58 protein-coding genes (2 of these 58 only partly in view) are annotated in these 54,674 nt (G+C 65.2%); 30 read left to right on the top strand and 28 right to left on the bottom strand.

All coding sequences use genetic code 11. From position 1 onward, the window contains the following. The 4 genes from LB545_RS14160 to LB545_RS14175 form a co-directional block, all read right to left on the bottom strand. Window positions 1–451 carry the 5' portion of a class I SAM-dependent methyltransferase gene (locus tag LB545_RS14160; RefSeq protein WP_224705296.1) on the bottom strand. The gene continues 368 nt to the left of window position 1, outside the view, so the window shows 451 of its 819 coding nt (coding positions 1–451); the start codon lies at window positions 449–451; the stop codon falls past the left edge of the window. Between the two features lie 22 nt (window positions 452–473). Next, a complete protein-coding gene (locus LB545_RS14165; protein WP_224705297.1) occupies window positions 474–1,685 on the bottom strand; it encodes a GNAT family N-acetyltransferase in 1,212 nt (403 codons plus the stop codon). A gap of 480 nt (window positions 1,686–2,165) precedes the next feature. Beyond that, the gene (locus tag LB545_RS14170; protein WP_181167668.1) at window positions 2,166–3,467 is read right to left on the bottom strand and encodes a hypothetical protein; all 1,302 of its coding nucleotides are present in this window, start codon (window positions 3,465–3,467) and stop codon (window positions 2,166–2,168) included. After that, window positions 3,464–4,633, bottom strand: a complete 1,170-nt coding sequence (locus tag LB545_RS14175) for a glycosyltransferase (RefSeq protein ID WP_140516153.1) — start codon at window positions 4,631–4,633, stop codon at window positions 3,464–3,466. Before LB545_RS14175 ends, LB545_RS14170 begins: the two co-directional genes overlap by 4 nt. A gap of 293 nt (window positions 4,634–4,926) precedes the next feature. On the opposite strand from LB545_RS14175, the gene LB545_RS14180 reads away from it, so the two are divergent. After that, entirely contained in the window at window positions 4,927–6,087 is a 1,161-nt protein-coding gene (locus tag LB545_RS14180; RefSeq protein ID WP_140516155.1) for a DUF1972 domain-containing protein, read from the top strand. Next, window positions 6,084–7,343 carry a glycoside hydrolase family 5 protein gene (locus tag LB545_RS14185; protein ID WP_140516157.1) on the top strand — a complete coding sequence of 420 codons (1,260 nt, stop codon included), beginning with the start codon at window positions 6,084–6,086 and terminating at the stop codon, window positions 7,341–7,343. The genes LB545_RS14180 and LB545_RS14185 overlap by 4 nt, the downstream gene beginning before the upstream one ends. 33 nt (window positions 7,344–7,376) lie before the next feature. Here LB545_RS14185 and LB545_RS14190 read toward each other — a convergent pair whose 3' ends face one another. After that, a complete protein-coding gene (locus LB545_RS14190) occupies window positions 7,377–8,246 on the bottom strand; it encodes an NmrA/HSCARG family protein (RefSeq protein WP_140499077.1) in 870 nt (289 codons plus the stop codon). Between the two features lie 103 nt (window positions 8,247–8,349). Between LB545_RS14190 and LB545_RS14195 the strand changes: the two genes are divergently transcribed. Then, a complete protein-coding gene (locus tag LB545_RS14195) occupies window positions 8,350–9,240 on the top strand; it encodes a LysR family transcriptional regulator (RefSeq protein ID WP_140630565.1) in 891 nt (296 codons plus the stop codon). A gap of 111 nt (window positions 9,241–9,351) precedes the next feature. Here the strand turns inward: LB545_RS14195 and LB545_RS14200 are convergent, their stop codons facing one another. Then, window positions 9,352–10,722 carry a VpsF family polysaccharide biosynthesis protein gene (locus LB545_RS14200; RefSeq protein WP_210239461.1) on the bottom strand — a complete coding sequence of 457 codons (1,371 nt, stop codon included), beginning with the start codon at window positions 10,720–10,722 and terminating at the stop codon, window positions 9,352–9,354. A gap of 1 nt (window position 10,723) precedes the next feature. Then, entirely contained in the window at window positions 10,724–12,856 is a 2,133-nt protein-coding gene (locus LB545_RS14205; RefSeq protein WP_140630562.1) for a GumC family protein, read from the bottom strand. Window positions 12,857–13,115: 259 nt separating this feature from the next. On the opposite strand from LB545_RS14205, the gene LB545_RS14210 reads away from it, so the two are divergent. The 3 genes from LB545_RS14210 (at window position 13,116) to LB545_RS14220 (ending at window position 16,845) form a co-directional block, all read left to right on the top strand. Then, the gene (locus LB545_RS14210; protein ID WP_140671045.1) at window positions 13,116–14,621 is read left to right on the top strand and encodes a formyl transferase; all 1,506 of its coding nucleotides are present in this window, start codon (window positions 13,116–13,118) and stop codon (window positions 14,619–14,621) included. Window positions 14,622–14,941: 320 nt separating this feature from the next. After that, window positions 14,942–15,973 carry a hydroxyacid dehydrogenase gene (locus tag LB545_RS14215; protein ID WP_140499087.1) on the top strand — a complete coding sequence of 344 codons (1,032 nt, stop codon included), beginning with the start codon at window positions 14,942–14,944 and terminating at the stop codon, window positions 15,971–15,973. Window positions 15,974–16,188: 215 nt separating this feature from the next. Next, window positions 16,189–16,845: a GntR family transcriptional regulator gene (locus LB545_RS14220; protein WP_140499090.1), complete on the top strand. Its 657-nt coding sequence runs from the start codon at window positions 16,189–16,191 to the stop codon at window positions 16,843–16,845. A 57-nt stretch (window positions 16,846–16,902) separates the two neighbouring features. Here LB545_RS14220 and LB545_RS14225 read toward each other — a convergent pair whose 3' ends face one another. Together LB545_RS14225 and LB545_RS14230 are read right to left on the bottom strand one after the other, a co-directional pair. After that, complete coding sequence (locus LB545_RS14225; RefSeq protein WP_140671156.1) at window positions 16,903–17,904, bottom strand: NADP-dependent oxidoreductase; 1,002 nt, start codon at window positions 17,902–17,904, stop codon at window positions 16,903–16,905. Between the two features lie 96 nt (window positions 17,905–18,000). Then, window positions 18,001–18,816 (bottom strand): oxidoreductase, encoded by an 816-nt coding sequence (locus LB545_RS14230; RefSeq protein ID WP_140516171.1) that lies wholly within the window; start codon window positions 18,814–18,816, stop codon window positions 18,001–18,003. A gap of 104 nt (window positions 18,817–18,920) precedes the next feature. On the opposite strand from LB545_RS14230, the gene LB545_RS14235 reads away from it, so the two are divergent. Then, on the top strand, window positions 18,921–19,490 hold the full coding sequence (locus LB545_RS14235; RefSeq protein ID WP_140559838.1) for a TetR/AcrR family transcriptional regulator: 570 nt from the start codon (window positions 18,921–18,923) through the stop codon (window positions 19,488–19,490). Between the two features lie 220 nt (window positions 19,491–19,710). Continuing rightward, entirely contained in the window at window positions 19,711–20,016 is a 306-nt protein-coding gene (locus LB545_RS14240; RefSeq protein WP_140499097.1) for a hypothetical protein, read from the top strand. Window positions 20,017–20,080: 64 nt separating this feature from the next. Here the strand turns inward: LB545_RS14240 and LB545_RS14245 are convergent, their stop codons facing one another. The 6 genes from LB545_RS14245 to LB545_RS14270 form a co-directional block, all read right to left on the bottom strand. Then, complete coding sequence (locus LB545_RS14245) at window positions 20,081–21,145, bottom strand: ABC transporter ATP-binding protein (protein ID WP_140521427.1); 1,065 nt, start codon at window positions 21,143–21,145, stop codon at window positions 20,081–20,083. A 34-nt stretch (window positions 21,146–21,179) separates the two neighbouring features. Further along, window positions 21,180–22,001: a carbohydrate ABC transporter permease gene (locus tag LB545_RS14250; protein ID WP_140499101.1), complete on the bottom strand. Its 822-nt coding sequence runs from the start codon at window positions 21,999–22,001 to the stop codon at window positions 21,180–21,182. Continuing rightward, complete coding sequence (locus LB545_RS14255) at window positions 22,002–23,003, bottom strand: carbohydrate ABC transporter permease (RefSeq protein ID WP_224519032.1); 1,002 nt, start codon at window positions 23,001–23,003, stop codon at window positions 22,002–22,004. Next, on the bottom strand, window positions 23,003–24,340 hold the full coding sequence (locus LB545_RS14260) for an ABC transporter substrate-binding protein (protein WP_224705298.1): 1,338 nt from the start codon (window positions 24,338–24,340) through the stop codon (window positions 23,003–23,005). The genes LB545_RS14255 and LB545_RS14260 overlap by 1 nt, the downstream gene beginning before the upstream one ends. Before the next feature lie 63 nt (window positions 24,341–24,403). Continuing rightward, window positions 24,404–25,063: a GntR family transcriptional regulator gene (locus tag LB545_RS14265; protein ID WP_140499104.1), complete on the bottom strand. Its 660-nt coding sequence runs from the start codon at window positions 25,061–25,063 to the stop codon at window positions 24,404–24,406. Between the two features lie 19 nt (window positions 25,064–25,082). Beyond that, entirely contained in the window at window positions 25,083–25,967 is an 885-nt protein-coding gene (locus LB545_RS14270) for a dihydrodipicolinate synthase family protein (RefSeq protein WP_224705299.1), read from the bottom strand. Window positions 25,968–26,230: 263 nt separating this feature from the next. Between LB545_RS14270 and LB545_RS14275 the strand changes: the two genes are divergently transcribed. Both LB545_RS14275 and LB545_RS14280 read left to right on the top strand, forming a co-directional pair. Further along, window positions 26,231–28,192 carry an acyltransferase family protein gene (locus tag LB545_RS14275; RefSeq protein ID WP_224705300.1) on the top strand — a complete coding sequence of 654 codons (1,962 nt, stop codon included), beginning with the start codon at window positions 26,231–26,233 and terminating at the stop codon, window positions 28,190–28,192. Window positions 28,193–28,341: 149 nt separating this feature from the next. Then, on the top strand, window positions 28,342–28,647 hold the full coding sequence (locus LB545_RS14280; protein WP_224705301.1) for a hypothetical protein: 306 nt from the start codon (window positions 28,342–28,344) through the stop codon (window positions 28,645–28,647). Window positions 28,648–28,751: 104 nt separating this feature from the next. On the opposite strand, the gene LB545_RS14285 is transcribed toward LB545_RS14280, so the two are convergent. Next, window positions 28,752–29,348 (bottom strand): DUF6456 domain-containing protein, encoded by a 597-nt coding sequence (locus LB545_RS14285; RefSeq protein WP_140499112.1) that lies wholly within the window; start codon window positions 29,346–29,348, stop codon window positions 28,752–28,754. Between the two features lie 134 nt (window positions 29,349–29,482). On the opposite strand from LB545_RS14285, the gene LB545_RS14290 reads away from it, so the two are divergent. Further along, on the top strand, window positions 29,483–29,764 hold the full coding sequence (locus LB545_RS14290; RefSeq protein ID WP_140499114.1) for a DUF982 domain-containing protein: 282 nt from the start codon (window positions 29,483–29,485) through the stop codon (window positions 29,762–29,764). Between the two features lie 99 nt (window positions 29,765–29,863). Continuing rightward, the gene (locus LB545_RS14295; RefSeq protein ID WP_181165274.1) at window positions 29,864–30,166 is read left to right on the top strand and encodes a DUF982 domain-containing protein; all 303 of its coding nucleotides are present in this window, start codon (window positions 29,864–29,866) and stop codon (window positions 30,164–30,166) included. A 240-nt stretch (window positions 30,167–30,406) separates the two neighbouring features. Here LB545_RS14295 and LB545_RS14300 read toward each other — a convergent pair whose 3' ends face one another. Further along, a complete protein-coding gene (locus LB545_RS14300) occupies window positions 30,407–30,991 on the bottom strand; it encodes a GcrA family cell cycle regulator (RefSeq protein ID WP_224705303.1) in 585 nt (194 codons plus the stop codon). A 565-nt stretch (window positions 30,992–31,556) separates the two neighbouring features. Here LB545_RS14300 and LB545_RS14305 point away from each other — a divergent pair. Then, the gene (locus LB545_RS14305; RefSeq protein WP_224705395.1) at window positions 31,557–32,261 is read left to right on the top strand and encodes an XRE family transcriptional regulator; all 705 of its coding nucleotides are present in this window, start codon (window positions 31,557–31,559) and stop codon (window positions 32,259–32,261) included. A gap of 63 nt (window positions 32,262–32,324) precedes the next feature. On the opposite strand, the gene LB545_RS14310 is transcribed toward LB545_RS14305, so the two are convergent. After that, window positions 32,325–32,627, bottom strand: coding sequence for a hypothetical protein (locus LB545_RS14310; protein WP_140499120.1), 303 nt, complete (start codon window positions 32,625–32,627; stop codon window positions 32,325–32,327). 174 nt (window positions 32,628–32,801) lie between these two features. Between LB545_RS14310 and LB545_RS14315 the strand changes: the two genes are divergently transcribed. The 4 genes from LB545_RS14315 (at window position 32,802) to LB545_RS14330 (ending at window position 35,111) form a co-directional block, all read left to right on the top strand. Further along, entirely contained in the window at window positions 32,802–33,170 is a 369-nt protein-coding gene (locus LB545_RS14315; RefSeq protein WP_224705305.1) for a hypothetical protein, read from the top strand. Between the two features lie 191 nt (window positions 33,171–33,361). Beyond that, window positions 33,362–33,922 (top strand): hypothetical protein, encoded by a 561-nt coding sequence (locus tag LB545_RS14320; protein WP_224705307.1) that lies wholly within the window; start codon window positions 33,362–33,364, stop codon window positions 33,920–33,922. Further along, entirely contained in the window at window positions 33,919–34,539 is a 621-nt protein-coding gene (locus LB545_RS14325) for a hypothetical protein (RefSeq protein WP_224705309.1), read from the top strand. Before LB545_RS14320 ends, LB545_RS14325 begins: the two co-directional genes overlap by 4 nt. Further along, complete coding sequence (locus LB545_RS14330; RefSeq protein WP_140582558.1) at window positions 34,536–35,111, top strand: hypothetical protein; 576 nt, start codon at window positions 34,536–34,538, stop codon at window positions 35,109–35,111. The genes LB545_RS14325 and LB545_RS14330 overlap by 4 nt, the downstream gene beginning before the upstream one ends. Window positions 35,112–35,133: 22 nt before the next feature. Here LB545_RS14330 and LB545_RS14335 read toward each other — a convergent pair whose 3' ends face one another. The 5 genes from LB545_RS14335 to LB545_RS14355 form a co-directional block, all read right to left on the bottom strand. Next, window positions 35,134–36,252, bottom strand: a complete 1,119-nt coding sequence (locus LB545_RS14335; RefSeq protein WP_224705311.1) for a calcium:proton antiporter — start codon at window positions 36,250–36,252, stop codon at window positions 35,134–35,136. Between the two features lie 127 nt (window positions 36,253–36,379). Next, window positions 36,380–37,663: a hypothetical protein gene (locus LB545_RS14340; protein ID WP_224705313.1), complete on the bottom strand. Its 1,284-nt coding sequence runs from the start codon at window positions 37,661–37,663 to the stop codon at window positions 36,380–36,382. 132 nt (window positions 37,664–37,795) lie between these two features. Beyond that, window positions 37,796–38,812 (bottom strand): ABC transporter permease, encoded by a 1,017-nt coding sequence (locus LB545_RS14345; protein ID WP_140516199.1) that lies wholly within the window; start codon window positions 38,810–38,812, stop codon window positions 37,796–37,798. Then, entirely contained in the window at window positions 38,809–40,374 is a 1,566-nt protein-coding gene (locus LB545_RS14350) for a sugar ABC transporter ATP-binding protein (protein ID WP_140521412.1), read from the bottom strand. Before LB545_RS14350 ends, LB545_RS14345 begins: the two co-directional genes overlap by 4 nt. 233 nt (window positions 40,375–40,607) lie before the next feature. After that, on the bottom strand, window positions 40,608–41,555 hold the full coding sequence (locus LB545_RS14355) for a substrate-binding domain-containing protein (RefSeq protein ID WP_140499137.1): 948 nt from the start codon (window positions 41,553–41,555) through the stop codon (window positions 40,608–40,610). A gap of 318 nt (window positions 41,556–41,873) precedes the next feature. Here LB545_RS14355 and LB545_RS14360 point away from each other — a divergent pair, with 318 nt between their 5' ends. Next, entirely contained in the window at window positions 41,874–42,566 is a 693-nt protein-coding gene (locus LB545_RS14360; protein WP_224705314.1) for a RibD family protein, read from the top strand. An 18-nt stretch (window positions 42,567–42,584) separates the two neighbouring features. On the opposite strand, the gene LB545_RS14365 is transcribed toward LB545_RS14360, so the two are convergent. Next, entirely contained in the window at window positions 42,585–43,475 is an 891-nt protein-coding gene (locus LB545_RS14365; RefSeq protein ID WP_224705316.1) for an SDR family oxidoreductase, read from the bottom strand. A 90-nt stretch (window positions 43,476–43,565) separates the two neighbouring features. On the opposite strand from LB545_RS14365, the gene LB545_RS14370 reads away from it, so the two are divergent. Further along, entirely contained in the window at window positions 43,566–44,411 is an 846-nt protein-coding gene (locus LB545_RS14370; RefSeq protein WP_140685648.1) for a helix-turn-helix transcriptional regulator, read from the top strand. Window positions 44,412–44,495: 84 nt separating this feature from the next. On the opposite strand, the gene LB545_RS14375 is transcribed toward LB545_RS14370, so the two are convergent. After that, the gene (locus tag LB545_RS14375) at window positions 44,496–45,395 is read right to left on the bottom strand and encodes a LysR family transcriptional regulator (RefSeq protein ID WP_140521408.1); all 900 of its coding nucleotides are present in this window, start codon (window positions 45,393–45,395) and stop codon (window positions 44,496–44,498) included. Between the two features lie 94 nt (window positions 45,396–45,489). On the opposite strand from LB545_RS14375, the gene LB545_RS14380 reads away from it, so the two are divergent. The 3 genes from LB545_RS14380 (at window position 45,490) to LB545_RS14390 (ending at window position 47,790) form a co-directional block, all read left to right on the top strand. After that, window positions 45,490–46,374, top strand: coding sequence for an aldo/keto reductase family oxidoreductase (locus tag LB545_RS14380; RefSeq protein ID WP_140521407.1), 885 nt, complete (start codon window positions 45,490–45,492; stop codon window positions 46,372–46,374). A gap of 119 nt (window positions 46,375–46,493) precedes the next feature. Continuing rightward, window positions 46,494–47,246 carry a pseudouridine synthase gene (locus LB545_RS14385; RefSeq protein ID WP_140521406.1) on the top strand — a complete coding sequence of 251 codons (753 nt, stop codon included), beginning with the start codon at window positions 46,494–46,496 and terminating at the stop codon, window positions 47,244–47,246. A 142-nt stretch (window positions 47,247–47,388) separates the two neighbouring features. Beyond that, complete coding sequence (locus tag LB545_RS14390) at window positions 47,389–47,790, top strand: VOC family protein (RefSeq protein ID WP_140521405.1); 402 nt, start codon at window positions 47,389–47,391, stop codon at window positions 47,788–47,790. A gap of 6 nt (window positions 47,791–47,796) precedes the next feature. Here LB545_RS14390 and LB545_RS14395 read toward each other — a convergent pair whose 3' ends face one another. After that, complete coding sequence (locus LB545_RS14395) at window positions 47,797–48,378, bottom strand: histidine phosphatase family protein (RefSeq protein WP_140521404.1); 582 nt, start codon at window positions 48,376–48,378, stop codon at window positions 47,797–47,799. Between the two features lie 219 nt (window positions 48,379–48,597). Between LB545_RS14395 and LB545_RS14400 the strand changes: the two genes are divergently transcribed. Further along, window positions 48,598–49,047, top strand: a complete 450-nt coding sequence (locus LB545_RS14400; RefSeq protein ID WP_140499152.1) for a universal stress protein — start codon at window positions 48,598–48,600, stop codon at window positions 49,045–49,047. A gap of 35 nt (window positions 49,048–49,082) precedes the next feature. Here LB545_RS14400 and LB545_RS14405 read toward each other — a convergent pair whose 3' ends face one another. Together LB545_RS14405 and LB545_RS14410 are read right to left on the bottom strand one after the other, a co-directional pair. Further along, window positions 49,083–49,832: a sulfite exporter TauE/SafE family protein gene (locus tag LB545_RS14405; RefSeq protein WP_140521403.1), complete on the bottom strand. Its 750-nt coding sequence runs from the start codon at window positions 49,830–49,832 to the stop codon at window positions 49,083–49,085. A gap of 21 nt (window positions 49,833–49,853) precedes the next feature. Beyond that, window positions 49,854–50,066 carry a hypothetical protein gene (locus LB545_RS14410; RefSeq protein WP_140521402.1) on the bottom strand — a complete coding sequence of 71 codons (213 nt, stop codon included), beginning with the start codon at window positions 50,064–50,066 and terminating at the stop codon, window positions 49,854–49,856. 171 nt (window positions 50,067–50,237) lie between these two features. Here LB545_RS14410 and LB545_RS14415 point away from each other — a divergent pair, with 171 nt between their 5' ends. The 7 genes from LB545_RS14415 to LB545_RS14440 form a co-directional block, all read left to right on the top strand. Continuing rightward, window positions 50,238–51,110, top strand: a complete 873-nt coding sequence (locus LB545_RS14415; protein ID WP_140674375.1) for a LysR substrate-binding domain-containing protein — start codon at window positions 50,238–50,240, stop codon at window positions 51,108–51,110. Between the two features lie 125 nt (window positions 51,111–51,235). After that, window positions 51,236–51,742: an Lrp/AsnC family transcriptional regulator gene (locus LB545_RS14420; protein ID WP_140499160.1), complete on the top strand. Its 507-nt coding sequence runs from the start codon at window positions 51,236–51,238 to the stop codon at window positions 51,740–51,742. After that, window positions 51,739–51,864 (top strand): hypothetical protein, encoded by a 126-nt coding sequence (locus LB545_RS30850; protein ID WP_263493929.1) that lies wholly within the window; start codon window positions 51,739–51,741, stop codon window positions 51,862–51,864. The genes LB545_RS14420 and LB545_RS30850 overlap by 4 nt, the downstream gene beginning before the upstream one ends. A gap of 110 nt (window positions 51,865–51,974) precedes the next feature. Further along, window positions 51,975–52,763: an ABC transporter substrate-binding protein gene (locus LB545_RS14425; RefSeq protein WP_140759894.1), complete on the top strand. Its 789-nt coding sequence runs from the start codon at window positions 51,975–51,977 to the stop codon at window positions 52,761–52,763. Window positions 52,764–52,877: 114 nt separating this feature from the next. Then, window positions 52,878–53,549, top strand: coding sequence for an amino acid ABC transporter permease (locus tag LB545_RS14430; RefSeq protein ID WP_224705317.1), 672 nt, complete (start codon window positions 52,878–52,880; stop codon window positions 53,547–53,549). After that, a complete protein-coding gene (locus tag LB545_RS14435; RefSeq protein ID WP_224705318.1) occupies window positions 53,546–54,220 on the top strand; it encodes an amino acid ABC transporter permease in 675 nt (224 codons plus the stop codon). Before LB545_RS14430 ends, LB545_RS14435 begins: the two co-directional genes overlap by 4 nt. A 25-nt stretch (window positions 54,221–54,245) precedes the next feature. Next, a protein-coding gene (locus LB545_RS14440; protein ID WP_140499166.1) for an amino acid ABC transporter ATP-binding protein crosses the window boundary here: on the top strand, window positions 54,246–54,674 show its 5' portion. Its footprint extends 315 nt past the window's final position; the window shows 429 of its 744 coding nt (coding positions 1–429); the start codon lies at window positions 54,246–54,248; its stop codon lies off the right edge, out of view.

The raw sequence follows: 54,674 nt of genomic DNA on the forward strand, positions 1-54,674 counted from the left end.
CGAGCTCCCGCGCGAACTCCACACCGACAATCGCGGCGAATGGATAGTGCGAGGCCAGCAGGAGCGTGCGCGACTTGCCCGAACCGATGTCGATGAAGGTGTAGTCTGCGAGATCGTCCGTCAGCCTGTCCATGATGAAGGCGAAGGATCTAGGCGACGTGCAGACGCATTCATTGCCCTGGTCCCGGTGCGGTCCGACGACATCGAGCGCGTCGAGCCGGATCGAACCCGCCGTATCGACGCCATTGTCGCGATCCCACCGGCGCGCCAGCCGGTCGGCAACGAGATGGCGGATGTTGCGTGCGACGAAGCGGCCGCTGTCACCGAGGCCATGCCGCCGCACGAGCCGGAACGGTTCGAGGATTCCTTGCTGCCGGACGAACCGCAGCGCCCTTGCAATGCGTCCTCTCGACCGGTCCTGCAAATCGATGCTGTACGTTTTACGGTTCATTGCGGATCGGCTCGGTTGCCTGTCAGCGCAAGCGGCGCAGGCCGCGCACCAGGCCTTGGCCCGCCTTGAGCAGCCGCGGTTTGGAGCGAATGAAAAGCTCGATCCGGCAGCGCAGCGAAATATAGGCGGTGGCGCCCCATCCCCGCAGCGTCATCGACTGGCACAGTTCGGCCAGGACCGAACTGGTGGCGCCGATGTGCTCCTTATAGCCCTGGCTGCCAACCGAAAGGTCGAAATAGTCGAACCCGTGCCCGCGCCCCCACATCATCAGCTTGCCGAACATCGTCAGTCCCGGCGGGGCGACGGCATTCTGGTCGATCCCGAGCAACAGGGTATGGAGCGTGCCTTTCCTGACCAGTACATAGATGACGGCGAGCCAGGCTTCCCCTCCGCGTAGTCCGAAGATGCGCACCGAGCCGTCGGCCAGGCCATGCAGCGCGGCATCTCGGTAGAAGTCGACGACGGGTTCCTGCGTCAAAAGGTCGAAACGGCCGAGCTCGCGAAACCGCTTCAGTCGCAGTTCAAGGAGCGTGTCAAAGAGCGTTTCCGTAAGCGCCGGCGTGTCGGCCTCGACCAGGCTCAGGCCGCCGAGCTTTTCGAGGCGGCGGCAATGCTTGTGAAAGCTCTTGGCGAAGGAGGGCCTGCAGATGCGCTTGATAAGCGTTTCCGGTTCGCCGTGCAGGACAAGGCCGGAGGTGATCTGGAGGGAATCGTGCGCCGCCGAAAGCAGCGCCAGAGGATTGGCGACTCGTTGGATCTGTTGCGGGATTCCCAAGATATGGATGCGATCCGCCGGTGGCAGCACGGCGCGGACTGCCGCCCATGCGGCGTCGGCGCCTTGCCTGGTCCATGCCCTGTCATCCGCCAGCAGCGGTGCCGAATAATCGCAGACGCCGCAGCTCAGCCATTCGATCACGGAGTGGCCCAGCGCCCGGCGCCGCATCAGCGGCAAAAGCATGACCGGCGCGCCCGTGGCGGCGTCGTTGACCTCGACGACAAGCAGTTCCGCGCCTTTGGGCATCAGCCGTTTGGCGATCCCCTCGACCCACGCATAATGCTGATGCGCGGTGCACACGCCATCGGCCTGAAATCGCAGCCAGAGCGGCTTTACAGTGTCGAGGCTGGTGTGCAGCCGGGCTTTGAAGCGCGCGGCTGTACCGGCGCTGGCGGCAGTCGGGGACAATAGCCCGTCGGATAGATCCGTGTTGGGAGCCGTTCCCGTGGCTTGCCACATGCTTCTCCTGTCCTCCCGGCCGGCCATAAACATCGTCCACGCAAGCAGTGTAAATCCCGCCAACTCAGGACCGCCTCGGGCAGCCGTGTGTTGGAGCGCACGAAAGCCATGGTTGCGGACCAATGGCAGCGCTTGCGATACCCCCGCATCGTAAACCACGGCAAAGTTCGGTCAGGACCAGACCTTTGGCGCCCATTATGTTCGTTGCTTTCGCCTACCGGCCGATGGCCGAACTAGTCGAACCTTTGCCCGCGTGCCCAGCTCGTCGACCTGCCATGAGGCCCGGTGAGACGTTGGGCACTTGCGCTCAGGTCGATCGCTAGCATCAAAGCATGAACGGTGCGTTGATGGACACTCAGAAATTGCACCGATCGGTCGTGCCACGTCGGGGCCATTCGTGAGACCACGCCGACGACAAACAGGGGCCTTCCCGCCGTGCGTCCGTTACATCCTCACTGCCTCGCCTGCCACCGGTCTCTGCTACCGTTTTACCGGGGCGAACGGGACCGACCGCCGCCACCCGCCCAACCATCTGTCGCGCTGTTGGTCCGGGTGCTCGATGTTCCATATGCGGTGACGCGCGAAATACCATGATGCCGCAAGGACGAAGATTTCGGAGACCGCGGAACCCAACAGCGACCACGGCGGAGGCGCGATTGCCAGCAGGATTGCGATCAGCGCCAGCCCGACGACTGCGCCACCGGTCGTGATGAAGGCGACGGTCCGGAAATCGCCGAGGATCTCAAGGATGATGCGAGGCATGACATAAAGCATGACCGGGATGAAATTCGCGATCACGAAAAGTCCGATGAATCCGACCGAGGCATCCTGGAGGGCCTGGGATTTTATCATCGGCAGGACGAATAGGATGGCACATCCATAGACGAGGCCACCGATCCCCATGACCAGCGACCAGATCTTCGCTTGCGCCCAGACACGGCTTGTTTCGTTATTGCGCATCAGCTTCGCCAGCTCCGGCTGCGTCATGTTGAAGAGAGCAAGGCTGATGATGCGCAGTGGGGCAAACAGCACGAGGACCGCCGCCAGCGGCGCGTAAGCGGCGGGTCCGGCAATGCCCGCGACCAGCAGGGCCAGGCATTGACCCTGGATGTTCGTGGTGGTCGCGCTGAACGCCGACCAGCGCAGCTGCGGCCAGAGCCTTGTATAGCGGCGGCGCGTCGGCATGCGGAAGCTGATGCGAGGTGTGCGGCGCGCCAGCCGAACCAGGACGACGATACCGAGTAGATTTGCGGCCGCAAGCGCATAGAACACGGTTTGCAGCGCGTCCTTCGCCAACCACATGGTCAGTCCGGTCAGGATGATGCCGGTGATCGTGAAAGCGGCGTCGCTGATGGAGACGATCACCTGCTGGCGCCGAGCGAACAATGCCGTGCGCATGTGGCTGCGCAGCGACCATGCGCCGACGAAGCAGCCCGCGGCGATGCCGCTCGGATCGCCCAGCAGATGCATCAGGATCGCCGTGCCGACCGCCATCAGCAGCGACACTACCAAAGCCGCTGTTCCGAAGGCCACGTCATGGGCATCGACGCCGGCACTGTTGGTGCTCTTGCCCATCCATATCGAGGCGGGGACGGCAGTGAGCGAGCGGATGTACGACAGGCCGACGCCGCCCATCACCATGCCGATGGCGAAGAGACCGTAACCTTGCGCCGACAGTATGTGCAGCAGCGCGATGTTGAGGGCAAAGTGAAAGCCGCTCTGCATCGCCTCGCCGCCGACCATCAGCACGAGGCGTCGCAGCAGATGGACCGGGAATTTCACGGCCGGGTCTCCGCCTGGCGGGCGGTTGCCGGCCTGCCCGGCCTCGCCATCGTCACTTTCAGCTTGTCGGCGGCGATCGCCGCGATCGCGGCCGCTGCGACCGGTTCGCTGAAGACTGTCTCGTAGCGCGCACGGCCGGCGGCAATAAAACCGCGCCAGGCCTCGGGCCGCAGGATGATCGCCTGCAATTTCGCGGCAAGGGCGGCGGCGTTGTTCGGCGGAACATGCCAGCCGGTCTCCCCGTCGCTGACCACCTCGACCAGCCCGCCGATCGCCGATACCAGTGGCGGCCGACCATAGGCCATCGCCTCGATGGCGACGCGGCCCAGCGATTCCGGGCGCCGCGACGGAACGGTGACGATGTCGGCCCAGCGGTAGTGTTGCGAGGGGTCCGATATGAACGGCAGCACGCTGACGCGATCGGCCAATCCCATGGTGTTCACCAGCTCGGCCAAGGCCAGTTCGCGCTCGGTGCTTTCGAAAGCGCCGCCCACCAGCCGCACTTCTATGCGCGAGCGCAATTCCGGCGGCATCGAGGCGACCGCCTCGAGCAGCACCTCCTGGCCCTTGATCCTGTTGATGCGGCCGAGCAGCAGCACCCGCAACGGCCGGCTGCCGTCATAGTGCATCGGCTCGACCGCAGGCGGGCCGGCAACGCCATTATAGACCACATGCGTGCGTGAACGTCCGGCAATGCCGAAAGCGGCGCGCGTGGCGCGTGAATTGAAGATCAGGTCGGCATGGCTCCAGCGCATCAAGGCGACCAGGATCGTGCGCATGAAACCTTCGGGGATCTCGTGGATATGCAGGACAGCCTTGTGAGGCAGCAGGCGGGCGGCCAGCGCATAGTCGGCCACGATCGAGGTGTTGACATAGACCAGATCGCATTGCCTCAAACGTCGCCATGCCCGCCATAAGGCCAGCGGCAGGCGCGCCATCTCGACGGTCGCGAGGCGCAGGATGGCTTGGCGCCGCAACACCCAGAGCGGCTCGAAGACGATCCGGCTGGCATGCGGTTCGAGGATCTGCACGATCGGCCCGCTGCGCGGCAGCACGACTTCGATGTCGGCGGACGGAAACGCGGCGCGCAGGGCTGCGACGCTTTCCGCGAAGCTTCGGTCGGAGCCATAGAGTTCGTAGCCCTGATGAACGCAGGCAATCCGCATCTTAATATCCCGCCAGGTTCATACCCCATCCAGCATCGCGCGAGGCGGATGGCTGCCGAAGTCCAGGAGCAAGGATCATGCCCGGTCCGCTTCCCAGGCGGTTAGGCCGAGGAACCCCGGCAACGCCTCGTTTCGATACAGATACGCCCGGAAAGTTGACCGATAATGAAACAACTCCGGCGTTTGGTAAGAATTTTTTACGACGTTCTGCGACAGTTGCTCCCACTCTTGCCCGGCTGGAAGTCGCAGGGTGGGTTCTGGTGCAATGAACATTCCGGAAAGTCCCGTCGGCCATGACATCAAAGCCTTCCATCCTGATCCTGGGAACGCGCGGCATACCCGCGGCCCACGGCGGTTTTGAAACCTTCGCCGAGAAGCTGGCGCTTTTCCTCGCCGGACGCGGCTGGAAGGTCGGCGTTTACTGCCAGGACGAGGTCGATCAAGTCGAGCACAGGGTGCGCAGCGAAACCTGGCGCGGCATCGAACTCATCCACATCCAGGTCGCCTCGAAAGGTCCGCGCGCGACGCTGGAATTCGACTGGCAATGCGTGCGCGATGCCGTGCGGCGGCCCGGCGTGTGCCTCGTGCTGGGTTACAATGGCGCGCTTTTCCTGACCTGGCTCAGGCTGATGCGGCGCAAGATCATGACCAACATGGACGGCATCGAATGGCGCCGCCCCAAATGGGGCCTGTCGGCGCGAAGCTGGTTCTGGCTCAACGAATGGATCGGCGCCTGGACCTCGCATCGCCTCGTCGCCGATCATCCTGTCATCGCCGATCATCTGGCGACACGCCGGCCGCGCAGCGCGATCGTCACCATCCCCTATGGCGGCGATCCGGTGACGACGGCGCCGGAGGCACCGGTCAGGGCGCTCGGGCTCGAACCTGGAAAGTACCTGATCTCGATCGCGCGCATCGAGCCCGACAACAACATCCTGCCGATCGTCGAAGCCTTTTGCAGCAAAAAGCGCGACATGAAGCTGGTGGTGCTTGGAACGCTCTCAGATGAAATCCCCTATCACGCCGCCATCCGCAAGGCCGCGAACGGCTCGGTGGTTCTGCCCGGGGCCATCTATGACCAGGCGACCGTGAAGGCGCTGCGGTACCACGCGCGCGCCTATATGCATGGCCACACGGTCGGCGGCACCAACCCGTCATTGGTCGAGGCGCTGGCGGCCGGCAACATGGTGATCGCCCACGACAATCCCTACAACAGGTGGACCGCGGGCGCCGCCGCCCTCTATTTCACCGATACCGGCACTTGCGCCGGCCGGATCGATCGGGCCATCGAAGACGACGCCCTGGTCGAGAGTTGCGGTGAGGCCGCCAGGGCGCGCGCCCGCGAAGCCTTCCGCTGGGAAGACGTGCTGCTGGCCTACGAGAATGAAGCCTTCCGGCTGCTCGGCGTCGTCGCCGGCGAGGCCATCCCGGTCGACCATCCCTCGCACGCATGACGACGTGGTCGCGCCGGCGGGTTCTCGGAGCGGCGCTGTCCACGGCGGCGTTGTTCGCGCCGCTTTCTCCCGTGTCGTCCAGCCTGGCCGCCACCGGCGAATGGCGCTTCCGGCGCGGCGTCAACGCCTTCCCCTGGTTTTCGCTGACGCGCGAATTCCCCGCACCCCGTACCGACTACGACTGGCCTCCATTCCAGCAGCGGCCGGTCCCGACGGCGGCCGATCTGCGCAGGCTGCGCGCGACGGGTCTCGATTTCATCCGCCTGCCGGTCGATCCTGGCCCGTTCCTGGCCGGCGATGCCGGCACGCGCGGCCGTTTGCTGGCGATGCTCGATCGGGCGGTCACCGCCGCTCTCGACGCCGACCTCGGCATCATCGTCAACGTGCAGGCCAATAGCGCGACCCACTATTGGAATCCGGACCGCATGGTCTCCAGCACTGCCGCGCCCGCCTTCGATCTCTATCGGACGCTGATCGGCGAGCTTGCCGGCCGGCTGGCGCGGTTTCCATCGGGCAAGGTCGCGCTGGAGCCGGTCAACGAGCCGCAGCAATCCTGCGAGTCCAACGTCTGGTCGCAGGTCCAGTTCGCGCTCCTGACCGAAGCCAGGGCATCGTCCGTTACCCTGCCGCTGGTCGTGACCGGTGGCTGCGGCTCCATGGTGAGCGGGCTGACCGCGCTCGATCCGGCGCCGCTCTCGCGCTTCGAACCGATCCTGTTCACCTTCCACTTCTATGAGCCCTACCTGTTCAGCCACCAGGGCGCGCCGTGGATGAGCGAACCCGTCTACCGTTCGCTCAACAACGTGCCGTGGCCCGCCTCGGCCGGTTCGCTCGAGGCGACGCTAGCTTCGGTGCGGGCGCGCATGGCCGAGGACGCCGAAACCTCCGAAGCGGACAAGAAAGCCGCCTACGCGGAAACCGAGCGCGTGCTGAAGGTCTATTTTGACGCCCAGCCCGGCCGCTGGTTCATCGACAGATACCTTAGCCAGGCGCGCGATTGGGCGGATAGCCATGACATCGCGCCCGAACGCATCATCATGGGCGAGTTCGGCGCGCTGCGCACCGACGCCCGCTACGTCGCCGCGCCCGATCCCGACCGCGCCCGCTACATCGCCGACGTCAGGCAAAGCGCAGAGTCGTTCGGCTTTGCCTGGGCCTTCTGGGCCCTCTTCGACGGCATGGGCATGATGGACGACACCACGCGCGCCCTGGACCCGGCGATGATCGAGGCGCTTGGGCTGGAGATGCCGGGCTAGACGGCCTATCCCCGTTGCTTGTCCTTGCTTCCGTCAAGCGGAGGCAGCGATCGCCGAGGCGAAGTCGCGATATGGGCGCAGTGGGCGTCCGAGCAAGGCGGTCAGGCGCTCGACGTCGCCGGCCTCAGGCAGCATCCCGTTGGTCAAGAACCGCTCGCCCATCAGGCGCATGTCGTAGGCCATCCAGGCGGGCAAGAGTTGCTTGAGATTTTGCTCGAAGCCTTCGGTATTGTCGCCGCCGTAGTTGATCGGGCGGCCAAGCACCTCTGACCAGATTGCGGCGATATCCGTCCCGGTCAGTGTCTCCGGGCCGACGAGGTTGATCCGGTCGAGCACAAGCGGCTCCGCAGACTGTTCGCGGCGCAGCAGCTCGAGGGCGGCGATCTCGGCGATATCACGCACGTCGATCATGGCGAGCCCTTTGGCGCCGATCGGCATTGGGTAGGTGCCGTAGCCGGTGATGACGTCTTCGATCATCAGATCGTTCTGGATGAAGTAGGCCGGGCGCAAGATCGTAGCCTTGAAGTCCATCTCCTCGATCATGCGCTCGACGCCGAACTTGCCCGCGAAATGGGGTACGTTCACATAGACGTCAGCGTGGACCACCGACAGATAGACGATCCGCTCGATGCCGGCAGATCGGGCGACGTTGAGCGCGACCAAAGCTTGGGTGAATTCGTCCGGTACCACGGCGTTCAAGAGGAACAGAGTAGAGACTCCGGACATGGCTTTCCGCAGCGAATCGACATCGAGAAAGTCGCCTTGCACGACGGAGACGCCTGCCGGGAAGTTGGCTTTCGACGGATCGCGGACGAGAGCACGCACATCTGCGTCGCGCTTGACGAGATGTTCGACGACTTGGCGGCCAATGTTGCCCGTGGCGCCGGTAACGAGAATGGTCATGAAATTTCTCCTGTTGGATTGCTTGACAGCTCCAATATGTGTGTCTCACTAACAGCCCAACAGGCGGAAATTTTAGACACGTCGTCTCACTGGTGGAACACACATGGACCTCCTTGCCCTCGCCGATTTCAATCTCGTTGCCCGTCATGGCGGCTTCGGCAAAGCGGCAAGGGCGACCGGCCGGCCCAAGGCAACCCTGTCCCGGCGCGTTGGCGAACTGGAAAGCAGTCTTGATCTGCGCCTGTTTGAACGGGGTGCGCGTAACCTCAAGCTCACCGAAGAAGGACGGGCGCTCTTCGAGCGGACGGGAGCGTTGCTCGCCGAACTCGACGAGACCGCTTCGGCAATTGCCTCGGGCGGTCAGAGACCGAAGGGGAAGCTACGGATCAGCGCGCCTTTGCATTTTTCTCAGACCGCAATGGGAAGGATCGCTGCGGGGTTTGCCCTCAAATATCCGGAGGTGAGGCTGGAGGTCACGACCGAGGACCGGGCCGTGGACATGATCGAGGAAGGCTACGACCTGGTGATCCGGGTCAATCCGGATCCCGACGAAAGCCTGGTCGGACGGGCGTTTCTGCGCGATCGCCTGGTCCTGGTGGCTCGCCCCGACCTTCCTCGCCCGACCGGTGGACTCGCCGCTCCTGGCGTTGCGCGCGGGGCAGGCGATCTGCAGACATTGCACGTGAAGACACAAGGCGGCCGGTCAACGATCACGATCGAGCCGGTCGTCGCCTTGTCGACGCTCATCATGGTCCGGGACGCGGTGCGGGCCGGCGTCGGTGCGGCACGTCTTCCCATTTCGTTGGTGAGCCACGACCTGGCTGACGGCACACTGGTAAGTTGGGGGGAGATCGACGGCCCCGAGATCGCTCTATGGACGCTCTACCCCTCTCGACGGCTGCTCAGCGCGCGAGTGTCGGCGTTCATGGACTTTCTAAAACAGGCCTTCCCAAACGGGACGCCCGACGAACTGGCTGCCTATATTGGCAGGTGACGACCGTGCCCGCTTTCGGGCGTGGAAAGTCCTAAGAAGCGCTTTCCCGGCGTCATGGCTGAGCCCCATGTCACATGCGATCCGTCTTTGCGAAACACAGGGGATCAGCCGCTAACGGCGGAGAGGCTGCGCTCTTCGCCGGTCGTCTCCAATTGCGCGCACTGCTTGCGCCTCTTGCCGCGCCACGGCCCGCGCCGGCCGGTACAGCACCAGCGCCAGCACCACGAATTTGGTCAACAGCGTCGTCTTGGAGGCGAGGGTCTCGGAGGTGTTGAGCAGGATCAGCCAGCCCAGCATGGGCAGCCAGATGCCGGGATGGCAGCGGCGTGCCACCTCGTGCATGAACAGCACGAAGCCGAACAGCATCAGCAGGGTAAAGAAGGCGCCCTGATAGAGCACCATGCGTATGATCGGGTTCTCGATGCCTTGTTCCAGGCCGTTGATGCGGCGCATGCTTTCGATCAGATCGATATCAGGCCCCACGATCAGGTCGCCCAGCCCCAGATTCTTGAAGAGGTCGAACATTTCGACGCGGGCATTGGCGCTGCCGCTGTCGGAAACGAAGCGCTCCAGCAGCGCGTCGAAGAAGCCGTAGGAAAAGAGAAGGGCGACCGCCACCGGCAGCAGCGTGGCGAGCAGGACCGCAAGGGCCGCGCCCAGCAGGCTGACGCGTCCATGCCGCAGATAGGCCACGCCCCTGAAAAGCAGATAGATGCCGCCGAGCGCGAGCGTGATCACCATCGCCGAACGTCCGCCGAAGGCGACCAGCGCCGCGGTTTGCAGGCCGATCAGCGAAAGCCGCAGCGGCATCGACAGCGACCGTGAGCCGGAGAGCAGCGCCAGCACATAGACCGCGGTGATCGTGGCATTGGCCAGCGGATGGCCCTGAAGCGCGGTCGAGCGCAGGTCCGTGAACACCTCGCCGTCGAGCCGGTAGGGAAACACCAGCGTCTTGGTCGCGAACTCGAACAGCGCCAGCACCGCATTCGCCGACATCACCGCGTGAACGACCGTCTGCAGCCGCGCGAAGGTCCGGTCGTCGTCCTCGGCCAGCATCAGCACCAGCAGCGCCGCCGTCACGAACGTATCGACCATGCCCGCCATGCCCGGGCGATGCCTGACGACGACCACCACCAGGAGCACGACCGAGATGACCGCCATCAGCGCGCTGGCCGGCCGCCGGTCGGCAACGGCAGCCATATAGCCGACCGGATTGCCGAACGTGCATGAACGCCAGGCAAACACCAGCACCAGGAGATAGGTCGACGGATGGATCTTGGTGGCCGGACTGCCGAGCAGGCCGTCGTAATTGTAGCCCACCAGCCATAGCATGCCGCCGGAAACGGCGAACAGCACCGCCACCGTGACGACCAGGCCGAAGCGGGTCACCCAGTCGACGGAACTGCCGGCGCGGGATGCGGCGGCGGCTTGACCCGGCGCGGCCCAGCCGGCTGCCGGGCTGGCGGGCCGGACGGCGGCCATGTCAGGCCGCCTCGTCGACCAGCAAGGCGCCGGTCGGCAACCGCCCCATGACGGAAATGGCCTGCGAGGCCGCCGCGACATCGCGCATCGGCGTCGAGTTCAGCGTGGCGACGAGCAGGATTTCGTCGGCCATCGCTACCAGCGGCGAGGCATTGAGATTGTCGGCCAGCGCACCGCCATCGATGACGACGAGTTCGAAGTGGCGGCCCGCCTGGACCAACATCTGCTGGGCAAAATAGACGCCCTGCGCCTCCTGGAAGACGGCCTTTGACCGGCCCCTCCCCAAAAGCGCGACATTGCTGCCGGGCGTATACTGGCTCAACGCCTCGATACCGTACTCACCGCGAAGCACGTCGAGCACGCCCGGCTGCTGATCTTTCTGGCCGCCGCCGGCATTGGTATCGATGAACAGGATACGGCCGCCTCGGGCGGCCGCGGCATTGGCCAGCAAGCGCGCCACCCTGCCGCGATGCGCGGCGTCCTCGGGCGGCGACGTCACCAGTATGGACGGCACCAGCGGCCAGTCCGGCGGACGCCGGCCCGACGAGAACATGCGCCTCAGCGCCAGCCCGACGACCGCGTCCGTCTTCTGGCTGGCCGCGGCGGCCGCGCCGCCAAAAGGCCACCAGCGGCGGGTGTTGCCCGATTTTGCCGGCACCACGCCAAGCACCGGCGCGTCGATGGCCGATTGCATCTGCGCGCTGGAAAGCACTGTCGGCGAGGAATATTCCGCGATCAGCGCCAGGCCGGTGCCGAGCCCCAGGCCGCCGAAGAGCGCGCCCAGGACAAGCAGCGACAGCGGCGGCCAGCTCTTCTTCAGGGCCGGCATGGCACTGGAGATGATCCGCGCATTGGTGCTGTCGACGTTGATCTGCTCGCGCGTCTCCTGCACACGCTGCAGATAGTTGGCATAGACGGAGCGAACGGCCTCGAGATCGCGCTGCAACTCGCGCAGCTTGACCGAAGCCTGGTCCGTATCGAGCGACTTGGTTTTCATGCCGGCGACCTTGGCCTCCAGCGCCTGCTGGTTGGCCAGCGCTCGCTCGTAGTCGGTCTCGGCAGCCGCTCCGATGCGGCCGAGCTCTCGCCCGATCAGCGCACGCGTGTCGCGCAGCTGCTGCTGCGCCGCGATCATCGAGGGATGGCGTGGCCCAAGTTCCGTGCCGAACTGCGATACCTTGTCGACAAGCGTCGCCTCCTGCGCCCTGAGGCTCGAAATCACCGAGGAGCGCATCGCTTCCGAGGTCGCGTCCGGCGCCCCGCCCGACCTGCGCAACTGGTCGACCTGCGCCTTCAGCGCCGCGGTGCGGCTTTGCGCCGCCGAAAGCTGCGTATTCAGCTCGGTCAGTTCCTGGTCGCTGACCAGATTGCCCGCCGCCATCACCATGTTGTTGGCGGACCTGTAGGCCTCGACGGCATTCTCGGCCTGCTGGACGCGCTTGCGTTGCTCATCCAGCCGCGCCGCGATGGCGTCCGAAGCGTCCTTGGCCATCCGTGCGCGTGAGCTCGCCTGATCTGCCAGATAGGCCTGCGCGATCGCATTGGCCAGCATCGCCGACTTCTCGGCATTCTTCGTGGTGATGATCACCTCGATGACCAGCACCTTGTCCGCTCGCCGCACCGCCAGGCGTGCGCGCAACGCATCGAGCGTCTTGGCCGTTTTGTCGGCTTCGCCCGATCCCGAACCCAGCAATCCGCCGAGTAAACGTCCCAGCATGCCCTGCCCGTTGAATTCAGGATCCTCGGTCAGGTTGGTCGCCTTGATGGCCCTGAGCAGCACTCCCGTCGATTGGACGACGCTGACCTGGCTTTCCACACGGGTTATGCCGCCGTCGGGCGGCACCTGGCTCGGATTGACGTCGTTGCTGACCACCTGCAGGTCCTGCGGATCGATGATGATTTCCGCCGCCGAGCTGTAGAGCGCCGGCGTCAAAAGCCCATAGAGCAGGGCGCCGAGGGTCAGCAGCGCGGTGATGGCAAAGATGAGGAAACGGCGGCGCACCAGTATGCGCTTCACGTCGCCCAGCTCGACGGTCGAGGCCGGGTAGGACGGCGCCGACGGCACCGCTTCGGGCGCGTATTGCATCGCCTCCGGAGCGTATTGTTGCGGCAACGAGAGCAGGGATGATTGCAAGGGTCGCTCCGACAACACTCCATGCGCCTGCAAAGATAAGATTGCGGCTTTGTCTTAGCTATGCTTCCAACTGTTAAAACACTGTTAATTATATTGAGAGCTCTTGTGATTTCTGGCACGGAGTTTGCCTAGAAGAGGCACGAGTGTTGGAACGGCGCGGGCAACGGGGAGACGACATGGAATGGGGCAACGCTTCATCCGTCCGGCCGTTTCCCGCGTCCAAACACTGGCCCAATATCGAACACAACGAGGATGCGACATGCAGGTGAGCCTGCGCCTGGACAGCGAATGCCCGCGTGCCTTTCACCTGACGCTACTGGAGCGCCTGGCGGCGCTGGCGCATGTCGAGGTCTCCGTCGATCTCAGGCCGGCCGAGGGCGGCATACCACCCAGCGCCGCGGCGCTGTTTCAGCTGGAAACGGCCATCCATGGCCTGTCCGCGAACGGACTGGCGAAACGCCTGCCGCTTTCGGCGCTGGCGCCCTATCAAGCGCGGCCGCCGGCAGCGCCCGATCTGGTGATCGACCTCTGCGGCGACGTGCAGCGCGAAGGAACCCGCGTCTGGCGCGTGACCTATGATGGCGCCGCGGGCGAAGCAGCCCTGCTGGCGCTGATCCTCGATGGGCGAACGCCGATTGGCCGTATAGAGGAAAACGGTACGTACCTCGCCGAAGGCCGCTTGGGCACCGAATATGGCGGCATCGCGCTTGCCTCGTTCCAGGATATGCTGGCGCGCACCGCGAGCCTGATCCTGGCGGCGATGACCGGCGCCGCGCGGCACGCTCTCCCCGTCCTGCCGGAGCCGGCGCACGGCAATGCCGCGCCCGCCATGCCGTCCGCCGCCAAGCTTGGCGTCAGGGCCGGCAAGGCGCTGGCGCGGCGCGTCGTCCAGAAGATCTACCATCTCTGCTACAACGCCCCGCACTGGAAGGTCGGCTGGCGGCAAACGCAGGGGCAGGACCTGCTCGACCTGCGGGCGCATCCGGCAACGGGCTGGCAGGTGCTTCCCGACGACGGCAGCCGCTTCTACGCCGACCCATTCCCGATCCTGTATCAGGGCAAGGTGACCCTGTTCGTCGAGGACTATATCCACCGTCTGGGCCGGGCCATCATCTCCGCCGTGCCGTTCGGCCCGTCGGGGCCGATCGGCCGCCCGGAACCGGTGCTCGACCTGCCCTATCACCTGTCCTATCCGTTCGTCTTCGAGCGCGACGGCGAAGTCTGGATGGTGCCGGAGAGCTGCGCCAACCGCACGGTCGACCTCTACCGCGCCACCGCCTTCCCTGGCGGCTGGGTCAAGGAAGCGACGCTGCTGTCAGACATCGTCGCCAGCGACGCCACCCTGGTCGAGCATGGCGGACGATGGTGGCTGTTCGCCACCGTCAGGGACGGCGGCGGCGCCTTTTCCGACGCGCTGCATCTGTGGTCGGCGCCGGACTTTCGCGGACCGTGGACGCCGCACCCCAAAAACCCCGTCCTGATCGACATCGCCTCGGCGCGACCGGCGGGCCGCATGGTAGAACGGGAGGGCCAATTGCTGCGCCCCGTGCAGGACTGCCGCAGGAGCTATGGCGCGGCGCTCGGCATCGCACGCATTGTTCACCTCGATTTGGACGGCATGAGCCAGGTTGTCGAGACCATCTTGACGCCTGGCGCGTTATGGAGCGGGCGCAAGCTGCACACGCTCAACGAGGCGGGCGGCCTTGAATTCATCGACGGTTCCGCGATCGCGCCGCGCTGGAAGCAAACGAGCGGCGGGCGCTGACGACGGCCTGCGCATAAGGTCGATACGGCCCTCTGGCAAAAAGCCCCCGCCAGTCATGGCCGGCGGGGTGAGGCTCTGGAGTAAGCCGGAATCGGTCCGGCATGGATCAACGTATGGAGCGGTGGTTGGTTGCGGCGCCAGAAGCGCATTCCCTTTCCCTTTTTTGGGCCCTTGTACAAGAACGGCCCCTCGCCCCAGCCGCAATCCCGCCTTTCTTGTCGCGAAATTTTCCTCCTCCGTATGCATGTTGTAAGTCGTTTAATCCGGGATAGATTGCATCCAGAAGGGCGCCAAAACGATCGCGCCGGGAGGAATTCGCCATGTCCGACAGCGCCCTGCCGCTGGTCATCAGCGCGCCCGAACCGCGCACGCTCGACCTCATCTTCACGCCGCCGCAGCTGGCGCGCTTCAAGGCGAAATATCGCATCGTCGAGACGACGCCGGACGGCGTGGCGAAACTGCCGGCCGATGTGCTAGCCGAGGCCCGCTACATCGTCGGCCAGCCGCCGATCGCGGCCGAGACGCTGGAGAAGATGAAGGCGCTGCGCTGCGTCTTCAATGTCGAGAGCAACCTCATCGACAACATGCCCTATGAAACGCTGTTCGCGCGCGGCATCCATGTCGTCACAACGGGCCTGGTCTTCGCCGAGCCGGTGGCCGAGCTCGGCCTTGCCATGGCGCTCAACCTCGCCCGCGGCATCGTCGATGCCGACCTTGCCTTCCGCAAGGGCGAGGAATTGTGGGGCGGCGACGGCAACCGGACGGCGCGGCTGTTGTCAGGCGCCGATGTCGGCATCATCGGCTTCGGCGATCTCGGCCGCGCGCTGAACCGGCTGCTGTCGGGTTTCCGCACCAGGACAAAAGTCTTCGATCCCTGGCTGCCGCCGTCGATCCTGATCGACAATGGCGTCGAGCCGGCCGCGATGGACGAGGTGCTGTCCGCCAGCGACTTCGTCTTCGTCGTCGCCTCGGTGACCAGCGAGAACCAGGGCTTCCTCGGCGCCGACGCCTTCGCCAGGATGCGCAAAGGCGCGGCCTTCATCCTGCTCAGCCGCGCCGGCGTGGTCGACTTCCCCGCTTTGATGGCGGCGGTGAAGGGCGGCCACATCCTCGCCGCCAGCGACGTCTTCCCCGAGGAGCCGCTGGCGCGGGACCACCCGGTGCGCGCCTTGCCCGGCTTCCTGCGCTCGGCCCACCGCGCCGGGGCGCTCGACATCGCCTTCAAGCGCATGGGCGACATGGTGCTGGAGGACATGGACCTGATCGACCGCGGCCTGCCGCCGCTGCGCTCCAAGCGCGCCGAGCGCGAAACGGTCTCGCGCATGCGCTCAAAGCCGGTGGACAGGAACTGACAGGGCGGCGACGTCCCTCGCGTCGCTTGACAAAAGCATGGCCAGCGACGACCCTCGCCCGGCCCATCTGGGGGCTCGGCAAGCGGCAGGGACCGTCGGCGGTAATGGCGCAGCTGGCGGGCTCAAGGCCAATCGGTCCGGTTCTCTTTTTTCGCCATGGCAAGGCGGCAAGAGCGGCCCTCGCCATGAGGCTGTCGAAAACGCGACGGAGCGCGATGCTCAACACGATCGATTATGGCGGCAAGGAAGCCGATATCGTCCACGCGCTGGAGGAAGACATCATCTTCGGCAGGCTGGCGCCCGGCGCGCGCCTAGTCGAGGACGTGCTGCTCGCCCGCTTCCCGGTGTCGCGCCATACCATTCGACAGGCGCTCTATCAGCTCGAAAGGCTAGGCGTCGTCACGCGCGAGCGCAACAAGGGCGCCATGGTGCGGCGGCTGTCGCCCGACGAGGTACGGCAGATCTACGAGGTGCGCGAGATGCTGCAGCGCCAGGCGGCGCTGATGATCCGCCTGCCGGCGAGCGATGCGCTGATCGAAGAGCTGACGCAGATCCTCCGCATCTATAACGACCATGTCGAGAGCGGCTACCTGCGCGGCATCCACGAGGCCAATGATCGTTTCCATCTCACCATGTTCTCGGCCTGCGGCAATGCCTATCTGGTGGCCTCGATCGAGCATTACATGCGCCTCAGCCTGCCGGTGCGGGCTAACTCGCTGGCCGACAGGGAAAAGCTCGACATCTCGCGCCAGCACCACGCGATGATGATCGAGGCGCTGAAGCGCCGGGACAATTGGGTGCTGGCGCAGCTCTGCGTCGACCATTTGCAGCCCAGCAAGGCGTTCTATCTCCAGGAGATCGAGAGCGGCTGAGACCGCCCTGGCTAAAAGGCGCAAGACTGATAACAGGCCGAGCGGCGCCGGCGCCTTCTATCTCACCTTCACGACCACCTTGCCCTTGGCGCGCCCCGTCTCGACATAGGCCAGCGCCTCGTTGGTCTTTTCGAATGGGAATACCTGATCCATGACAGGGTGTATGACGCCGGATCGGATAAGTGACGTGATCCTGTTCAGCTGATCGCCCTGCGCCCACATGAACAGGAACGAATATCCGACCCCGGCGCGTCTGGCCCTGCCGCGTATGCCGCGGCTCAGCAGGCGCAGGACCAGTTTCAGGACAATGTTGAGGCCTTTGGCCCTGGCAAATTCGGGATCCGGTGGACCGGAGATGGAGATGAGCTTTCCGCCCGGCTTCAGCACATGCAGGGATTTCTCGAGCGTCTTGGCGTCCTGGCTGTTCAGGACGACGTCGTAGCCATGCAGGACCTTCTCGAAGTCCTCCTTCTTGTAGTCGATGACGACATCGGCTCCGAGACGTCTCACCAGATCGGCGCTCGCGACGCTGGCCGTCGTCGCAACCGTGGCGCCGAGATGTTTTGCCAGTTGGATGGCGAATGTCCCCACACCGCCGGAGCCGGCCTGGATGAACACCTTCTGCCCTTTCTTCAGCCCTGCCCTGTCGACGAGCACCTGCCAGGCGGTCAGGCCGACCAGCGGAATGGAGGCCGCCTCCTCCATGCTGAGACTGTCGGGCTTCAAGGCCACGTCGGCTTCTTCGACGGCGATGAATTCGGCGAATGTCCCGATCCGTCCGTCGCGCGCCCGCGCATAGACTTCGTCGCCGGTCTTGAATTTGCGTACTTTCGACCCGACGCGAATGACGATGCCAGCCACGTCATGGCCAAGGATGAATGGCGGGCGGTAAGGCAATATGAGTTTGAACTCCCCGTCCCGGAGTTTGGAATCGAGAAGGTTTACGCCAGCGGCGTGGACCTCGATCAGGACATCGTTGTCGCGCGGTTCCGGCTCAGGCATCTCTGCAAGCCGCAGGGCGCCCTTCTTCTGATATTTGTCGACGACAAAGGCTTTCATCATATTCGCTTTCTTGAAATGAATCCCGATATCGGACAGGCTGGGCTTTCGGGGCAGCGAAACTGCTTGTGCGGGCACCGACTTGGCACGCTCCGTTCAGGCAGGCAGGCGGAACTGCTTGCGCAAGGTCTTGTCGAACGTCGCGGCGGGCGCGAACCGCCGCAGCGTGCTGACCAGCCGGGCTGTCTTGCCGGCGGTGTAGCGTCGGCGCTGACGCTTCTCGGTGGCGGCCCTGAGTACCACATTCGCCACCGCTTCCGGAGGGTCTGCTTTCGGCATCACGTCGCGAAGCAATGCGTCGATACCGGCGCGGGCCTGATCGTATTCCTTCATGACGGAATCGGGCTCGAGCCCGTTCTGGTCGAACACGGTGCGCACGAAGGCAGGTTCGATGACCGAAACCCGGATGTTGAAAGCGCGAACCTCGTGGTCGAGCGATTCCGAATAGCCTTCGAGCGCGTGCTTGACGGCGGAATAGTGGGCCGAGTACGGCGCGGGGACCAATCCCAGGATCGAGCCGATATTGACGATGCGCCCCTCGCCGCGCCGCCGCATCGACGGCAGCACCGCGTTGATCATCCGCATGACGCCGAACAGATTGACATCGAACAGGGCCTTGGACTGGGAAACCGAGGATTCCTCCGCGCCTCCCAGCAGCCCGACGCCGGCATTGTTGACCAGAAGGTCTATCCGGCCGGTCCTGGCGAGGACATCTGAAACCAGAGCTGCGACCGACGCGTCATCGGTCACGTCACAAACCAGCATCGATATCCCGTCCGAGCCCTGGCCTGATATTTTGCGGCTGGTGCCGAAGACGGTGAAACCCGCCCGCGCCAAAGCCTCCGCGCTGGCGCGGCCGATGCCGGAGGAGGCGCCGGTCACGATCGCCGTCTTTCCTGAATTCCGGTTCATCTGGTGACTCCGAACTCGAGAGGTCTTGCCTCTCGGCGATGATTGAATTATGATCGTAATATCACATTACGGGTGTAATGCAATAGGGAAGCGGAAGGAGCGCCATGCGCTACGAAAAAGGCCGGAAGGACGCATCACGCAGCCGGATCATGGAGGTCGCCGCCGAACGGTTTCGCGGTGACGGCATCGCCGCGTCCGGACTGGCAAGCATCATGAGCGACGCCGGCATGACGAACGGCGCCTTCTATCCACACTTTCAATCCAAGGCCGAACTCGTCCGCGAGAGCATGGTCGCGGCACTGGAGGCTCAGTCGCAGCAATTGCAGGAGGCGTTGGCCTCGGGAGGGCTGGATCTGGCCCTCGCCATGTATTTGTCGCCCGAGCACCGGGATCATCCGGAGACCGGCTGTGCTTCGGCGGCGCTGTTGCCCGAAATCGCGCGTCAGCCATCCGAGACCCGCGCGCTCTACACCGAACGATTAATGACTCTGGTGCGCCAGCTATCGGCGCAGTTGCCGCCTGGAATCCCTGATCCGGAGGGCGTTGCATTGGGCGTTTTCGCGGCGCTCATCGGCGCCCTTCAACTGTCCCGCGCGGTGGAGGGAACCGAATTGTCCGATCGCATGCTGACGGCGGGAGCGGAGGCGGCGCGGACTCTGGTCCAGCCGCGCTAGGGTGAAGAGGAAGGCGCTATCCCGTGCGATGTGCCCCCGCTGCAAATCTAACGATGCAGCCAAACGAAGAAAAAAGCGGAAAGTTTCGCCGCCGTTGAACAATATATTTGTTCAGACCGGGCCTCAGCTGGCATGGCGAACCGGAACTTTCCTCCAAACCTTCCGTTTCTTTGAAGATCGTTGCTTCGACGGTCGAAGAGCAACAGGGAAGGATCCTATCATGAACATCAAGATGATCTGCGTCGGCGCGATGACGCTTTCGATGCTCGCGGGCTCGGCCCTCGCCGCCGCTAACAAGGGCACGTCGGCACTCGACGACCCGGCCAAGATGCAGCCCTTCTACACCGACTCCAGCATGAAGAAGATGCGCAGCAGCGACGAGTTCACGAAGGCATGGAAAGCGCTCACTCCGGAAGACCAGAAGATGATGATGACGGCCTGCGACGACGAGGCCAAGGACGCCAACGCCGCCAACAGCCATCCGGAGTTCTGCAGCAGCGTCAAGGCGAATGGTGGCAGCAAATAGACCGGCAAAGAGCAGGCTTTTATAGCCCGCACCCTGAAGACAGCCCCGTCCCGCGGGGCTGTTGTCATGCGCCGACGCGCCGGCCGGTTTCGGCGTCGAACAGATGCGCGCAGGCGCGGTCGACCTCGATGCGCACCGGCTGGCCCTGCTTGAGCGCCAGCCGCTCGCGGAAAAGGCAGTCTATCTCCTCGCCGCCGCAATCCACCTTGGCGAAGATCTCCGAGCCGGTGGCTTCCAGCAGCGTGACGCTGCCGGGTATGCCTTGGCTGCCGGCGCGGATGTGTTCGGGGCGGATGCCGTAGACCAGCTCCCCGCCCGGGACCTGTGCCGGATGAAGCGGCGCCGGCAGCGGCAAGGTCAGCCCGCCTGCGCTGCGGAAGACGCCTTCCTCGATGCGGCCGCGAATGAAATTCATGGCGGGCGAACCGATGAAGCCGGCGACGAAGAGATTGGCCGGCTGGTCGTAGAGGTCGAGCGGCGCGCCGACCTGCTCGACCAGGCCGTCATGCAGCACCACGATCTTGTCGGCCATGGTCATGGCCTCGATCTGGTCATGCGTGACATAGATGGTGGTGGTGCCCAGCCGCTGGTGCAGCGCCTTGATCTCGCCTCGCATCTGCACGCGCAGCTTGGCGTCCAAGTTGGAGAGCGGTTCGTCGAACAGGAAGACTTGCGGGTCGCGCACGATGGCGCGCCCCATGGCGACACGCTGGCGCTGGCCGCCCGAAAGCTGGCGCGGGAAGCGGTCGAGCAGCTTTTCCAGGCCGAGGATACTCGCCGCCCTGTTGACGCGGCCGGCGGTATCGGCCGGATCGGCTTTCTTGATCTTGAGCGCGAAACCCATATTGTCGGCCACCGTCATATGCGGGTAGAGCGCGTAGTTCTGGAACACCATGGCGATGTTGCGGTCTCGCGCCCTGAGATCGTTGACGACCCGCTCGCCGATGGCGATCCTGCCGGCCGAGATCGTCTCCAGCCCCGCGATCATGCGCAGCAGCGTCGACTTTCCGCAGCCCGAAGGTCCGACCAGGATCACGAACTCGCCATCGGCGATGTCGACGCTGACGTCGTGAATGATCCTGGTCGCTCCGAATGCCTTCTGCACATTGTTGATGGTCACCGCTGCCATTTCATGTCCTCACCTGGAAAGAGTGTCGTCGGCTTCAGCCGCCCTTGACCGCGCCGGCGGTCAGCCCGGCGACGATCTGCCTTTGCGCGAACATGGTCAGCACCAGCACCGGCAGCGTCACCACCAGTGCGGCGGCGGCCAACGGCCCCCAGCTCACCTGCTCGTAGGAGAGCATGTTGTAGACCGCGACCGGCAAGGTCCGCGTCTCGCGGCTGGCCAGCACCACGCCAAAGACGAAATTGTTCCAGGAGAAGATGATGGACAGGATGAAGGCCACCACGATGCCTGGCCTGGCGATGGGCAACGCGACCAGCCGGAACACCTGCCATGAGGAGGCGCCGTCCATGCTGGCGGCCTCCTCCAGCTCCATCGGCGTGGTTTCGAAATAGCCGATCATTACCCAGACCACGATCGGCACCGTGACCACGAGATGGATGATGATCTGCGGCCACAGCGTGCCCAATATGCCGGCCCACTGGAACAGCAGGAACAGCGGGATGAGGTAGGACAGCCCCGGCGTCATACGCGCGATCATGATGACGACCGCCGACCGTTCGGCCTTGAGCCGCGCTATGCCGTAGCCGGCAGGCACGCCGATCAGCAGCGCCAAGAGCGTCGCCGTGCCGGTCACCAGCACCGAGTTCCAGAAGTAGAGCAGGAAATTGTTCTCCTCGAACACCTTGGCATAGTTCGACCAGGCCACGTGCTCGGGGATGAAGACCGGCGGCGAGGCGCCGTTGTCGATCTCGAATTTCAGGGACAGCGAGATCATCCAGAGGAAGAACAGGATCGCCGGCGAGACGAAGACCAGGGCGGCGAAGAACAGGCCGATCCGGTTGAGCAGTCGCGAACGCATCTATTTGCCCTCCGCGTCGGTCCAGCGGCTGCGCTGGCGCAGCATCAGCAGGACGAAGGACAGCGCTACGATAAGAACGAAGAACACCACCGCCATGGCGGAGCCGTAGCCGACGTCGTAATAGGAGAAGGCGATGTTGTAGAGATAGATGTTGATGGTCTCGGAGGCCGTGCCCGGTCCACCCTGGGTCATCGCATAGATGATGTCGAAGCTCTTCAGCGCGTCGATCGTGCGGATGATCACCGCGATCATCAGGAACGGCGCGATCATCGGCAAGGTCAGGTACCGGAACTGCTGCCAAGCATTGGCGCCGTCGATCTCGGCGCTCTCGAAGGGTTCGCGCGGCACCGAGGCCAGCCCGCCCAGCACGATCAGCATCACCAGCGGCGTCCACTGCCAGGTCTCGACAGCGACCAGCGAGGGGATGACCGTCCTGGCGTTGAATATCCATTCCTGCGCCGGAATGCCGACCAGCGACAGAAGGTAGTTGAGCACGCCGAGTTGCGGATGGAACATCATCGTCCAGACCAGCGCCACGGCGACGGGCGTGGCCATCATCGGCATCACGAAAATACCGCGCAGCACGCCGCGCAGCGGGAACCGGGCATCGAAGATCAGCGCCGCGACCGTGCCGAGCAGCATCGGCGCGGCCACCGAAAGGAAAGTGTAGGACAAAGTGTGCGCGAGCGATTCCCAGAACCGCCCATCGCCGACCAGTCGCAGATAGTTCTCCATCCCCGCGAAGCTTCGCGACTGGCCAAGCGTCCAGCGGTTGACGCTCATCCACAGCGTGAAGGCCCAGGGAAAGACGATGACGGCGCCGACGACGACCAGCGCGGGGACGACGAAGGGCCAGTAGCTGGGAGCCAGCTTGACGGGCCGGCCCCCCTCGCTTGCCTGTTTCGTCACCCCGGTACGATCGGTCGTCGCCCCGGCGCGATCCGTCGTCGCCCCGGCGCGACTCGTCGTCGCCTCGGCGCGCTCTGGGGCAGTTGCGGACATCAGCCTTGCTCGCTCCTGTCGAGGACCGGCTGGAACTGTTCCGTCGCCTTTTTCAGTTCCTCCGCCGGGTCGGCCCCGGCGAGCAGGTTGCTGAGCGCCACGCCATAGATATCGCGGAACTCGGTGACCGGGATGATGACCGGCAGCGCCAGCCGGCTGACATTGCCGGAGCCGACCACGGCGTCGAGCCAGCTCGCCGGCATGGTCACGCCTTCGCGCACCTTGGGGTCTTCCAGCACCGATTTGCGGAACGGCACGCCGGCACCTGCCTGCAGCAGCCGCGCGCCCATGCCGGCCGACACCGCCCATTGGCAGAAGAGGTAGGCGGCTTCCTTCTTCTCGCTGGCCGTGGTCACGCCGAGCCCGTCGCCGAACGTACCCGAGGCATGCGCCTTGGGGCCCTTGGGCATCACGCCGTAGCCGACCTTGCCGACCACCCTCGACTTCTCCGGATTTTCCATCGGCGGCGCGAAACCGACGCCGTCGAACCACATGCCTATCTTGCCTTGCAGGAAGGCGGATTGCGCTTCGGCCCAGTTGAAGCCGGTGACGCCGGGCGGCGCGGATTTGGTCATCAGCCGCTGGTAGAGGGCGGCGGCCTCTACCGCCTCGGGCGCGGTGGTGCGCAGCTTGCCCTTGTCGTCGAGCGGCGTCATGTCGTAGCCGAGCATCAGCGAGGTCCAGACCGGCGTGTTGGCATTCTTGAGGCCGCGCGCGACGAAACCGTAGGTGTTGGTCGACGGGTCTGTCAGCGCCTCCGCGGCCGCAACGAGCTGATCGAAGGTTTCGGGGTATTTGAGGCCCTTGGCCTCGAACAGCTCCTTGTTCCAGTAGATTATCCAATAGTCGACCGAGAACGGCAGCGAGCGCAGCACGCCCTGGCCGTCCTTGGCGAACAGCATGCCGGCATCGGCAAAGTCCTTTTCTACAAGGCTCGGATCGGTCAGCGTCGGGTCGGCAAGGTAGCCCGATATGTCGGCCAGCCAGCCGCCCTTCTCGAACTGCCGCTTCTGCACATGGTAGCTCAGATGCACGACGTCGAAGCTGGGTTTGCCGGAGCTGAGCTCGATCACCGTCTTCTGGCGCTGCTGCTGCTCGGGCGTCGCCTCGGCATTGATCTTGATGCCCGTCAGTTCCTCGAACTCGGCGAGATATTTGATCAGCGTGTCGCTGCGCGGGCTTTTCACCAGATTGACGTCGAGCGTCGTGCCCGCGAAGCGCTTCCAGTCGACGCCGGCGGCAAGGCTCGGGCGGATACCGGCAAGGCCGGCGCCGGAGAGCATGGCGGCGCCCGCAAGGAGCTGTCTTCTGGTTGGGTTGAATGGATTGGACGGCATTTCTTCCTCCCGGTTGCTGTCGTTGTCGATTGCGCCGCGACAGGCACGGCGCGGCCTGCTTCCTCAGATATGGAGCGCCAGCCGGCGCGCATTGTCGATATGCTGGCTGATCGCCTCGACCGCCTTTTGTGGATTGCGGCTTTCGAGGGCTTCGATCACGCTCAGATGCTCGCGCATCACCGGCACCACGCGCCCGTCGATGCGGAACCGTTCCTGGTGGATCAGGCGGATCTTCACCGAATTGACCAGATAGGCCTTGGCAATGATCTCGTTGCCGAGCGCATCGATGAAAGTATCGTGCATGGCCCAGTCGATGGTCTGAGCCCTGGCCTCCATCTCCGGCGTCGGGGTCTGCGCCAGCGCCTGCGCAAGCATGTCCTCATGCTCGCGGCGCAAGCGCGCGAGTTCGTCGTCGGAGGCGCTGACGGTGAACAGCGCCACCGCCTCGCGCTCCATGAACAGGCGGAACTGGAAGGCCTCGCGGATCAGGCTGATGTCGATATGCGCAATCTGCATGCCGCGCTGCGGGATCGTCGTCAGCAGCCCCTCGGCTTCCAGGCGCGGCACGATCTCGCGGATGGCACCGAGCGGCAGGCCAGTGAAGGCGACGAGTTCGCGCTGCGACACGAACTGGCCCGGCTTGAGGTCGCGTGCCAGCAAATGCCGCGTGAAGCTGGCATAGGCCTGCTCCCGCAGATTTGTCTGGTCGCCGCCATTGGCCATTTCAGCGCTTCCCTTCCCGTCAGGCCGCCGCGGCCGCGAAAAGAGTGTCGTAGGCAGCGCCAAGCTGCTGGCGCCCCGGCGCCGCGATCGGCTCGAGCGGCGGCCGCACCGCCAGCCAGCGCTCGTCGCCGGTTTTGCGCGCCACCATCACCTTGACCGCAGGAATGACCGGGTGCTTGAGCAGCTCGAGCACGAAACGCTCGACCCGCGCATCGTCCTGCCCCGTCTGCGCCATGGCGAGGACCTCGCCGGCGGCGAAATTGGCCATGCCCGAAATCGCGCCCTGGCCACCGATCCTGACCGCCCGCGCCAGATGCCGCTCGTCACCGATCAGGATCACCAGATCGCCATGGGCGCCGAGCAGCGCCTCGCTATAGGTCCAGTCGCCGCCGGAATCCTTGACGCCGGCGACCACGTCCGGAAACGCCTGGCGCAGCCGGCCGATCAGCCCCAGCGAAAGCTGCACCGTGGTGACCGAGGGAATGTTGTAGAGCAGCACGCCGCGGGCCAGCGGACCGAGAGCGGCAAAGACAGCGGAAAACCAGCCGAAAAGCCCATCGTCGCCGATATTCTTGAAATAGCTGGGAGGGGCAAGGAGGATGTTGCGGGCGCCGCGCTGCAAGGCATGCCGAGCCTGCTCGGCTGCATCCTCGGCCGCATCGACCAGCACGCCTGCGACAAGCTGATCCGGCGCGATGCCGGCCGCCAGCATCGCCTCGGTGACAGCCCGCCGCTCCTCGGTGCCGACCGAAGCGCCCTCCCCGGTGGTGCCGAAGAGCGTCACACTGCCGCAGCCTTGCGCCAGGCAACTCCGCGCCAGGGCCACCATCGGGGGAATGAGGATCTGCCCCGACGCATCGAAAGGCGTGGCCAGGGCAACCGAAAGACCAAAGCGCGATGTCACCAGCGAGTCTCCAAAAGAGCAGTTCGCAGGCAGTGCTATCACGCTAACATGTTAGTCGTAAATAGGGCGGGCACCATTTACCGGAAACATAAGATGTGAGGCGTCCGGCGGCAGGCGTCATCCATGCCTCGCGTCACCGTCATCTCCGTTTCTGCCGCTGTCCTTTTTCCTGCCATGTTGCGTTGCGAAAGATTTGTTGCATTGCGATACGATCCGCCCCGACTAACAATGGTCGCGGGTTGGGCTTGCACGAAGGATTTGTCGTGGCAGCATCGTTCCGACCCGATATCGAGGGAATGCGCGCACTGGCGGTAGCAGGCGTCGTCGCCTATCATTTCGGCCTCGCCGCCCTGCCCGGCGGTTTTGCCGGCGTCGACATCTTCTTCGTTATCTCCGGTTATCTCATCACAAGACACCTTTTGCAGGAGATCGGCGAGAGCGGCCGGCTGAACCTGTGGCGCTTCTATGCCCGCCGCGCCCGGCGGTTGCTGCCGGCCTCGCTGTTCGTCATCCTCGCCACGCTGCTGGCCGGCGCCTTCATCCTGTCGCCGGAGGAACAGGCGCTCTATTCGAAGGGCGCGATGTTTGCCTCGGCCTATATGATCAATCTGTGGCTGATCCGCTGGTCGTTCGACTATTTCGCCTCCGATGCCGCCAACAACCCGTTCATCCATTTCTGGTCGCTGTCGGTGGAGGAGCAGTTCTACCTCGCATGGCCGGCGCTGCTTGTTCTCGCCGCATGGCTGCGGCCGGGACGGCGCGCGGCTATCGTGGTCATCGGCGTCACCGGCCTGGTTTCGTTCGTGGCCTGCGCCTGGCTGACCAGCGTTTCGCCGCCCTGGGCTTTCTATTTCTCGCCGCTGAGGGCCTGGGAGTTCGCCGCCGGCGGGCTTGCTACGATGGTGCCGGCGAATTTCCTCCAGTACCACCCGCGGCTGCGCGCCGCGCAAGGCTGGCTCGGCCTGGCGCTGATCGTGCCCGCCTATCTGCTGCTGGACGAGGCGCTGCCCTTCCCCGGCCTGCTGGCGCTGCTGCCGGTCGTCGGCACGGTGCTGCTGCTGGTCAGCGGGGCAGGCGAGCGCCAAGCGGGTGGCAAGCTGGCCGGCGGCCCCACGGCTGTCCTGTCGCTGCCGCCCATGCAATCGATTGGCAGGCTCTCCTATTCGCTCTATCTCTGGCACTGGCCGGTCATCGTCTATGCGGGAATGGTCACCGCGGAGCTTTCCGGGCTGGACAGGTTTGCCTGCCTGGCACTGACGCTGATGCTCTCCATCTTCACCTATCACGTCATCGAAAACCCCGTGCGCCGCAACGGCTGGCTGATGGCAAGCGCCGCCCGCGCGCTCGTGCCCGCGGCGCTGCTGACCGGCGCCGGCGTGGTCGCGGCCTACGCCAATGCCAAGTTTGCCGTTCACGAACTCGATCCGGAGCAGCGCGTCATCGCCCAAAGTGCGGCGCGTCCGTCCACCGCGCGTGCCAGGGGCGGCTGCGTGCTCGACTACGAGACCGTCACTCCGAAGCCCTGCGTGTTTGGCGCCAAGGAGGCGAAAGGCACGATCGCGCTGTTCGGCGATTCACATGCCGACCACTGGTCGACGCCGCTGATCGAGGCGGCCGAAAAGCGCGATTACCGGGTGGTTACCTGGCTCAAATCCTCGTGCCGGGCGTCCCGGCTGTCGACATGGTCGAGCAAGCTGAAGCGCGACTACGCCGAATGCGACCAGTGGCGCGAGCAGTCGATCAAGGAGATCCTGGCGCTGAGGCCGGCCCTGGTGGTGATCTCGGAAATCGCCCTGACCAGTTCGCGCAAGATGGCCACCGGCAAGGATGAGCCCGACAGTCAGGACGCGGAGTGGAAGGCTGGCCTGCGTTCGACACTGGAGACGTTCAGCAAGGCCGGGCTGAAAGTCGCCTTCATCCGCGACGTGCCCTTCAACGACGAGCAGGTCGACACCTGCGTGGCGCGTGCGCTGTGGCGCGGCGACACGCCCTCGCTCTGTGATCAGACGCGCGCCTATGCCGCCAACGACGCCATGGCCGCGGTGGAGCGCGACGTCGTGCGCAGCATTCCGAACGCCCGCTATGTCGATATGACCGACCAGTTCTGCAACCAGACCACCTGCCATGTCTTCATCGGCGGCAAGATCGCCTTCCGCGACCGCCACCATCTGGCGACCGCTTTCGCCGAGACGCTGGAGAAGCCGCTGGAGAAGGCGCTGTTTTAGAAGGGGTTAGCGTCCCTTCTTCAAAGGCGCGCTGCCAAGACGCCGCCCCCTCACAGCGCGCGCGGGCACGAAACATTGGTTTACCGGCTTTATGGGAACAGGGCCGCGAGGGCAGCGTTTATTAGATGAGCCTTAAAGAGGAGGTTGCCATGAAGAAACTCTTGCTCGCATCCGTGATTGCCGTCGCTTCGGCGGTGGCCATGATTGCCCCGGCAAATGCCGCCAGCATCACGCTTGGCATCGGCAACGGCTATGACGACGATTACTATGTTCCCAGATATCGTCACCATTATCGCGATTATTCCGACGATGACGGCTACTATCGCCGCTACAGCATGTATGACGAGAGCTACCGTCCGCGTTACTACGGTCATCGTCGCTGCCACACCGAGGTGATCAAACACTGGCGTCATCACCATCGGGTCATCGAGAGAGTCCGCGTCTGCAGGCGTTGACCTGACAACCAATCCGGCCGGCATCGCGCCGGCCGCATTGTCGTGCACAGCCCATCCCCAGGAATGGCGCCACTGCCGTGCGCGCTACGCCTGTCATCCGGCTACTATTTTCGCATCATCATCCCGTAGTGCATCGCCAGCAGATCGAGCCCGATTCTCAACAGCTTTGCCGCCACGTCCCTGCCCTCGCTCATCTCTCCCGCCACGCCTCTGACCGACTGCTCCAGGCACACGATCTTCCGGACCACGTCGACCACCTCCCAATGGCCGAGCGCGCGGGTCGCGGCGGCGTGCGACCGTCCGGCATTGAGCACGCTGTCGGTGATGCCGCCGCTTGTCCTGTCGCCGTCGACGCGTTCGCTCCAGCGCATCGGCTTGATATCAGCCTGCTGGCTGGCGCGGAAATCCTCGCGGTAGCGCAGACCGGCTTCGCGCTGCTGGCGCGACAGCGAGGTGATGCCCAGCAGCGGATCGATGCTGCGCACCCGCACGATACCACCGGTGGAGGTATGGCCGTCATTGGACACCTCATAGACGCGCCGCGCCTCCGATGTCCCGGTTGCGAGCCGCTTGCGGCCGAACTCATCGTCCCGCAACGCGAAATCATGGCCGACCTCGCGGCGGATGCGCACCTGCTCGGCCTCGCCCTTCGGCAGCTTCGGCGTCTGCGGTTTGGCTGATCTGGCGGCTTTCTTGCTCATGGCTGCGTCCTTGTGGGGAGTGGATTGAGGTGCTGGCTGGCGCGGCAGCGATCCCTGGCGAAATTGGCTGCGTGCGCCGGAACCAGCGGCGAGGCTGGGCGTTGTGCCGCACCAAACCAACAGGAGGTATGCCCATGACCGCCTTCATGCCGGTGACCTTGCGCTTCTGCGACAACAAGACCATGCTGGTGGGCTCCATCGCCCAGGCGGCGACCGCGCTTCGCCGGCAATGGCCTGACAAGACGGCCACCGCCTATCTGGATGCGGCAAGGCTGGTCAGGCTCGCCATCGACGGCAGCTGCCGCCAGCGCGTCGCCTTCGAGGCTTTCACCAAGGCGGCCGGGCAGCAGGGGCTGCTGGTGGCTAAGCCGCGTAGCCGCGCCCATGAATGGCTCGACGCCGCCGCGGGCCCGTGAGGCGGCTGAAAACGTGATGCAACCGCGCCGCCGCCTTGCACGTTGATAGGGGCTGGCTTCCGAGCCGCGCGCAACGCCAAGGTAACCGCCGTGGGTACCATGAAAACAGGATCTCCGCTCAAAGTATGCCTGGACGGGCATGTCGAGGTGATCGACGGCGTCGCTGAGGCAGCCGACTTCCTGCAGCGCTGGCCGATTGAACGGCGTGGTCATGTCTACCGCAGTGCGCTCAACGCGTGCAGCGCGGCCATCGCGGCGCAGATTTCGCACGCCGACGCGATGAAAGCGTTCACCGGCTTCGCCCGGGTTACCCGCATATTGGCCGGCGATGACGGCCGGCCAGCGATGCCTGATGCAATGAGCGTGCGGATGCCAAAGCAGGGCCACGATCTGCCAAAATAAAAGCGTTGCGTGGCCGCCGTTCGTGCCAGATCGCCGCCGTTGCAGAAGAAAAGCCAGTGTTGCGGCTAGTCTCTTTCTCCCCGTTTTACGGGGAGAAATGCCCGGCAGGGCGATGAGGGGCGGCGCCACCGCTTCGATACTTTGCATCTGACCCAATCTCCCGAATTCATGCTGGTGTTCCCAATCCTGACCGGCGTTGCCTCCTGCCGGCATCGTCTCCCGAGAACGGGGGAAAGAAGCTCACCCTGCCTCGCAGACACGCCGGTGGAAGCGCGCCTGGTGATAGGTGCAGTAGCTTTTCATCGCCCTTGTGCGCATGCCGCAGCACAGCATGTGGACGCCCGGCCGGCCTCCGGGAGCATCGTTTTCCGGATTTTGCTCCAGGGTCAGGTCAAGCGGAGCGCGGCAGCGGCCGAACAGGCAGTCGACGAAGCGCATTGCCACGCCATGCGGCTGGCGGCCGATCGGGCTTCGCTGCGGCACCGGCACCTCCAGGCGGTAGGCTTGCCCGTCCGCGATCAGCACGCCGGCCTCGCGCGCTGCGAGGCGTTCCGCACCTTCACTCTTCGGCACGCGCTTGCGTCCGGCCTTGGCGGCGCGGTCGGCGGCCTTGTCATTCGCCCTCTCGGCTGCCGCGATGCGCTTGCTGTTGGCAAAACCGATCGAACTCAGCATGGCGTTGCGGTGAACGATACCGATGATGGCGTCGCGCGACACCGGACTGCCTCGCGACGCGCTGAACCGAGCCGCGATGCGCGAGGCGGAAAGTCCGTCCGTCAGCCAGCCGGCGATCGCCTGCAATTCCTTGTCGCCGTAAAGTGCCATATCTGGTCTCCGTCCATTGCGCAGCCGCGGCAGCGCGCGACGCCGCCGGCGAGTATCGGTGTCGGCCCGCCGCAGGCGGTGGGCATTGTCGGGTTCGATCCGGCCTGTCGGCCGTTGGGTTGGCGGCCTCAGCCCGGCCGGCCGTCCAGCGCGGCGAGGCGCGCCTCTGCCGTCACCCGGTCGGGTGCGGAAACCGCCCTGCCCGTCAGCCTGTCGAGCAGGATCACGGTGCCGTCCTCGGTGCGTGTCAGGGAGCGGATCCGCGCCGCGCTGAATTGGGGGCCGGAGCCGCGGGGAGCGGCGGCTCCGGCCGTTCCGGCCGCCGGTGACGGGCGGACCGGACGTGCAGCTGATGCATCGGGGCAATCAGCCTCACGCTTCGCCCTGGCCGGGGAGGAGGACAGCCGGGGCGAAAGGGAATGAGCGCTGGCCGGCTCGCGTGAAGCTGGCCTGAGGGCGCTTTCGACTCGAAAGGGGTTGAGCTTTTGCATGAATGGATATAAGCATAACTCAAAAACTTATGCAAGCCATTCTTTCATGGACGAAAGCAGCGCTTGTTGGTCACATGTGTGCCATGGTGAAAACGCAACTGTCGGTCAAGGTCGGGGCGGCAATCCGCCAGGCGCGCAAGCAGCGCGGCCTGGTCATGCGCCACATCGCCGAGCACAACGACACCGACGTCGCCGCCGTCGGCAATTGGGAAACCGGTCGCAACCTGCCCAAGACGGAAAACCTCCTGAAGACCGCCGCCTTTCTGCGCGTCGACCCGGTGGCGCTCGGCAAGGGCGAGGTGGTTTTCCTCGATGATGCCGGACCGGTCAACGACGCCGAGATCGTCACCGATGCCGGGCCGCCCCCCGCCGGGCCGATGGACATCCAGGTGCTGGGCGCCGCGGTTGGCGGCGACGACGGCGATTTCACCTTCAACGGCGAGCCCGCCGGCTATGTCCAGCGCCCACCCGGCATCCGCAACCTGGCCAAGGTGTTCGCGCTGCACGTGCTCTCGGATTCCATGGTACCCCGTTACGAGCCCGGAGACCTGATCTATTGCGGCGGCCGCGATGCCGTCCCGGGCGATCACGTGGTGATCGAAACGTTCCCGGAAGAGAACGAACGCAACGGCAAGGCCTTCATCAAGAAGTTGGTCAAGCGCACCGCCGCCGAACTGGTGGTCGAACAGTACAATCCGCCGAAGACGTTGACCTTCAACCGCTACGCCATCAAGCAGGTCTGGCGGGTCATTCCGTTGAAGGAATTGCTGGGCTATTGAGGGCGACGGGGCAATTCTTCCTCCCACAAGAAGAGCAGGCAAAACCCAGCGTCGACGCCACCCTCACGCCCGCCCCGATCCCTCCAGCGGCATCTCGCGCTCGCTCAGCATCAGCGCCTCGCTGCGCACGCGCTGGCGCTCGTCGATAAACGCCGCCCGGATCTGGATCGCCGTGCCCGGCAGCCCGTCGGCGCGGCAAGCCGAGCAGACCAGCCGGCCCGAAAGCGCTGCCAGCGGGGTATTGCCAGTCACGCCGAAGCGCCGCAGCTGATCGGGCTTCCACCACCTGTTGCGGCCGCAATCGGCGCATTCGACCGATATCGAAACGACATCCGCAATCACTGATCCCCTGCCTGTCAATGCCATCGCGGCTCGCCTCTTTTGTTCCTTGTTTGTTCACATATTCCTGCGTTTTGAAACGAGAGTCGAGTCGCATCTTTCAGGGCTCCGCAAAAGTTTCTCTTTCGCTAATTTTTAAGTTATGCTTCTATATAACTTGCAAAGCCGAGTCGGCGCGCGTGCGGCACCCCGGGAGAGACGATGGACGCCCTTGCCGCCGATTTCGCTCACGCCTGCGGCTATGGCGGCGACAGTCACGCTCTCATCGAGGCTTTCGCGAGAATCCGCGAACACGGCATCCGCCAGGCGCGCCTCAGCCATTTCAGGCGCAAGGCGGTCGTCGACGCGCTGAAACAATCGGAAGCACTTTTCCTGGCGGCGATCGGCCCGGCGCTATCGGCACAGGAAGCCATCGAGGACGCCGCCCGCTTCATCGCCTTCTGGCGCAACATGCCGCGCTGGCGCCAGGAACGGCGCCTGGCGGACCTCGCCAGGGCCAGGCAACAACGCCTGCTCGCGCGCTTCTTCCGCCGCTACGGCCACCGCATTTGGGCCTTGGAGGCGGCATAGGCGGGCTCGCCAAGCCGTCGGCGACCACACTGCGCCACGAGAGAGACGCAGCCACGAGAAGAGCTGGGCAATGCCGCCATTTGCGGGTTCCCATCCGCGCGTTTTCTTCCTAGATTGCCTGCGGGTGGCTGATCGTTCGACGTGCATATCAGGGAATGTTCAAGACTGCCCGTTCAAGAGTCCAGGCCTGGATGACGGCAGGCGCGGGAACCGTCGCCGCGCTGTTGGCGGCCGGCCTCATGGGCGCCTTTGGCGCCCTGCCCGCTCACCCTCCGCCGCAACTGCCGTCCGATGCCGCCATCGATGCCGGCCGCTGGCGCATCAAACCGGTGCGTGCCTACGTCAGCCATGCCGACATCCATGGCGTGCCGCTGAAACCGGGCCAGAAGGCACTGGTGCTGGAGGCCGACATGACCAACCGCACGGCCGAATCCAACAAGGCCTACTTCGCTGTCTTCAAGCCGGAGGGAATCACCCTGCCGGACTCGATGCCGATGATCGCCCTGATACGCGATTCGACCCTGGCGCCGGAACTGCACCCCGGCATGACCGAGCGCCTGGCCTATGTCTGGCCGCTGGCCGGCGACGCCGCCGTGCCGCCGACGCTCGCCTTCGGCGTCACCGCGGAGATCTTCAAGCCGCGCGACAATCTCTACGGCACGCCCGGCTGGTACAATCCCTACCGTCTCGGCACCGTGACCTTGCCGCTCGCCGATATGCCGGCAACGGACACTCCGGGAGCCGGCTCATGAGGATGCGGGTCCTCGGCAATCTCGTGATTCTCGCCGCCACCGTGGCGCTGAGCTACGGTATGCAGCTTTCCAAGCCACATTATGCCGACCTCACCGCGCCTATCCCGGTCGACGGCGCCATGCACGACACGGTGCGGGCACGCAGCTTCGACGTGCGGCTGGACGAGGTTGTCTTTGCCCGCGCGCTGAAGACCAACCAGTTCGGGCAGCAAAAGCTTTTGACGACGAGCGGCGTGTGGGCGGTGGTGACGACCAGCCTCACCGCGACCGACGCCTCCATCACGGTCGCGGACGGCACCTGGCAAGGTCCGACCGGTCTGCGCTACCGCCAGACGGAGCGGCTTGGCTATCGCCAGGACATGCCGCCGCACAGCGTCGATCCCGGCTTGCAAAAACGCGGCCTGTTCATCTTCGAAGTGCCGCCTGACCAGATCCGCGGCGCCAGGCTGCTCATCTCGGAACGCCAATTCGGTCCGCTCGATGCGCAGGCCCGCATCAGCTTCGACGGGTTGCCGGCCGGTGCCGATGGACAACCGGCCGGCATCCTGCCGCAATACGATCTGGATGCACCACCGGGCCAGACTTCTGCGGGCCAGACACAGCAGGGCAAGCCATGAGCGCCGTCGCGACCGACATGGGGCCGGCCGCCGAGCGGCAGGCCGAGAAAAAATGGCGCAGGCGCAACCTGGCGGCGCTTGTCATCCTGCTGCCGCTGGCGCTGGCAGAAACCAGCCATGACAGCCTGCGCGAATGGCTGGGCGGCGAAGACCTCATCGCCAGGGATGTCGAGTTTGGCCAGTCCGCGCACTTCGGCGGCAGCGACTGGAAACTGGCGGACCTGCGCGGCGGCAAGGCCGGCCGCTTGCCCGATCAGGCCTTCGCCGTCATCGCCACCTTCTCCGTCACCGTCGGCGATCCCGACTTGCAGAAGCAATGGCTGGGCTGCAGGCTGATGCTGACCGATGCCGCCGGCCGCCGCTGGCTCCCCGACATGATTTCGGGCGTCAGACTGCCGGACGGCGTGATGAACTGCACCTCGGCGATCTTCTCCGGCGCCAAGACAGGCGACGTCATCACCATCGGCGACACCTTCATCGTGCCGGAGGATGCCATCAAGACCATCCGTCCCGCCATTGGGCTGGGAAGCGGGCGGCCGTGGTACCTGCGGTTTCAACGGCCGCCGAAGTAGCGACAGCGCCGGCAGTCCGGAGTCACGGCACGGCGATCAACAGGACGTAGGCAACGAAGACGACGAGGTGAGCAAGTCCGGTGAGAACCGTCGTGCGTCCGGTACTGAAACTTACGACACTCACCGCAAGGGCCAGAACCAGCAAAATCACGTCGCTCGGACCGAGACCGAGGTTGAGCGACTTTCCGGTGATGAGGCTGGCCGCCGCCACTGCCGGGATCGTCAGTCCGATGGTCGCGCACGCCGAGCCCAAAGCGACGTTCAATGCGCGCTGGAGCTCATTCCCCCACGATGCCTTGATGGCGGAGATCGCCTCGGGGAGCAGCACGACAAACGCAATCATCGCGCCGACGATCGCATCCGATTGCGGGATCTGCAGGTAGGTAAGGCCATCTTCAACGCCAGCCGCGACCCGTTCCGTCAGCAGAACGATCCCGACCAGTCCCAGAAGCAAAAAGACGAAATGGGTTGGCACGCCGTGAACCTGCGGAGAATGGCTTTCCGGAGCGCTTTCACGGACCTGCACCTCCAGGAAGTCCTCTTTCTGGCTGTAGCTCTGGGCGAAAACGAAACTGCCGTAGAGCAAGAGCGACAGCAGTGCGACGAAGGCCAGTTGCGTGGGAGAAAATGTCCCCGGGCTGGTGGCAAGCGTGTAGTTCGGCAGCACCATCGTCAGCACCGTGATCGCGGTCAGCACCGAAAGAAAGGAACTTGTGCCTTGCCTTCGGATGTCCTGGTGGCGGTGCCGCCACCCGCCAAGTGTCAGGCACAGCCCCACGATGCCGGTGCAAACGATCATGACCGTGGAGAACACGGATTCTCGCGCCAAGGTCGGATTGTTGGCGCCATGTCGCATCATCGAGACGATGATCGACACTTCGATCGTCGTTACGGCCAAGGTAAGGACCAGCGTGCCGTACGGCTGTCCGACACGTCGGGCTATCGCCTCCGCATGTCGCACCACGGCAAAGACGGTTGCCAAGGTAAGGACGATCGATATGCCGGCAACGATCACCACAATCGCCGTCCGGTAATCTTCGATCGGCTCTATGTTCGATTGCAGTATTAACGCCAGCGCGCAGCAGACAACAGGCAGGCCGAAGGTCATTGCCTCACTTCGACGGCGGAAGAAGTAAGTCATGGCATTCTCTTCGATCTTGCGAGTGCAAACAGGCGGTCTGTTTACGAGACCAGGAAAGATCGCACTTTCGCCCCATCACACGTACATGGCAAGGCGCGACAAGGATACGCTACGGTCATTCCCGTCGCTACCGGGAACGACCGCCCCCCTTCGAAAGCGAGAACGCCGTCTCCAGCACCGCGGCGAGGAAGCAGATGCGCAGCGGCTCGACCAGGATGCCGGTGGAGGAATCCTGGAACGGGCTGCCGAACAACAGCGTCACGCCATGCGACAGGATCTGCCAGACGTCGAGCTCGTGCGGGCCGATCAGCCGCGTCGCGCCGAGCCACAGCCAGGCCGCGCCCCAGTCGAGCAGGCGATAGCCGACGATCAGCGTACACAGCAATACGAGGCTGGAACTCACCGTCAGCCGCACGCCATTGGCGATCGGCAGATAGCGCGAGCGGTAGCCGGCGACGAAATGCTCGACGAAATCGCGCAGGAATTTCGGCAGGCCGGCATAGCGCTTGCCGACGCGTTCCAACCGGCCGTGCACGCGCATCAGTGCCGTATCGTCGCGCACATCATAGCCATAGATCAGCGCCGCCATCACCAGCCAGATCAGCGGCAAGAGCATGTAGAAGAACAGGTTGACGGCGATCGTCGAGGGCGCGATCGAGGTGATCTCGACCGGCACCATCGGCGCGGCCGCCGCCGCTGGCACCGGGCTCGCCAGCCCGTCGGCCGACGCCTGCAGAACCGACCAGAAATTGCGGCTCATCAGCCATTGCAGCGCGCTGTCCTTCCAGCGGCTGATGACGTAGAGGCCGACGAAGATCCAGTTGGTCTCGCAGATCACCACCACGATCTGCCAGAACGAGGCGGCGCCCGTTTTCGCCTGCATGAACTTGGCCAGCCGGCGCACCAGCCAGGACACCGCCACCGAGACCAGCAGCCAGCGCGAATCCAGCACGTCCAGAACATTGGCGCTCTGGCCGAAGCCGGCCTGGTCGAGCGTTTCGCGCGAATATTGCCGCACGATGTCGCCGAGGAACCCCCAGGCCGCGTAATAGGCGAAGAAGGGCAACAGCGCGATGGTGATCATGCGCACCAGCCGCGAACCACGCCGGTCCGCGGTTCCCTGCCCCTCGGCGACCGTGGCCTTTTCCGCGCCACGCTGCGCGGCCAGCACATGGGGCAAGCCGGGACGCAGCACATGGAACATCGCCACCGTCACCACCAGTTGCGCCAGTGCCACCAGCGTCAGCATGGCGAGCCCGGCGAAATGATTTGCGAGCGCCACCTTGGCCGCCAGTTGCAGCAAGAGATCGCCGGCCAGAACACCGGCCAGCACCAGCACGACGAGCTGCGGCCAGAACCGCCGCAGCAGCGAAAAACTCAAGCTGATCGGTCTGATGATATCGGCAAACATGAGGTTCTCTCAGAATGCCACCCGCCCGAAATCCTTCTAGCAAAGGGGGGTTGTTTTGCAAGAAAGGTAGCGAGCTCTCCTGCCTATGGCAGAGCGGCGATTTCCCCTTCTCCGACGACAAGGGAGAAGGAATTAGCGCCTCACCCGCGACTTCAGCCAGCGATCGAACGCCACCGCCAGGATCAGGATCAGGCCGATGACGATGCTTTGCGTGTAGGACGAGACGTTGTTGAACTGGAGCCCGTTCTGCAGCACGCCGATCAGGGCGGCGCCCACCACGGTGCCGCCCACCGAGCCGATGCCGCCGAACAGCGAGGTACCGCCGATGACGACGGCCGAAATGACCGTCAGCTCGTAGCCGATGCCGGCCACCGCTTCGGACGAATTCAGCCTGGCCGACAGCACGAAGGCGGCGAGCCCGGCGAAGAAGCCGACGATGACATAGACCGAGACCAGGATGCGGTCGACGCGCAAGCCCGACAGCCGTGCGGCCTCGGCATTGCCGCCGACGGCGTAGACGGCGCGTCCATAGCGCGTGTAGCGCAGCACGATGTGGCACAGGATGGCGGCCGCCGCGAAGATTATCGCCGGCACCGGCACGGGGCCGATCAGCCCGGTGCCGAACCAGCGCATAGAAGCGTCGAAGCCCGAGATCGGGCCGCCATTGGAGATGGTCAGCGTCAGGCCGCGAAACACGGTGAGCCCGCCAAGCGTGACGACGAAGGGCGGCACTTTCAGCCTGGTGATGGCAAAGCCCTGAACACCGCCGGCCACCGCCCCCACCACCACGGCGGCTAGCAGCGCCGCGAACCAGCCATAGCCCTGCGTTCCCGACGTCGACAGCGACAGCGTGTTGGCAGTACCGCCCTTGGCAACCACGGCCGCCACCATGCCGCAGAAGGCGAGCAGCGAGCCGACCGAGAGATCGATGCCGGCGGTAAGGATGACGAAGGTCATGCCGAGCGCGATCAGCCCGGTGATCGATATCTGGCGGGTGATGTTGAACAGATTGATCGGATCGATGAAGCTCGGCTTCAGCACGGTGAAGACGACCACCAGCGCCGCCAGGAATAGCAGCGGCCCGAAATTCATCAAGAGCCGCGCAATGCTGATGCCGCCACGCCGGCTCTGTTCCTCGGCCACACTCATCGTGCCTCCTCCTCAACCGCTCCCGGCTGGTCGAGCGCCATCAGTTCCATCAGTTTTTCCTCGCTTGCCTCGATGCCTGGCATCTGCCCGGTGATGCGTCCCTTGCGCATGGTCACGATCCGGTCGGACACAGCCAGCACTTCGGGCAGCTCGGACGAAATCATCATCACCGCTATGCCGCGCGCTGCCAATTGCACCAGGATCTGGTGCACCTCGGCCTTGGCGCCGACATCGACGCCGCGCGTCGGCTCGTCGACGATCAGCACCTTGGGGTCGCGCGCCAGCCAGCGCGCCAGGATCACCTTCTGCTGGTTGCCGCCCGACAGGCCCTCGATCGCCTGCTCGGCCGACGCCATGCGGATCGACAGCATTTTCCGGAACCCCGCCAGCGCATCGCGCTCGCGCCGCTCGGCCATGAAGCCGAAGCCATTGCTGAACCGCCCGAGCGAGGCGACGGAGAAATTCGGCAGGATGCCGAGCGCGGCGAAGATCGCCTGATGCTTGCGATCCTCAGGCACCAGGCCGATGCCGAGCGCTATGGCATCCGCCGGCGAGGCCGGCGCGATGGGCCTGCCGTTGAGCGTGATCGTGCCGCCCGCGATCCGGTCGGCGCCGAAGATGGCGCGCGCCAGCTCCGTGCGACCCGAGCCGACGAGGCCGGCGACACCCAGGATCTCGCCGGCCTTGAGGTCGATATCGACGCCGTCGAGCACGATGGCGTGCGGCGCTTCGGGATCGCGCACCGTGCGCAACCCGCGCACCGACAGCACGACGTCGCCGGCCACCGTGCGCTGCGCCGGCCGCGCATAGAGCTCGGACGCCGCGCGGCCGACCATTTTCTCGATGATGCGCGGCAATCGGATCGGCCCGCCTTCGCGGTCGAGATTGCCGGCCAACCTGCCGTCCCGGAGCACCGTCATGCGGTCGCAGATGGCGGCGGCCTCCTCCAGCCGATGGGTGACGAACATGATGGCGACATGGTCCTTGCGCAGCCTGTCCATGATCGACAGCAGCCGCTGCACCTCTGTCTCGGTCAGCGCTGATGTCGGCTCGTCCATGATGATCAGCCGGCTCTTCAGCGACAGCGCCCGTGCAATCTCGACGAGCTGCTGCTCGGCCACCGAAAGCGCCGAGACCGGCGTCATCGGATCGATCGTGAGGCCGACGCGGGCGATGATGGTGCGGGAGTCCTGCTCCATCTTGCGCCAGGAGACGAGGCCGAGCGGACCGGTCGGGGCGCGGCCGATGAAGATGTTCTCCGCCACCGTCAGCGTCGGGATCAGGCTGAGCTCCTGGTAGATGGTGACGATACCTAGCCGCTTGGCATCCTGCGGGCTCGACGGCCGGTAGTCGGCGCCGTCGAAAATGATATGGCCGCTGGAAGGCGGCATGACGCCCGACAGGATTTTCAGCAGCGTCGATTTGCCGGCGCCGTTTTCGCCGAGCAGGCCGAGGATTTCGCCGGGCCTGACGTCGAGCGAGACATCGTTCAGCGCGGTGACGCCGGCGAAACGCTTGGTGACGCCCTCGACGGCGAGCAGGACGGGTGCGGCTTCAGCCATGGAATGGGTGCTTCCCTCGATGCAGTTTCCGGACCCGTCGGCGCGTGAACACCCCCCTCTGTCCTGCCGGACATCTCCCCCGCAAGGGGGGAGATTGGCTGTCTGTTCCGCATTCGCCAATTTTCAACGCCGCAATGAGAATGCGGACATCGACACTGCCGATCTCCCCCCTTGCGGGGGAGATGGCCGGCAGGCCAGAGGGGGTGCTGCCCCGCCGACCTCTCCATGCGAGCTCACTTCGTCTCGTTCAACCTCTCGGCCTTGTCGAGATTGTCCTTGCCGATGACGATCGGCGTCAATAGCACCAGCTTCTCCTTCGGCTCCGTCTTGTCCCTGGCGTAGGCGACGGCGATCTGCACGGCGGTGCGCGACTGCTGGCCGGGGAACTGTTCGACCGTGCCGGCGAGCTTGCCGTCGCGCACCGCGACCAGCGCTTCCGGCAGCGCATCGAAGCCGTAGATCTTGACGTCGGTGAAGTTGCGCGCCGCGCAGGCTTCGAGCGCGCCCAGCGCCATGTCGTCATTGGCACAGACGATCGCGTCCGGCTTGCCGTTGGCGGCAAGGCCGGCTTCCGTCACCGACAGCGCCTCGGCGCGGGCGAAATTGGCGGTCTGCTCGAAGACGATCTGGTACTTGTCCTTCAAGGGATCGAGCACATTGTGCACGCCCTTGTTGCGGTCGATCGCCGGCCCGGCGCCGGGTTGGCCCTGGAGGTGGAACAGTTTCGCGCCGTTGGGGAACGCCGCCACCACGGCCTGCGCTTCCGCCTCGCCGCCCTTGACGTTGTCGGCGCCGACATGGGCGAGGATGCCCTCGACGCCGTCGACGCGGCGGTCGATCGTCACCACGGGAACGCCCGCCTTGACCGCTTCCTCGATGGCCGGCGCCAGCGCATTGACGTCGAGCGGCGAGATGACAATGGCGTTGACCTTCTGCACCAGGGCGGCCTCGATGTCGGCGGTCTGCTTGGTGGCCGAGTTCTGGCCATCGCTCTCGGTCAGGTTGACGCCTTGCGTGGCGGCTTCCGCCTTGATCTCGTTCAGCATGTGCACGAAGAACGGAAAGCCGAGACTGGGCACCGAGCCGAGAATGGTGAGCTTGTCCTGCGCAAATACCGAGGGCGCGGCAAGCACCATGGCGCCCGCGGCCACGGACGTCATCAGGAATTCACGTCTGTTCATGGGATCCTCCTCCACAAGAACGCACGGCCCCGGAAACCGGGACGGTTTCAGGAAGGATCATGCGTCGGTTCAAAGTGTTGGAGCATCCTCCTTGCGTTTGCTAACGCATGCCGCTCCAGCTGATCGCCGTTGCAAAAACTGCCTCCCGTCGGCACCAGCAAACGGATGCTAGCCCAGGCTCAACCATTTGTGCAACATCGATATAACAGGGCCAGACAGCAATGGTCGGAATTTGGATGAGCCGGGTGCCCAGCTTCCATTCTCCGACGCTGGCCCTAGTTTGAACCGCGCCTGAGCCCATTCCCTGGAGACACCCGCATGAAACCGCACATCATCTGCCATATGATCGCGTCGCTGGACGGCAGTCTCCACCCGAGCCGCTACACGGCCAGCCCGGACGGAACCCGGGCCGAATGGTCGAGCCTCTACGAGCATATCCATAATGATTTTGCGGGCGACGGCTGGATCGTCGGCCGCGTCACCATGGCCGAGATGAGCAAGGCCGGCGCGCACCCGCCGGCCGATGCGGGCAAGGTCGACCGACCCTATCATGTCGCGCAAACCGGTACGGGAAGCTACGCGGTGGCGCTCGATCCATCGGGCAAGCTCCACTTTTCCAAACCCGACATTGGCGGCGACCATGTCGTGGTGCTGCTTGGGCACGATGTCGCCGACAGCCACCTGGCCGAGCTCGCCGCCGACGGCGTGTCCTATATCGTGGCGGAGACGGCCGACATGGATCTCGGCCGGATGCTCGAAGTTCTGAACCGCGAATTCGCCATTCGCCGGCTGCTGCTTGAGGGCGGCGCCGGCATCAACGGTTCCTTCTTCGCGGCCGGCCTTGTCGATGAGCTCAGCCTTCTCGTCGCTCCCGCCCTTGACGGGCGGGCGGCGAACCAGGGTTTCGTCGAATTCGGCGAATCCGGCCTCGCGGGCAAGATGCAACTGTCGCTCAAAAGCTGCGAAGCCCTCGCCCACGGGCTCGTCCATTTGCGCTACGCCGTCGGCTGACGACGCTTTATCGGCGCATCATGCGTCGTACCGCATGGCCTCGAGATCGGCGATCAGCGTCGGGCCGGTCGGCTGCCAGCCGAGCCGCGCCCGGGTCAGCGCGCTGGAGGCCGGCAGATCCATCGGGGCGAACATCGCCATCCAGCCGAAATGCTCCGGCGCCTGTTCCGGCGCGATCGAAACGACCGGCACGTTGAGGCCCCGCCCGATCACCTCGGCGATCGCGCGCACTTCGACGCCCTCCTCGCCGACCGCGTTATAGCGCGCGCCGGGCTGCCGCTTTTCCACCGCCAGCCGGTAGAGGCGCGCCGCGTCCAGGAGATGGCCCGCCGCATAGCGGTTGCGGCCCTCGCCGACATAGGCCGAAACGCCTTTCTGGCGCACGATTTCGATGAGCGGCGTGATGAGCCCTTGCCTGACCGGGTTGTGAACCTGCGGCAGCCGCACCACCGAGATGTTGACGCCGGCTTCCAGCAAGGCATTGCCGGCGAGCTCCGAGGCGATGCGCGGATTGGGATGGCTGGGGTTGAAAACGTCCTCGCTGGCAAGCTCGCCATGTCCGGGGCTGCCCACGCCGACGCCGGAAGTGATCACCAGCGGCCGGTCGGATCCGGCCAATGCCTGGCCGAGTGCCGCGATGACACGGCTATCCTTCTCGCAATTCTCGGCAAACCGCGAAAAATCATGGTCGAACGCCGTGTGGATCACCGCTTCCGCCTTTGCCGCGCCGTCGCGCAGGCCCTCGGGATCCTCGAGCGTTCCCCGATGCACTTCGGCGCCCGCCGCTGTCAGCGCTTCGGCCCCCGCTTCGGAGCGAGTGACGCCGACCACCTGATGGCCCGCCTTGATGAGCTCGGCAACGAGCGCCGAGCCGATGAAACCGGTCGCGCCGGTCAAAAAGATACGCATGCGAATTCTCCTGCACGATTGCCTGCGCAGTATCGCCGGTCTATTATTCCATTAAAGTAGTGATCTTATCGTGGTATAATGGCTAACAGGATGCCCACCAATTCCGCCGGTTCGCTCGCGGCGTTTCTGAGAGACCGGCGCACCCGGCTCGATCCGGCCTCGTTCGGATTTTCAGGGCGCCGGCGCACGCCGGGGCTGCGCCGGGAGGAAGTGGCCCAGCGCGCCAACATCAGCCCGACCTGGTACACATGGCTGGAGCAGGGTCGTGGCGGCGCGCCTTCGGCCGATGTGCTGAACCGCATCGCCAAGGGGCTGATGCTGACCGAGGCCGAGCGCGAGCATCTTTTCATGCTCGGGCTCGGACGCCCGCCCGAGGTCCGCTATATCGGCGCGGAAGGCATCAGCCCCCGGCTGCAGCGCCTCCTCGACACGTTTGAAGCGAGCCCCGCCTTGGTCAGGACCGCTACCTGGGATGTCGTTGCCTGGAACCGCGCCGCCCAGGTCGTGCTGACCGATTACAGCGCCCTGCCCGCAGACCAGCGCAACATTTTGCGCTTCATGTTCCGCAGCCCGGCCATCCGCGAAAAGCAGCACGACTGGGAAAACCTCGCCCGTTTCGTGGTGGGCGCCTTCCGCGCCGACGCGGCGCGTGCCGGCGCGGTGTCCGAGGTACGCGAACTCGTCGACGAACTGTGCAGCGCCAGCCCCGAATTCGCCGCCCTGTGGCGCGAGAACGACGTGCTCAGCCATGGCGACGGAACCAAGCGACTGAAGCACCCCGTGCTCGGCGACATCGAGCTGGAATATTCGGGATTCGCGGTCGACGGCCGCCCGGATCTGAGCCTGACCGTCTACAATCCGGTCGACAGCGCGGTCGCGGAGCGGATTCGCGAGCTGGCGAAGCGCGCCAAGGTGTCATTGGACCCGCCGCGATGATCCCTGCTCGTTCCTGGAACATTCCAGAAATGCGCAGCGGGTTGCATCCGACGATGCGTCCCATGAAACCGTCATCGCGGCGCCTCACCACCGCATCCCGCCGACAAAGTCGACGAATGCCCGCAGCGGCGCCGGGATGAGGCGGCGGCCGGGGTAATAGAGGAACGGGCCGGAAAACTCCTGCCACCAGGGCTCCAGCACCGGCTCGAGCCGGCCATCGTCGAAATAGGGGCGCAGCCAGTCCTCGAACAGCGAGACGATGCCGCCGCCGGCGACCGCCACATCGAGCGCAAGCGCCATAGCGGTGCCGGTGCTGACCAGCAGCGGCCCGGTCGGCTCGACGCTCACTATCTCGCCGTCGCGCTCGAACTCCCAGGGCGGCGTCAGGCCGCTGGCGAAGCGGCCGCGCAGGCATGCGTGATCGAGGAGGTCGCGCGGATGGTCGGGCCGGCCACGCCGGTCGAGATAGGCCGTTGCGGCAGCGGTGGCGAAGCGCTGCCGGCGCGGGCCGATCGGTACGGCGATCATGTCCTGCTCCAGCCGCTCGTCATAGCGGATGCCGGCATCGCAGCCGCTCGCCAGTATGTCGACGAAACTGTCCTCGGCGGTCACCTCCAGTCTGATGTCGGGATAGGCGGCAAGAAAGGGCGGCAGAAGGCGCGGCAGCACCAGTTTCGCCGCCACGACAGGCACGTTGAGCCGCAGCGTGCCGGCCGGGCGGCCGCGAAAGCCGTTGACGACATCGAGTGCCGCCTCGACCTCGCCGAGCGCGGGGCCCAGCCGCTCCAGCAGGCGCGCGCCGGCCTCGGTCGGAGCGACGCTGCGCGTGGTGCGGTTGAGGAGCCGCACGCCGAGCCCCGCCTCCAGCCGCCGCACCGTTTCGCTGAGGCTGGAGGCGCTGACGCCGCTGATCCTGGCCGCCTCGCGAAAGCCGCCGGCGCGCGCCACCGCCATGAATGCCTGGAGGTCGCCCAGATCCGCCATTGTTCGCCTTTCCGCACAGCCTGTGCCGATTGCGCCATATTATCGCGCAAGCGTGCATTGTCTACATCTGGCCGATCCAAAGGAGATTGAGACCATGACTGACATCAGCAAGGCCGGAACCTTCAAGCTCGGCGACCGCACCGTGAAGCGCATGGGCTACGGCGCCATGCAACTGGCCGGACCCGGCGTGTTCGGCCCGCCGAAAGACCATGACGGTGCACTCGCCGTGCTGCGCGAGGCGGTGGCGAGCGGCATCGACCATATCGACACCAGCGATTTCTACGGTCCGCACGTCACCAACCTGATCATCCGCGAGGCGCTGCACCCCTACCCCGCCAACCTCACCATCGTCACCAAGGTCAGTGCCCGGCGCGGCGCCGATGCATCGTGGATCCCCGCAATGTCGCCGCAGGAACTGACGCAGGCCGTGCACGACAATCTCCGCAATCTGGGACTGGACACGATGGAGGTCGTCAACCTGCGCTCCATGCACGGCATACACGGCCCGGCCGAAGGCTCGCTCGAACCCCAACTGAATACGCTCGCCGAACTGCAGCGTCAGGGTCTGGTGCGCCATATCGGCTTGAGCAATGTCACATCAACCCAGATCGCGCAGGGGCGCGGCATCGTCGACATCGTCTGCGTGCAGAACCAGTACAACATCGCGCATCGCGAGGATGACGCACTGATCGACGAGCTTGCCGCGGCCGGCATCGCCTATGTGCCGTTCTTCCCGCTCGGCGGCTTCACGCCGCTGCAATCCAGCACGCTGGCCGATGTCGCGCAAAAACTCGGCGCGACGCCCATGCAGGTGGCGCTCGCCTGGCTGCTGCACCGCGCGCCCAACATCCTGCTCATCCCCGGCACCTCGTCCGTCGCGCATCTCAGGCAAAACATGGCGGCGGCGGAGCTGGAGCTGCCAGCCGACGCGCTTGCCGTGCTGAACGGGATCGCGGGCGAGACCGACCAAGCGGCCTGAGCTGCCTCTGCCGCAAGCTGGGCGACAGAGGGGCGCGCCGTAGAGCACGGCCGATGGTGCCAAAACTGCCTCCGCCGGCTTGCGAAGTCAGCGCCGCCCATGGCATCAGTCGGCTCGCAATGACACCACGGCGGATAGAAAACACCGGCAGACAGGCAAGCACCGGCGTCAGCCTCAACCGCGCGCTGTCGAAGCTCGGCCTGTGCTCGCGCACCCAGGCCGAGCGGCTGATCGCCGAGGGCCGCGTGCGCGTCGGTGGCAAGGTCGCGCGCGATGCTTCCCTGCGCGTCGATATGAAGCGCGACCGTATCGTCGTCGACGGCGAAGACGTCGTTGCCGAGCGCAAGGTCTATCTCATGCTCAACAAGCCGCGCGGGCTGGTCACGACCCGCGACGACCCGCTCGAGCGCGACACCGTCTATGCCTGTCTTGAAGGGCTTGACCTGCCTTTCGTCTCGCCGGTCGGCCGGCTGGACAAGGCGAGCGAAGGCCTGCTGCTGATGACCAACGACACGCGCTTCGCCAACCGGCTGATGGACCCGGCCTCGCACCTGCCCAAGACCTATCATGTTCAGATCGCCACGGTGCCCGACGCCGCGGTGCTGGAAGCGCTGCGCGCCGGCGCTCCCGTCGAGGGTGAAATGCTGACTGCGAACTCGATCGAGCTGCTGCGCAGCGGCGGCCGCACCGCCTGGCTGGAGATCGTGCTCCACGAGGGCCGCAATCGCCACATCCGGCGCCTGCTCGCCGCCCACGGCATTGAGGTCAAGCGCCTGATCCGGGTCGCCATTGGCAGCTTGCCGCTCGGCGACCTCGCCAAGGGTACTGCGAGGCATTTGACGCCCGACGAATTGGCGCTGCTGGCGGGATGAATAGGCGCAAGGTCGGCACTGTCGTTCGGCAGATCTGAAAATCGACCGGCGCTTCCGGCTCCTGACGGAAAGCTGTCAGGAGCCCCGGCCTATAGAAGGCCGGGAGCCCAGCCGCGGCTTCGACGATCAAGGAGCCAATGCGATGAATTTCGTCTCTGTCCGCATCATCACGTCCGATGTCCAGCGCCTCGTGCGCTTCTATGGCGAGATCACCGGCATGCCGGTGACGATGTACACGGAGGACTTCGCCGAACTGGCGACGCCGGCCTGCACGCTGGCGATCGGCAGCACGCGCACCCTGATGCTGTTCGGCAGCGACATCGCCCGCCCAGCCGACAACCGCACGGCCATCATCGAATTCCGAGTCGGCGACGTCGATGCCGAATTTGCCAGGCTGGCGGAAACCGTCAAGGGCGCAATTGTCCAGGAGCCTACCACCATGCCCTGGGGCAACCGCTCGCTGCTGTTCCGCGACCCCGACTGCAATCTAGTGAATTTCTTCACGCCTGTAACCGCCGAGGCGATCCGGAAGTTCGACAGCTAGGCCGCCCTACTTCCCGTTCCACTTGCGCACCACCGGCTCGCCGAGGTCATGCTCGTAGCCGAGCACGCTGATGCTGGCCGTATCGAGCACGAACAGCGCGCCGTCCTGCGGCGGCAAGCCGAGCCAGCGGGCGGTGAGCACGCGCAGGAAGTGCGCGCTGGAAAAGATCAGCATGTCGGCATTTGCCTCGCGCAGGCGATCGATGATCCTGTCGGCGCGGGCGCCCACATCGGCCGCCGTTTCGCCTTGCGGGCAGCCGTCGCGAAAGACGTTCCAGCCCGGCCGTTCGGCCAGGATCTCCCTGGTGGTTCGCCCTTCATAGGCGCCGTAGTCCCATTCCTGCAGGTCGTCCATCTTGATGCTTTGCGCCCCGAAACCGGCAAGCAGACTGGTGTTGTAGGCGCGCTGCGAGGGGCTCGACCACACGGCCGAAAACCGCAGGCCTTTCAGCCGATCCGCCACACCCCGCGCGGCCGCCTCGCCGGCTGCCGTCAGCGGCATGTCGGTGCGGCCGGTGTGCTGGCCCGACAGGCTCCACGCCGTCTCGCCATGTCGGACCAGATGGATTTGAGGAAACGCACTGCTCATGGTGGGCCTTTCGAAGTTGCCGCACCTTAAAGGACGATGCGGCGAAGGGGAATCCAGCTGGCGCGAAAGTCCGGGGGTGGAACGCTCGTTTGGGCGCGGTCCACGCGATGCCCACCACATTCCCTGGCCCTGATCCCCGCCGCATTGGCACAATGACTGGGCGCCGGGCATAACTATGTGTGGTCCATAGTTCACCAAGCACGATAGGTCACGATCATCATGTACAAACATCTGCTCATCGCCACCGACGGGTCGGAACTGGCCGACAAGGGCGTTGCCCACGGCCTCGGGCTGGCAAAGGGCCTCGGCGCCGCCGTGACCTTCGTCACCGTCTCGGAACAATTCCCGATCTTCGCCTGGGGCGGCGCCATGGCCGGCTACGCCGCGGGCGATGAGCTGGCCGCCTATCAGGAAGAAGCCCGCAAATACGGCAAGGAGGTGCTCGACAAATGCAAGGCTTCCGCCGAGGGGCTGGGCGTGTCGGCCAAGGTCGTGCACATCGAGGACAGAAGGCCCGCCGAGGCGATCCTGGAGCTGTCGCAGACCGAACGCTGCGACCTGATCGTCATGGCCTCGCACGGCCGCCGCGGATTGGGCAGGCTGCTTCTGGGAAGCCAGACGGCGGAAGTCGTGTCCTACAGCGAAATCCCGGTCCTGGTGGTGCGGTAGGCCGGTCCGGCCAGTCGGCGTTCGGCAAGCGGTGCTCAAAACGCCGCTTCGGCCACCAGATAAAATCCCAGCGCCAAGAGCCCGGCGAAGAACACTTTGCGAAAAGTCTCGACGCTCATGCGCTGGCGCAGCGCCTGGCCGACAGCCATGCCGGCGAGCGCAGGCGCCAGCACCGCGACCGAACCCGCCAGCCCGGCCGTCGGCGAGGCCAGGGCGCCGGCCCTGAACAGCCCGATGGCCAGCGCCGCCGTCGACACGGTGAAGGACAGGCCGAGCGCCTGGATCAGCTCTTCCCTGCCCAGCCGCAGCGATTGCAGGTAGGGCACCGCCGGAATGACGAAGACGCCGGTGGCGCCGGTGACCAGGCCAGTTGCCACCCCGACCAGCGGCGATAGCAAGGCCTCGTGGCGTGGCGGCGTTGAGAAGCCGGCCTTGGCGAGGCCGAGAACGGCATAGAGCATCAGTGCCACGCCGAGCGCGCCGGACGCGGCCGCCGTATGCGCGCCGGTGAGCAGGCCGGCGCCGGCAACGGTGCCGATCACCACGCCGGCCATCATCGTCCATAGCCGCCTGACGAGCCCGCCGAACGAAGGACCGGTGAATAATTGCCACAGGTTGGTAGCCAGCGACGGGATCAGCAGAAGCGTGGCCGCCTCGGCCGGCGCCATGGTCACCGCCAGCAGGCCCATCGCCACCGTCGGCAGGCCCATCCCGACCACGCCCTTGACGAAGCCGGCGGCAAGGAAGACGGCGCAGATCCAGGCGACGGCGGCGGCGCTCAGCATGATGGCGTGTCCGGCAGCGGCTCAATCATGGAGCAGCATGTCGGCAGCGTCGATCCCCGCTGCCGGCCCCGCCGGTCCGGCGGCGGCGCTGCTGACAGGGGCGGATGTCATGGCGCATCCTGGCATGCCGGAACCCGAGCGCGCCACGGCCAGAAGGGCGACGGCAACCGCCAGCAGCATCGCCGCGCTTTCAGCGATGCCGAGCCCTTGCCGGTTCGATGCTGGTTTTCTCATCTTGGACCTCCACCGAAACTGTTTGACGAAATTCGCCGTCACCCGCAATGTGGAAATCGCGGCACCAGCCTTCGGCTGAGGCGAAGGCTGGCGCCGCAAGCCGGTCGGCCCGCTGCGCCATCGATCGCGTGATAGCGGCCATCGCCCGGGCTGTCTTGCGGGAGGAAAAAGATGCGCTTCGACCTCGTCGATCTCCGGCTGTTCCTGCTGGTCGCCGAGCGCGGCAGCATCACCCATGGCGCCGAGCTCGCGGGCCTCGCGCTGGCCTCGGCCAGCGCCCGCATCAAGGGCATGGAGGATAGGCTCGGCGCGCCGCTTCTGGAGCGCCGCCGGCGCGGCGTGGTGCCGACCGCCGCCGGCCAGGCGCTGCTGCACCACGCGCGCGCGGTGCAGAATCAGATCGAGGCGATGGCCGGCGAGCTCGGCGCCTATGCCACCGGCCTGCGCGCGCGGGTCCGCCTGCTCGCCAACACGGCCGCCACCAGCGAACTTCTGCGCGACAGGCTGCCGGCCTTTCTGGTCGCGCATCCCGGCATCGACATAGACCTCGATGAGCGCCCCAGCCATGAGATCGCCGAGGCGGTGGCGAGCGGCGCCGCCGATGTTGGCATTGCCGCGACCTGGGCCGGCCTTTCCCATCTCGAGCAGAAACCGTTCTTCGTTGACCGGCTGGTGGTGATCGCCGCGCGCAACCGCCCCGGCCTCGAAGGCCGCGCGACCGGCCTCGCCGACATTCTCGGTGAAACCTTTGTCGGCCTGAGCGCCGGCCATCCCTTGCAGGAGCACATCTCCCGCCAGGCCGCGCGCCTGGGCGGTCATCTGCATTTTCGCATCCGCGTGCCCGGCCTCGACAATGTCTGCAGGCTGGTGGCGCAGGGCGCGGGCGTCGCCATCGTGCCGGAAAGCACGGTGCGCCGCTCGGCGCCCAGCCTGCGCAGCCTGCGGCTGACGGACGACTGGGGAACCCGCCAGCTCAATCTCTGCGCCCGCCGCTTCGACACGTTGACGCCGCAGGCCAAGCTGCTGGTGGCCGCGCTGGTGTGAAGCCGCCGCCACATGCTGAATTCGCGTGGAATCATGCCTTGCCTTTGAGGAATCCATGAAATAGCTTGTTTGCACATAGGCAAAAAAATCGCCTAGCTTTTTTCGTTTTATGAAAGACGGGGGACTTGCGGGAACATCTCGATCTGACCGATCGGCGGCTGGTCAAACAGCTGTCGCAGGACGCACAGCCGGGCATCAACCGCCTCGCCGAGATTCTGGCGATCTCGGTGCCGACGGTGCGCACGCGGCTGCGCAACCTGCTCGACCGCAACCTGCTCAAGATCGTCGGGCTCCTGAACCTGACGGAGCGGCCCGAACTGATCTCGGCCATCGTCGGCATCAACGCGCAAGGGCGCGGCCGCGCCCGCGAGCTGGCGCAGCGCATTTCCGAACTGCCCTTCGTCAACTCGGCCTCGGTCGTCACCGGGCGCTTCGACATCATCGTCGACGTGACGGTGGCCGGCGACGTCGCCGATCTCTACCGCGTCACCAGCGAGTTGATCCCGGGCGCCGGCGAGCCGGGCGAGGTCGTGCGCAGCGAGACCTTCGTCGTCATGGCGTCCTGCAACAAATGGGTCAGCCTGCCGGAAGGCTGCTGGTCGGACGACAGCATTCGCAAGGAGCCGGCATGAGGATAGCGGTTTTCGGAGGCCTCGGCCTGCTCAACCCGCTGCTGCATGTGCCGGACGCGCCTTTCTTCGGCGCGTTGCCCAGGCGCGGCATCGCGGTCGCCGAAACGGCGGCCCGGCACTGAGGAAACGGATTTTCGAACGGTGGCCGCCGCCGGCAACGGCGCCGCCGCTCAAAAAGCACCCTGTAGGGTGGACAACAACACGACAAAAGGAGGAATGCCCAATGAAACCAATGAACATTGCCAAGCTTTTCATCGCCGGCCTCGCACTGGCCGGCCTCACCGCCGCCGCCAGCGCCGGATCGCTCGACGACATCACCAAGCGCGGCGAACTGCGTGTCGCCGTGCAGACGCAGGGACCACCCTTCTCGCTGGTCGGCGCCAATGGCGAACGCACCGGCAGCTCGGTGGAACTGGCCGAACTGATGGCCAAGGAAATGGGCGTCAAGATCACCTTCCTCGACTTCGACTGGGACGGCCTGATCCCGGCGCTGCTTTCGGGCAAGGCCGACCTTCTGGTCGCCGACATGACGCCGACGCTGGCACGCGGCATGAAGGTCGCCTTCACCACGCCATACATGTATACGGGCAGCACCGTCTTCACCAAGGCCGACGGCAAGTTCAAGACCGCCGAGGACTGCAAGGCCAAGGGCACCAAGATCGCCGTGCTGCTCGGCGCCACCGGCGAGAAGGAAGCCAAGGCCGCATTCCCCGATGCCGACATCAAGAGCTACAAGGGCGGCGGTCCGCTGCTGCTCGACGCCGTCAACAACGGCCAGGCCGATTGCGGCGTCAACGATGTCTCGGCGGTCAAGGGCCAGTCGACGGCCTATCCGGCCGGCACCTTCACAATCATGCCGGACCTCCTCTCGAAGGAGCCGCTTGCCTTCGCCACCCGCTATGACGAGCCGGATCTCCTGATCTGGATGAACCTGTTCCTCAACCAGGTCACCATCGACGGCCGTCTGCAGAAGAACCTCGACTACTGGGTCAATTCGGAAGACTGGAAGAAAGATCACTGATTAGGGATTAGGGATTAGTGAGTAGCGAATTAGTGAGTAGTGGATAGGGAATTCCGGATCCGCCTGCCTACTCGCTACTCACTACTCACTATTCCCTACCCACCATTCACGCCCATGCTCGAGAATTTCAGCTTCCGCACCATCGTCGAATACCTGCCCCTGTTCGGGCAGGGCCTGGTCACGACCGTGTGGCTGTCGGCGCTGTCCTTTTTCGGCGCGCTCGCGGTCGGCATCCTGTTGTGCGCGATGAACCTGCAGCGCGGCTGGCTGTTTCGGGTGCCGGCCAAGGCCTATATCGACGCCGTACGCGCCACGCCCTTGCTGGCGCAGCTCTATTTTCTCTATTTCGGCCTGCCGCGCCTCGGTTTCGTGCTGCCCGAACTCGTCGTCGGGATCCTCGCGCTATCGCTGAACAGCGGCGCCTATGTCGCTGAAATCATTCGCGCCGGCATCCTGTCGATCCCGCGCGGCCAGGTTGAGGCCAGTGTTGCTTCGGGCATGACCTATGTCCAGCGCATGCGCCTAGTGGTCTTGCCGCAGGCGTTCAAGGTGACGATCCCGCCGCTACTGGGACAAGCGATCGTGCTGGTCAAGGATTCGGCGCTCCTGTCGCTGATCTCGGTTGCCGAGCTGACGCGCGCCGGCCAGTTGCTGGCCTCCGACCGTTTCATGCCGGCGGAAGGATTCCTCACCATCGCCGCCTTCTACCTCATGCTCTATTACGGCCTCAAAGGGCTGGCGGCCCTCTCCGGCCGCTGGCTCGGCTCGGCGGGAGCGCGCATATGATCTGGCAACAGTTGCAAAGCCTTGCGGGCAGCTATCCGCTGGCGCTGCGCGGCCTCGGCATGACCGTGGTGCTGTCGCTGATCAGCCTGGTGCTGGGCACCCTGCTCGGCTTCGGCCTCGGCATCTTGCGGACCGGCGGCAACCGGTTGATCTCCGGCGTGATCGGTGCCTGGGTCGACCTTATCCGGGGCACGCCGTTCCTGGTGCAGATATTCCTGATCTTCTTCATCTTGCCGGAGCTGGGCATCGAGCTCGACGCCTTCAGCGCCGGCATCATCGCGCTGACCAACCTCGCCGCCTGCTTCATCTGCGAGATCGTGGCCGCCGGCATCCGTTCGGTTCCGACGGGCCAGGTCGAGGCGGCACTGGCGTCCGGCCTGTCGCGCTGGCAGCGCATGCGCCAAGTGGTGCTGCCGCAGGCGATGCGCATCGTGCTGCCGCCGCTGGTCGGGCAATATGTGCTGCTGATCAAGGACTCTTCGGTCGTCTCGGCGATTGGCCTGACCGACCTCACCCGCGTCGGCTGGCTGGTGGTGCAGCGCGTGCCGAACGGCCTGCTGGTGTTCTTCCTCGTCGGTGTCGGCTATTTCATCGTCTGCTATCCGCTGATCATGCTCGCCCGCCGGCTCGAGCGGCGCATGGGTGCCGCCCATGGCGAGGTGCAGATATGACATCGAACCCAAAGGTTCCGACCACATGACCAAAACGGGCATGATCGATTTTCGCGGCGTCAACAAATGGTTCGGCCCGCTCAACGTGCTGAGGGACATCACGCTCAGCGTCGAGCCGCGCGAAGTGGTCGTCGTCTGCGGCCCGAGCGGGTCGGGCAAGAGCACGCTTATCCGCTGCATCAACGGGCTGGAGACGATCAAGGACGGCGACCTTGTCGTCGACGGCCAGCGGCTCGGCGACCCCGCCACCAACATGACGAAGCTGCGCACCGAGATCGGCTTCGTCTTCCAGTCCTTCAACCTCTACCCGCACAAGACCGCGCTCGAAAACGTCACGCTGGCGCCGATCCATGTCCGCAAGATCCCGCGCGCCGAGGCCGAGCAGGCCGGCCGCGAACTGCTGGCCAAGGTTGGGCTTGCCGACAAGGTCAACGCCTATCCTGCGCAGCTTTCA

Origin of the sequence: Mesorhizobium sp. BR1-1-6 (assembly GCF_020165355.1) — a bacterium.
Classification (GTDB): domain Bacteria; phylum Pseudomonadota; class Alphaproteobacteria; order Rhizobiales; family Rhizobiaceae; genus Mesorhizobium.

Bases quoted from the DNA above. Each gene is read 5' to 3' on its own strand.
- LB545_RS14220 (WP_140499090.1), top strand. From the start codon at position 16,189: ATGCTCAACACGATCGATTATGGCGGCAAGGAAGCCGATATCGTCCAC.
- LB545_RS14380 (WP_140521407.1), top strand. From the start codon at position 45,490: ATGACTGACATCAGCAAGGCCGGAACCTTCAAGCTCGGCGACCGCACC.
- LB545_RS14225 (WP_140671156.1), bottom strand. From the start codon at position 17,904: ATGAAAGCCTTTGTCGTCGACAAATATCAGAAGAAGGGCGCCCTGCGG.
- LB545_RS14215 (WP_140499087.1), top strand. From the start codon at position 14,942: ATGTCCGACAGCGCCCTGCCGCTGGTCATCAGCGCGCCCGAACCGCGC.
- LB545_RS14425 (WP_140759894.1), top strand. From the start codon at position 51,975: ATGAACATTGCCAAGCTTTTCATCGCCGGCCTCGCACTGGCCGGCCTC.
- LB545_RS14320 (WP_224705307.1), top strand. From the start codon at position 33,362: ATGACGGCAGGCGCGGGAACCGTCGCCGCGCTGTTGGCGGCCGGCCTC.
- LB545_RS14195 (WP_140630565.1), top strand. From the start codon at position 8,350: ATGGACCTCCTTGCCCTCGCCGATTTCAATCTCGTTGCCCGTCATGGC.
- LB545_RS14280 (WP_224705301.1), top strand. From the start codon at position 28,342: ATGAAGAAACTCTTGCTCGCATCCGTGATTGCCGTCGCTTCGGCGGTG.
- LB545_RS14315 (WP_224705305.1), top strand. From the start codon at position 32,802: ATGGACGCCCTTGCCGCCGATTTCGCTCACGCCTGCGGCTATGGCGGC.
- LB545_RS14230 (WP_140516171.1), bottom strand. From the start codon at position 18,816: ATGAACCGGAATTCAGGAAAGACGGCGATCGTGACCGGCGCCTCCTCC.
- LB545_RS14285 (WP_140499112.1), bottom strand. From the start codon at position 29,348: ATGAGCAAGAAAGCCGCCAGATCAGCCAAACCGCAGACGCCGAAGCTG.
- LB545_RS14390 (WP_140521405.1), top strand. From the start codon at position 47,389: ATGAATTTCGTCTCTGTCCGCATCATCACGTCCGATGTCCAGCGCCTC.
- LB545_RS14175 (WP_140516153.1), bottom strand. From the start codon at position 4,633: ATGCGGATTGCCTGCGTTCATCAGGGCTACGAACTCTATGGCTCCGAC.
- LB545_RS14185 (WP_140516157.1), top strand. From the start codon at position 6,084: ATGACGACGTGGTCGCGCCGGCGGGTTCTCGGAGCGGCGCTGTCCACG.
- LB545_RS14385 (WP_140521406.1), top strand. From the start codon at position 46,494: ATGACACCACGGCGGATAGAAAACACCGGCAGACAGGCAAGCACCGGC.
- LB545_RS14350 (WP_140521412.1), bottom strand. From the start codon at position 40,374: ATGGCTGAAGCCGCACCCGTCCTGCTCGCCGTCGAGGGCGTCACCAAG.
- LB545_RS14395 (WP_140521404.1), bottom strand. From the start codon at position 48,378: ATGAGCAGTGCGTTTCCTCAAATCCATCTGGTCCGACATGGCGAGACG.
- LB545_RS14255 (WP_224519032.1), bottom strand. From the start codon at position 23,003: ATGTCCGCAACTGCCCCAGAGCGCGCCGAGGCGACGACGAGTCGCGCC.
- LB545_RS30850 (WP_263493929.1), top strand. From the start codon at position 51,739: ATGAGGATAGCGGTTTTCGGAGGCCTCGGCCTGCTCAACCCGCTGCTG.
- LB545_RS14200 (WP_210239461.1), bottom strand. From the start codon at position 10,722: ATGGCCGCCGTCCGGCCCGCCAGCCCGGCAGCCGGCTGGGCCGCGCCG.
- LB545_RS14415 (WP_140674375.1), top strand. From the start codon at position 50,238: ATGCGCTTCGACCTCGTCGATCTCCGGCTGTTCCTGCTGGTCGCCGAG.
- LB545_RS14370 (WP_140685648.1), top strand. From the start codon at position 43,566: ATGCCCACCAATTCCGCCGGTTCGCTCGCGGCGTTTCTGAGAGACCGG.
- LB545_RS14210 (WP_140671045.1), top strand. From the start codon at position 13,116: ATGCAGGTGAGCCTGCGCCTGGACAGCGAATGCCCGCGTGCCTTTCAC.
- LB545_RS14360 (WP_224705314.1), top strand. From the start codon at position 41,874: ATGAAACCGCACATCATCTGCCATATGATCGCGTCGCTGGACGGCAGT.
- LB545_RS14290 (WP_140499114.1), top strand. From the start codon at position 29,483: ATGACCGCCTTCATGCCGGTGACCTTGCGCTTCTGCGACAACAAGACC.
- LB545_RS14435 (WP_224705318.1), top strand. From the start codon at position 53,546: ATGATCTGGCAACAGTTGCAAAGCCTTGCGGGCAGCTATCCGCTGGCG.
- LB545_RS14335 (WP_224705311.1), bottom strand. From the start codon at position 36,252: ATGACTTACTTCTTCCGCCGTCGAAGTGAGGCAATGACCTTCGGCCTG.
- LB545_RS14405 (WP_140521403.1), bottom strand. From the start codon at position 49,832: ATGCTGAGCGCCGCCGCCGTCGCCTGGATCTGCGCCGTCTTCCTTGCC.
- LB545_RS14240 (WP_140499097.1), top strand. From the start codon at position 19,711: ATGAACATCAAGATGATCTGCGTCGGCGCGATGACGCTTTCGATGCTC.
- LB545_RS14345 (WP_140516199.1), bottom strand. From the start codon at position 38,812: ATGAGTGTGGCCGAGGAACAGAGCCGGCGTGGCGGCATCAGCATTGCG.
- LB545_RS14250 (WP_140499101.1), bottom strand. From the start codon at position 22,001: ATGCGTTCGCGACTGCTCAACCGGATCGGCCTGTTCTTCGCCGCCCTG.
- LB545_RS14165 (WP_224705297.1), bottom strand. From the start codon at position 1,685: ATGTGGCAAGCCACGGGAACGGCTCCCAACACGGATCTATCCGACGGG.
- LB545_RS14330 (WP_140582558.1), top strand. From the start codon at position 34,536: ATGAGCGCCGTCGCGACCGACATGGGGCCGGCCGCCGAGCGGCAGGCC.
- LB545_RS14410 (WP_140521402.1), bottom strand. From the start codon at position 50,066: ATGAGAAAACCAGCATCGAACCGGCAAGGGCTCGGCATCGCTGAAAGC.
- LB545_RS14430 (WP_224705317.1), top strand. From the start codon at position 52,878: ATGCTCGAGAATTTCAGCTTCCGCACCATCGTCGAATACCTGCCCCTG.
- LB545_RS14340 (WP_224705313.1), bottom strand. From the start codon at position 37,663: ATGTTTGCCGATATCATCAGACCGATCAGCTTGAGTTTTTCGCTGCTG.
- LB545_RS14295 (WP_181165274.1), top strand. From the start codon at position 29,864: ATGAAAACAGGATCTCCGCTCAAAGTATGCCTGGACGGGCATGTCGAG.
- LB545_RS14180 (WP_140516155.1), top strand. From the start codon at position 4,927: ATGACATCAAAGCCTTCCATCCTGATCCTGGGAACGCGCGGCATACCC.
- LB545_RS14260 (WP_224705298.1), bottom strand. From the start codon at position 24,340: ATGCCGTCCAATCCATTCAACCCAACCAGAAGACAGCTCCTTGCGGGC.
- LB545_RS14365 (WP_224705316.1), bottom strand. From the start codon at position 43,475: ATGCGTATCTTTTTGACCGGCGCGACCGGTTTCATCGGCTCGGCGCTC.
- LB545_RS14375 (WP_140521408.1), bottom strand. From the start codon at position 45,395: ATGGCGGATCTGGGCGACCTCCAGGCATTCATGGCGGTGGCGCGCGCC.
- LB545_RS14310 (WP_140499120.1), bottom strand. From the start codon at position 32,627: ATGGCATTGACAGGCAGGGGATCAGTGATTGCGGATGTCGTTTCGATA.
- LB545_RS14305 (WP_224705395.1), top strand. From the start codon at position 31,557: ATGTGTGCCATGGTGAAAACGCAACTGTCGGTCAAGGTCGGGGCGGCA.
- LB545_RS14245 (WP_140521427.1), bottom strand. From the start codon at position 21,145: ATGGCAGCGGTGACCATCAACAATGTGCAGAAGGCATTCGGAGCGACC.
- LB545_RS14235 (WP_140559838.1), top strand. From the start codon at position 18,921: ATGCGCTACGAAAAAGGCCGGAAGGACGCATCACGCAGCCGGATCATG.
- LB545_RS14265 (WP_140499104.1), bottom strand. From the start codon at position 25,063: ATGGCCAATGGCGGCGACCAGACAAATCTGCGGGAGCAGGCCTATGCC.
- LB545_RS14300 (WP_224705303.1), bottom strand. From the start codon at position 30,991: ATGGCACTTTACGGCGACAAGGAATTGCAGGCGATCGCCGGCTGGCTG.
- LB545_RS14190 (WP_140499077.1), bottom strand. From the start codon at position 8,246: ATGACCATTCTCGTTACCGGCGCCACGGGCAACATTGGCCGCCAAGTC.
- LB545_RS14400 (WP_140499152.1), top strand. From the start codon at position 48,598: ATGTACAAACATCTGCTCATCGCCACCGACGGGTCGGAACTGGCCGAC.
- LB545_RS14355 (WP_140499137.1), bottom strand. From the start codon at position 41,555: ATGAACAGACGTGAATTCCTGATGACGTCCGTGGCCGCGGGCGCCATG.
- LB545_RS14325 (WP_224705309.1), top strand. From the start codon at position 33,919: ATGAGGATGCGGGTCCTCGGCAATCTCGTGATTCTCGCCGCCACCGTG.